The 41,766-nt window shown below is 66.9% G+C and carries 34 protein-coding genes; 19 read left to right on the top strand and 15 right to left on the bottom strand.

The annotated features are described in order from the left end of the window. Window positions 1-75 precede the first annotated feature (75 nt). From DBV10_RS15585 to DBV10_RS15600, 4 genes are all read right to left on the bottom strand, one after another. Window positions 76-1,095 (bottom strand): TRAP transporter substrate-binding protein, encoded by a 1,020-nt coding sequence (locus DBV10_RS15585; protein ID WP_124514528.1) that lies wholly within the window; start codon window positions 1,093-1,095, stop codon window positions 76-78. A gap of 193 nt (window positions 1,096-1,288) precedes the next feature. Further along, window positions 1,289-2,581 (bottom strand): TRAP transporter large permease, encoded by a 1,293-nt coding sequence (locus tag DBV10_RS15590; RefSeq protein WP_124514563.1) that lies wholly within the window; start codon window positions 2,579-2,581, stop codon window positions 1,289-1,291. Window positions 2,582-2,593: 12 nt separating this feature from the next. Further along, on the bottom strand, window positions 2,594-3,112 hold the full coding sequence (locus DBV10_RS15595; RefSeq protein ID WP_124514529.1) for a TRAP transporter small permease: 519 nt from the start codon (window positions 3,110-3,112) through the stop codon (window positions 2,594-2,596). Beyond that, on the bottom strand, window positions 3,109-3,594 hold the full coding sequence (locus DBV10_RS15600) for a gluconokinase (protein ID WP_124514564.1): 486 nt from the start codon (window positions 3,592-3,594) through the stop codon (window positions 3,109-3,111). The genes DBV10_RS15595 and DBV10_RS15600 overlap by 4 nt, the downstream gene beginning before the upstream one ends. A gap of 203 nt (window positions 3,595-3,797) precedes the next feature. Here DBV10_RS15600 and DBV10_RS15605 point away from each other — a divergent pair, with 203 nt between their 5' ends. Then, a complete protein-coding gene (locus DBV10_RS15605; RefSeq protein ID WP_124514530.1) occupies window positions 3,798-4,823 on the top strand; it encodes a LacI family DNA-binding transcriptional regulator in 1,026 nt (341 codons plus the stop codon). Window positions 4,824-4,953: 130 nt separating this feature from the next. On the opposite strand, the gene DBV10_RS15610 is transcribed toward DBV10_RS15605, so the two are convergent. Continuing rightward, window positions 4,954-6,615, bottom strand: a complete 1,662-nt coding sequence (locus tag DBV10_RS15610; RefSeq protein ID WP_124514531.1) for a PAS domain-containing methyl-accepting chemotaxis protein — start codon at window positions 6,613-6,615, stop codon at window positions 4,954-4,956. A gap of 471 nt (window positions 6,616-7,086) precedes the next feature. On the opposite strand from DBV10_RS15610, the gene DBV10_RS15615 reads away from it, so the two are divergent. Beyond that, window positions 7,087-8,301 (top strand): nitrate/nitrite transporter, encoded by a 1,215-nt coding sequence (locus DBV10_RS15615; protein WP_124514532.1) that lies wholly within the window; start codon window positions 7,087-7,089, stop codon window positions 8,299-8,301. A 276-nt stretch (window positions 8,302-8,577) separates the two neighbouring features. Here DBV10_RS15615 and DBV10_RS15620 read toward each other — a convergent pair whose 3' ends face one another. Then, window positions 8,578-10,338, bottom strand: coding sequence for a bifunctional protein-serine/threonine kinase/phosphatase (locus DBV10_RS15620; protein ID WP_124514533.1), 1,761 nt, complete (start codon window positions 10,336-10,338; stop codon window positions 8,578-8,580). A 320-nt stretch (window positions 10,339-10,658) separates the two neighbouring features. Between DBV10_RS15620 and nirB the strand changes: the two genes are divergently transcribed. The 8 genes from nirB to DBV10_RS15660 all read left to right on the top strand — a co-directional run bounded on the left by nirB (window position 10,659) and on the right by DBV10_RS15660 (window position 21,765). After that, window positions 10,659-13,103 (top strand): nitrite reductase large subunit NirB, encoded by a 2,445-nt coding sequence (gene nirB, locus DBV10_RS15625; RefSeq protein ID WP_124514534.1) that lies wholly within the window; start codon window positions 10,659-10,661, stop codon window positions 13,101-13,103. Between the two features lie 21 nt (window positions 13,104-13,124). Then, on the top strand, window positions 13,125-13,937 hold the full coding sequence (locus DBV10_RS15630) for a type IV pili methyl-accepting chemotaxis transducer N-terminal domain-containing protein (RefSeq protein WP_124514535.1): 813 nt from the start codon (window positions 13,125-13,127) through the stop codon (window positions 13,935-13,937). A 75-nt stretch (window positions 13,938-14,012) separates the two neighbouring features. After that, window positions 14,013-14,414 (top strand): nitrite reductase small subunit NirD, encoded by a 402-nt coding sequence (gene nirD, locus DBV10_RS15635; RefSeq protein WP_124514536.1) that lies wholly within the window; start codon window positions 14,013-14,015, stop codon window positions 14,412-14,414. A 115-nt stretch (window positions 14,415-14,529) separates the two neighbouring features. Beyond that, the gene (locus DBV10_RS15640; RefSeq protein ID WP_124514537.1) at window positions 14,530-17,421 is read left to right on the top strand and encodes a nitrate reductase; all 2,892 of its coding nucleotides are present in this window, start codon (window positions 14,530-14,532) and stop codon (window positions 17,419-17,421) included. A gap of 60 nt (window positions 17,422-17,481) precedes the next feature. Beyond that, window positions 17,482-18,405, top strand: a complete 924-nt coding sequence (ybiB, locus tag DBV10_RS15645; RefSeq protein ID WP_124514538.1) for a DNA-binding protein YbiB — start codon at window positions 17,482-17,484, stop codon at window positions 18,403-18,405. Next, window positions 18,402-19,235 carry a uroporphyrinogen-III C-methyltransferase gene (cobA, locus tag DBV10_RS15650; RefSeq protein ID WP_124514539.1) on the top strand — a complete coding sequence of 278 codons (834 nt, stop codon included), beginning with the start codon at window positions 18,402-18,404 and terminating at the stop codon, window positions 19,233-19,235. Before ybiB ends, cobA begins: the two co-directional genes overlap by 4 nt. A 167-nt stretch (window positions 19,236-19,402) precedes the next feature. Then, window positions 19,403-20,110 carry a type IV pili methyl-accepting chemotaxis transducer N-terminal domain-containing protein gene (locus DBV10_RS15655; RefSeq protein WP_124514540.1) on the top strand — a complete coding sequence of 236 codons (708 nt, stop codon included), beginning with the start codon at window positions 19,403-19,405 and terminating at the stop codon, window positions 20,108-20,110. A 218-nt stretch (window positions 20,111-20,328) separates the two neighbouring features. Further along, window positions 20,329-21,765 (top strand): cellulase family glycosylhydrolase, encoded by a 1,437-nt coding sequence (locus tag DBV10_RS15660; protein WP_124514541.1) that lies wholly within the window; start codon window positions 20,329-20,331, stop codon window positions 21,763-21,765. Between the two features lie 80 nt (window positions 21,766-21,845). On the opposite strand, the gene DBV10_RS15665 is transcribed toward DBV10_RS15660, so the two are convergent. Beyond that, the gene (locus DBV10_RS15665; RefSeq protein ID WP_124514542.1) at window positions 21,846-22,334 is read right to left on the bottom strand and encodes an acyl-CoA thioesterase; all 489 of its coding nucleotides are present in this window, start codon (window positions 22,332-22,334) and stop codon (window positions 21,846-21,848) included. A gap of 117 nt (window positions 22,335-22,451) precedes the next feature. Here DBV10_RS15665 and DBV10_RS15670 point away from each other — a divergent pair, with 117 nt between their 5' ends. Further along, complete coding sequence (locus DBV10_RS15670) at window positions 22,452-23,585, top strand: sterol desaturase family protein (RefSeq protein WP_124514543.1); 1,134 nt, start codon at window positions 22,452-22,454, stop codon at window positions 23,583-23,585. Between the two features lie 32 nt (window positions 23,586-23,617). Here the strand turns inward: DBV10_RS15670 and DBV10_RS15675 are convergent, their stop codons facing one another. After that, a complete protein-coding gene (locus DBV10_RS15675; RefSeq protein WP_124514544.1) occupies window positions 23,618-24,100 on the bottom strand; it encodes a DUF4124 domain-containing protein in 483 nt (160 codons plus the stop codon). A gap of 213 nt (window positions 24,101-24,313) precedes the next feature. Here DBV10_RS15675 and DBV10_RS15680 point away from each other — a divergent pair, with 213 nt between their 5' ends. After that, entirely contained in the window at window positions 24,314-25,495 is a 1,182-nt protein-coding gene (locus tag DBV10_RS15680; RefSeq protein ID WP_124514545.1) for an ABC transporter substrate-binding protein, read from the top strand. A 272-nt stretch (window positions 25,496-25,767) separates the two neighbouring features. Next, window positions 25,768-27,969 (top strand): TonB-dependent siderophore receptor, encoded by a 2,202-nt coding sequence (locus DBV10_RS15685; RefSeq protein ID WP_124514546.1) that lies wholly within the window; start codon window positions 25,768-25,770, stop codon window positions 27,967-27,969. A gap of 177 nt (window positions 27,970-28,146) precedes the next feature. Here the strand turns inward: DBV10_RS15685 and DBV10_RS15690 are convergent, their stop codons facing one another. Further along, window positions 28,147-30,231 carry a hypothetical protein gene (locus tag DBV10_RS15690; protein WP_124514547.1) on the bottom strand — a complete coding sequence of 695 codons (2,085 nt, stop codon included), beginning with the start codon at window positions 30,229-30,231 and terminating at the stop codon, window positions 28,147-28,149. Between the two features lie 193 nt (window positions 30,232-30,424). Between DBV10_RS15690 and DBV10_RS15695 the strand changes: the two genes are divergently transcribed. Together DBV10_RS15695 and DBV10_RS15700 are read left to right on the top strand one after the other, a co-directional pair. Next, window positions 30,425-31,678, top strand: a complete 1,254-nt coding sequence (locus DBV10_RS15695) for an NAD(P)/FAD-dependent oxidoreductase (protein WP_124514548.1) — start codon at window positions 30,425-30,427, stop codon at window positions 31,676-31,678. A 100-nt stretch (window positions 31,679-31,778) separates the two neighbouring features. Next, the gene (locus tag DBV10_RS15700) at window positions 31,779-32,093 is read left to right on the top strand and encodes a hypothetical protein (RefSeq protein ID WP_124514549.1); all 315 of its coding nucleotides are present in this window, start codon (window positions 31,779-31,781) and stop codon (window positions 32,091-32,093) included. 30 nt (window positions 32,094-32,123) lie between these two features. Here the strand turns inward: DBV10_RS15700 and DBV10_RS15705 are convergent, their stop codons facing one another. Next, window positions 32,124-35,414, bottom strand: coding sequence for an EAL domain-containing protein (locus DBV10_RS15705; RefSeq protein ID WP_124514550.1), 3,291 nt, complete (start codon window positions 35,412-35,414; stop codon window positions 32,124-32,126). A gap of 309 nt (window positions 35,415-35,723) precedes the next feature. Here DBV10_RS15705 and rpsU point away from each other — a divergent pair, with 309 nt between their 5' ends. Next, a complete protein-coding gene (gene rpsU / locus DBV10_RS15710; RefSeq protein WP_007833691.1) occupies window positions 35,724-35,936 on the top strand; it encodes a 30S ribosomal protein S21 in 213 nt (70 codons plus the stop codon). Between the two features lie 214 nt (window positions 35,937-36,150). Further along, the gene (locus DBV10_RS15715; RefSeq protein ID WP_124514551.1) at window positions 36,151-36,597 is read left to right on the top strand and encodes a GatB/YqeY domain-containing protein; all 447 of its coding nucleotides are present in this window, start codon (window positions 36,151-36,153) and stop codon (window positions 36,595-36,597) included. Window positions 36,598-36,679: 82 nt separating this feature from the next. On the opposite strand, the gene DBV10_RS15720 is transcribed toward DBV10_RS15715, so the two are convergent. After that, window positions 36,680-37,618, bottom strand: a complete 939-nt coding sequence (locus DBV10_RS15720; protein ID WP_199740121.1) for a LysR substrate-binding domain-containing protein — start codon at window positions 37,616-37,618, stop codon at window positions 36,680-36,682. Between the two features lie 124 nt (window positions 37,619-37,742). Between DBV10_RS15720 and DBV10_RS15725 the strand changes: the two genes are divergently transcribed. Continuing rightward, window positions 37,743-38,849, top strand: a complete 1,107-nt coding sequence (locus tag DBV10_RS15725; protein ID WP_124514553.1) for a tartrate dehydrogenase — start codon at window positions 37,743-37,745, stop codon at window positions 38,847-38,849. Window positions 38,850-39,208: 359 nt separating this feature from the next. On the opposite strand, the gene DBV10_RS15735 is transcribed toward DBV10_RS15725, so the two are convergent. Then, window positions 39,209-39,592, bottom strand: coding sequence for a VOC family protein (locus DBV10_RS15735; RefSeq protein ID WP_124514554.1), 384 nt, complete (start codon window positions 39,590-39,592; stop codon window positions 39,209-39,211). Window positions 39,593-39,742: 150 nt separating this feature from the next. Continuing rightward, entirely contained in the window at window positions 39,743-39,967 is a 225-nt protein-coding gene (locus DBV10_RS15740; protein ID WP_124514555.1) for a hypothetical protein, read from the bottom strand. Between the two features lie 71 nt (window positions 39,968-40,038). Between DBV10_RS15740 and DBV10_RS15745 the strand changes: the two genes are divergently transcribed. Beyond that, window positions 40,039-40,926 (top strand): LysR family transcriptional regulator, encoded by an 888-nt coding sequence (locus DBV10_RS15745; protein ID WP_124514556.1) that lies wholly within the window; start codon window positions 40,039-40,041, stop codon window positions 40,924-40,926. A gap of 30 nt (window positions 40,927-40,956) precedes the next feature. Here the strand turns inward: DBV10_RS15745 and DBV10_RS15750 are convergent, their stop codons facing one another. Both DBV10_RS15750 and DBV10_RS15755 read right to left on the bottom strand, forming a co-directional pair. After that, window positions 40,957-41,202: a hypothetical protein gene (locus DBV10_RS15750; protein ID WP_124514557.1), complete on the bottom strand. Its 246-nt coding sequence runs from the start codon at window positions 41,200-41,202 to the stop codon at window positions 40,957-40,959. After that, on the bottom strand, window positions 41,199-41,624 hold the full coding sequence (locus DBV10_RS15755; protein ID WP_124514558.1) for a VOC family protein: 426 nt from the start codon (window positions 41,622-41,624) through the stop codon (window positions 41,199-41,201). Before DBV10_RS15755 ends, DBV10_RS15750 begins: the two co-directional genes overlap by 4 nt. Window positions 41,625-41,766 lie beyond the last annotated feature (142 nt).

A 41,766-nucleotide genomic window follows, 5' to 3' on the forward strand; every position in this document is an offset into this window, starting at 1 on the left:
GGCCCGGCCTTTTGCATTGTTGGGAACCCCTCGTCTGAAGGGCAAACCAGGCGCTGCAACAGCGCCTGGCCAGGCTTATTTGCCGCCGCGCGCCTGCGCCACGGCGCCCTGCACATCCTTCCACAGGCTTTCACCCACGTTGGCGGCAATGCTGGCGTTCACGGCACCCAGCTTTTCACGCATGCGGTTGGCCTCGGCGGCAGGCAGTTCGTTGACCTGCATGCCCTTGCCCTTCAGATCCGCCAGCGCCTTGTCGGCTTCGGCGCGCGTGTCCTGGCGCTCGAAGTCGCGGCTTTTCTTGGCGGCGTCGAGCAGCACCTTCTGCTCGGCCTTCGAGAGGCCATCCCAGTACTTCTTGCTCACCAGCACGATCCAGGGGCTGTAGACGTGGTTGGTCACGGTGAGGTACTTCTGCACCTCGTAGAACTTGCTCGACAGGATGGTGTTGTAGGGGTTCTCCTGGCCGTCCACCGTCTTGGTTTCGAGGGCGGTGAAGAGTTCGGAGAACGGCAGCGGCACGGCGTTGGCGCCCAGGGTCTTGAAGCTGTCGAGGAACACGTTGTTCTGCATCACGCGCAGCTTGACGCCGTCCATGTCTTCCAGCTTGGTGATGGCGCGCTTGTTGTTGGTGAGGTTGCGAAAGCCGTTCTCCCAGTACACGAGGCCCACCAGGCCTTTTTCCTGCAGCTTGTCCATCACCTTCTGGCCCACGGGGCCGTCGAGCACGGCGTCGGCCTCCTTGGCGTTGTTGAACAGGAAAGGCGTGTCCCAGATCGCCATTTCCTTGGTGATGCCCACCAGCGTGGCGGTGGAGCCCACCATCATCTCCTGCGCGCCGCCGATCAGCGCCTGCTGCATCTGCACATCCGAGCCCAGCGCGGCTGCGCCGATGGCGCGAATCTTCATCTTGCCACCCGAGGCCTTTTCGACCTCTTCCGCAAACAGCTTGGTGGCACGGCCCTGGTTGGAGGCCTCATTGAGGCCATAGCCGAAGCGGACGATGCGCGGCTTGAAGTCTTGCGCAGCCACCTGGAACGAGCAGGTGATGGCGGCCACCGACAGGGCGGCCAGCAGGGTACGGCGGAAAGTTTTCATGGTTGTCTCCATTGTGGTGAGGGAGGAAAGAACGGGGGAAAATCAAAAGAGCAAAGGTGATCGAAACCGTCACGCGCGAGACCAGCGCCCCCGTGCAAGGGCCGCCCCGCCGCACCGGGGGCGTCCCCCTCCCGACTCGCGCAGCGAGCCGAGAGAGGGGGAAGGCGCGAAGCGACTCAGGGGGTGCTTCATCTCATCTCAGCCAGACGACGGGCGCCGTCACGATCTGGGGAAACACGACCAGCAGCGCCAGGATCAGCACATAGGTGATCAGGAACGGGTTCACCCCCTTGATGACGCTGTGCATCGAGATGCGGCCCACGCCGGCCACCACGTTGAGCACGGTGCCCACGGGCGGCGTGATGAGGCCGATGGCGCCGTTGAGCACGAACATCAGGCCGAAGTACACCGGGTCGATCCCCGCTTTGACGGCGATGGGCAGCATCACGGGCGCGAAGATCAGGATGGTGGGTGTGAGGTCCAGCGCCGTGCCGATCAGCACCAGCACGATCATCATCACAGCCATCAGAAGGCGCGGGTTCTCCACCAGCGGGCCGAGCCAGCTGGTCAGCACGTTGGGCAGGTCGGCCAGCGTGATCATGTAGCTGGCCACCTGGGCGCCAGCACACAGGAACATCACGATGGAGGTCGTCTTGGCCGCCCGCACCAGCACGCCGTAGATGTCGGCCAGCTTCATCTCGCGGTGGATGAACAGCGCCACCACCAGCGCATAGAACGCAGCCACCACGGCGGCCTCGGTGGGCGTGAACACGCCCGTCTTCATGCCCCCGATGATGATGAGGGGCATCAGCATGGCCCAGAAGGCGCGCACCGTGGCACGCAGGCGGTCCTTCATGGGCAGGGGTTCGCCCTGCGGCAGGTCCATGTCGCGCAGCACCCAGCGCCACGCAAAGATCAGGCCCACGCCCATCATCAGCCCCGGCACGATGCCCGATACGAACAGCGCCGAGATCGAGGTGTTGGTCGTCACGCCATAGATCACAAACGGCATGGACGGCGGGATGATGGGCGCGATGATGCCGCCCGAGGCGATCAGCCCGGCCGAGGTGTTCATCGGGTAGCCCTGCTGGCGCATCATGGGCAAGAGGATGGTGGCCAGCGCGGCCGTATCGGCCAGCGCCGATCCGCTCATGCTGGCCATCAGCACCGCCGCGCCAATGGCCACGTAGCCCAGACCGCCCCGGATATGCCCCACCCAGGCCTGGGCCATGTCGATGATGCGGCGGCTGATGCCGCCCGAGTTCATCAGCTCACCGGCCAGGATGAAGAACGGCACGGCCAACAGAGGAAAGCTGTCCACCCCCGCCACCAGGTTCTGGGCGAGCAGTTGCGCGTCCCAGAAGTCGAGCACCCAGGCCATGCCGGCGCCCGTGAGCACCAGGGCCAGGCCCATGTTCATGCCCGTGCCCATCAGCACCAGCATGCCCAACGAAAAAACGATAAAAGCCTGCGCTTCGGGTCCCATGGCCATCATCACTTACTCCACCTCAGCGCCGTGACCGAGGTCCAGCGGCTTGCGTTGAATCAACTCAATGGTCGCCATCACACCAATGGCCACCGCACACAAAAAAGCCGGCAGCGGCAGCAGGGCCGCCGGGTAGGCCATGACCACCGAGCGGCTGCCCATGCCCACCACCACCTGCTGCCAGGCGCCCCAGGCCAACATGGCGCTCGCGGCCATCACCAGCAGCCGGATCACGGCGGTGAGCACGCCAAACGCCACGGGGCGCTTGGCCAACAGGCCCGCCAGGCTGGTGAAAGCCATGTGCTCGCCTGCGGGGTAGGCCGCAGCCGCCCCGATGAAGACCATCCAGACAAACAGCAGGCGCGAGAGTTCTTCGCTCGCGGCCACGCCGCTGCCAAAGCCGTAGCGCAGCACCACGTTGATGAACACGGCCACGGCCATCACGCCCAGGCAGCCGGCCATCAGCAGCTGGGAGGTTCTGGCAAAGCGGCTTTCGGGCGCCGGGGCCTCGGTGTGTGCGGGGGAATTCATGCGGTCTCCTTCGTGGCAATCCAGGCCGATGCCTGCTGCTGCAGGGTGGGCAGGTCCTGCAGGGCATCCAGGCGCAGCACACCGGCTTCGCCCACGGGCGACTCCAGCGTGGCGAACTGGCTGTCCACCAGCGCGCTGGAAAAGAAATGGGTGCCGGCCCGGGCCGCCACGCGCTGGCCTGCGCTCGTGCGGTCAATCTCCAGAAAAGCGAAGCGCAGCCCGGGGCAGGCGCTGCGCAAACGGTCCCGGTACGCCTTCTTGAGCGCCGAACAGGTCAGCACCACCCCCTGGGGCTGGGCCTGCAGCAACTGCCCCAGCGTGGCCAGCCAGCCCTCGCGGTCTGCGTCGGTCAGGGCAATGCCCTGGCGCATTTTTTCACGGCTCGCGGGGCTGTGGTGATCGTCCCCTTCAATCAGGGGCAGGTCTTCGGCCTGGGCCAGTGCCGCCCCCAGGCTGGACTTGCCACAGCCAGCCACCCCCATGACGACCAGAAAAACCGATGACGGCGTAAAACTCATATTGGTAGCGCTATCCAATTGATCCAAAAAAATGCACCTCTGCAGATGCCGCCAAAATCCGGGGGCTGATTCAGCAAACTTGCTAAAAAAGCGCTCGTTACCTTGCCCAGGCTTTTGGACAGCGCTATCCTAACCAGATCAACACCCATCCCGATGAGGGTTAACCCTTGAACAAATCCGAAACCCGGCGCCGCTCCAGCGGGCGCACCACGCTGAGCGACGTGGCCAAGGCGGCAGGCGTCAGCCCCATCACGGCATCCCGGGCGCTGCGCGGCGAGCGCGGCGTGGCACAGGAGCTGGTGCAGCGGGTCAAGGATGCGGCCCAGCAACTGGGTTATGTGCCCGACCCCGCCGCGCGTGCGCTGGCCTCGCAGCGCAGCGTGCAGGTGCCGGTGCTGGTGCCCCTGCTGTCCAACGCACTGTTTGTGGACGTGCTCGAATCCGTGCACCGCACGCTGTTCCCCGAGGGCTACCAGGCCCTGATCGGCGTGACCCACTACGACCCGCAGGAGGAGGAGCAGTTGCTGCGCACCTACCTCGCCCACCGCCCGGCGGGCCTGCTGGTCACCGGCTTTGACCGCACCGAAGCCGCGCGCCAGCTGATTGCGGCCAGCGGCGTGCCCTGCGTGCACCTGATGGAAATGACCCCCGCCCCGGGCGTGTTCTGCGTGGGGTTTTCGCAGCAGGACGCGGGCCACAGCATGACGGCCCACCTGCTGGCGCGCGGCTATCAAAACGTGGCCTTTGTCGCCGCCCAGCTCGACCCGCGCACCATGCAGCGCGCCGAGGGCTACCGCCGCTGCCTGCGCGAAGCAGGCCGCTACGCCCCCCGGCTGGAGCTGCTGAGCCCCCAGCCTTCGTCGATGCGCCTGGGCGGCGAGCTGCTGGAGGAGTTGCTGCGCACCCGCCCGGGCGTGGATGCCGTGTTCTTCTGCAACGACGACCTGGCCCAGGGCGGCCTGCTGGCCGCGCAGCGCCTGGGCCTGTCGGTGCCGGGTCAGGTGGCGATTGCGGGCTTCAACGACCTGGCCGGCAGCGACCAGATGCTGCCGCCGCTGACCACCGTGCGCACGCCCCGCTCGGCCATCGGCGAAGCCAGCGCGCGCATGCTGCTGGCCCTGATGCGCGGCGAAGTGCCTGCACACAACTCGGTGGATCTGGGCTTTGAGCTGACGGTGCGCGAGAGCACGTAAGCCCCCCTGAGCCGCTGCGCGTCTTCCCCCAAGGGGGGGACGCCACCCGTGGCCTGGCAAAGCCAGTTCCACGGTGGCACTGGCGATGACGCCGCGCCAGCTTCAAGGCCGGCGGAAAATGCAGCGCAACTCAGACCGCCGCCAACGCCCGGCTGGACGACGATGCGCCCTGGCTGCCCTTCATCTCCTTGCGCAGCGCCACCGCATCGCGCACCTGCGCTGGGGCCGACGCGTCGATGCGGAACACCTGCACGGTCTCGGTCATGGTTTGCGCCTGGCCGTTGAGCTGCATGGCCGAGGCGGCGTTTTCTTCCACCAGCGCCGCGTTCTGCTGCGTGATGGTGTCCAGCTGCGCGACGGCCGAGTTGACCTGCGAGATGCCGCTGAGCTGCTCGCTCGAGGCGCTGTGGATCTCGCCGATCAGCGTGTTCACGCGGCGCACCAGCTCCAGCGACTCGGCCATGGTCTTCTGCGCGGCATCGGTCTTTTCGTGGCCCTCGCTCACCTTGTTGGCAGAGTCGTCGATGAGCTGGCGGATCTCCTTGGCTGCCGACTGCGTGCGGTGCGAGAGGCTGCGCACCTCCGACGCCACCACGGCAAAGCCGCGCCCCTGCTCACCCGCACGCGCCGCCTCTACTGCCGCGTTCAGCGCCAGGATGTTGGTCTGGAACGCGATCGAGTCGATGAGCTGCGTGATCTCGCTGATGCGGCCGGACGCCGTCTGGATCTGTTTCATGGTGTCGGCCACACCATCCACGGCGGCACTGCTGCGCTCGGAGACCTGCGTGGCCTGCGTGGCCAGCACGGTGGCCTGGCGGGCGGATTCGGCCGTCTGCTTGACGGTGCCGGTGATCTCTTCCATCGACGCCGCCGTCTGCTGCAGGTTGCTGGCCTGCGCCTCGGTGCGGGACGACAGGTCCTGGTTGCCCTGCGCGATCTCACGGGTGGAAACCTGCATGTGCTCGCTCTCCTGGCTCGCATCGCGCACGATGGACAGCAGGTTCACGTTGAGCTGCGCCAGCGCCTTTTGCAGCTGGCCCATGGTGTCGGTGCGGGTGGCCGAGAATTTCTGCGTGAGGTCGCCCGCCGCCATCCGGTTGGCCCAGCCCAGCATCTCCAGCAAAGGCAGCACCGTGACCCGGTGCAGGTAGGCCGCCATGGCGATCGCGGCCACCACCACAGCCGCCCACGCCACGCCCGCGCCCAGGGTCATGGAGTGCCCGCCCAAGGCGGCCGCCCCCCACGACAGCAGGACCAGCAGCAAGGTGCACAAGGCGATCTTGCCCAAAGGGCCCGGGCTCAGCGCCATCATCAGGCGGCCCGCCCAGGTGTTCTTGATCAATTGCCCCCCGCGCAGCACATGCACCAGCGCGCCGGCCTGCTTCTCGGTCTGCATGGTGCGGTAAAGCTGCTCGGCCCCCTGGATCTGCTCGCGCGAGGCCTCGGTGCGCACCGACATGTAGCCCGTGGGCTGGTCGCCCTGCATGAGCGGCGTGACGTTGGCCATCACCCAGTAGAAGGTGCCGTCCTTGCGCCGGTTCTTGACCGGTGCCGACCAGGGGATGCCTTTGTCGATGGTCTCCCACATGTCACGGAACGCCTCCTCGGGCATGTCCGGGTGCCGGATCATGTTGTGGGGCTGGCCCAGGAGTTCTTCTTTTTCGTAGCCGCTGACCTCGATGAACATCGGGTTGCAGTACAGGATGCGACCCTTGAGATCGGTGGTGGACACCAGGGTCTGGCCTTTGGGAAACGCAAATTCTTGCGTGCTGACCGGCAGATTGACGCGCATGAAACCCCTCCTTGTGAAAAACCTTGTCACCCCAGAAAAAACTGAACTGAAAAAAGCCTCGGAAAAGTCGGGTTGATCCTATGGCGAAAAAAATGTTTCGCAACAGTTAAATCGCCACGCGCTGCGTTTTCACCAAAAGAGTGCATCGATCCAACACCCTGCCCCAAAGCGCTGCAACCCCACCACCACGCAATTCAATTTTTGTAGCAACAAATTGAATATGGACGTGCGGTAGCGGCTATTTCTATCAAACACCCCAAAGAAGCAAACCTGGCACGGGCATTGCTTTCATTCTGGCAACGGCCAACGTGGGCCGTGTGTCAGCCCGGTGCAACGGCGGATTGGGCGAACAGGACGTCGGCGTCTTCATGGAGTGCAACCAGGCTGCAAGGCCTGCGCGTTCCGTGCAGGCGCTTTTTTGTTTTTGCCCCGGCTGAAGGTGTTCCTGCAGCCCCTTTGCGCAAGATTGCCATGCTTCATTTCCGCGAGTTCCTCAAGTCCGGCCACGCGCCCACGCTGTGGTCGTCCTTTCTCTATTTCGGCTTCTCCTGCGCGGTCTGGGTCATCAACGGTGCCATGGCCCCGTTCATCCGCGAGAGCTTCCAGCTCACCCCCACGCAGATGGGCATGATGCTGTCCATCCCCATCTTTGCCGGTGCGCTCATGCGCTTTCCGCTGGGCATCCTGGCGCAGTACATCGGCCGCAAACGTGCCACGCTGGTCGAAATGGCGGGCATCTTTGTCGCCATGGGCTATGGCTACCTGTTCGTGCACACCTACAACGACCTGCTGGCCATGGGCCTCCTGCTGGGCGTGGCCGGGGCCAGCTTTGGCGTAGCGCTGTCGCTGGGCTCGGGCTCGTTCCCGCCGCGCTACAAGGGCCTGGCCATGGGCATCGTGGGCGCTGGCAACGTGGGCACGGCCGTGGCCGCCCTGCTGGCCCCGGCGCTGGCCCAGAAGTTCGGCTGGCAGGCCGTGTATGGCTTTGCCGCCGTGAGCGTGGCCGTGCCCGCCATCGTGATGGCGGTGTACGCCCAGGAGCCGCCCGACCTGGCGGCCCATTCGAGCTTTCGCGAGCACATTGCCTGCCTGTTTGAAAAAGACGGCTGGGCGTTCAGCCTGATCTACGCCGTGACCTTTGGCGGCTTCATCGGCCTCACCACCTTTTTGCCCAGCTATTTTTATGACCAGTTCAACGTGAGCAAGGTGCAGGCGGGCCAGCTCACGATGATGGCGGCCTTTCTGGGTGCGGCGCTGCGCGTGTTTGGCGGCTGGCTGTCGGACCACTGGGGCGGCGTGAACACGCTCACCGGCGTGCTGGCCATCACGGCCGTGAGCATGGTGCTGTGCGGCCTGGCCGAGAACTCGCTGCCCATCACCATGCTGCTGTTCCTGGTGTGCTTTGCAGCCCTGGGCGCGGGCAATGGCGCGCTGTTCCAGCTGGTGCCCCTGCGCTGGCCGCTGACCACGGCCGTGGCCGGCTCGATGATTGGCGAGATCGGCGCCCTGGGCGGCGGCTTCATCCCCAACGGCATGGGCATCTCGCGCCAGTACACCGGCACCTACCTGTGGGGCTTTGTGGGCATCGCGGTGTGCGCGCTGGCCATGCTGGTGCTGCTGCGCGTGATGCAGATCCGCTGGACGCGGACATGGGCAGAAAAGGGCGGTCGGGCACGCAGTGCCTGAGCTGGCGCAGCCAGCCAATGCGCAGCATTGCCCGCACTTTCGCTAGAAGGGTGGACGTGCGCGCAGCGCGTGAACGGCGTAGCCGTTAAGGCGCACAGCGCCTTTCCATCTTTCGCATCTCCCAACCGTTCAGGCTGAGCCTGTCGAAGCCTAGCACCGGGCTTCGACAGGCTCAGCCCGAACGGTGGGTCGATATTCAAAAGGAAAACAGGCCTCTGCGCTGATCCAACAAGCGCAAGCAGCTATTCTTTTAGGAGTAACTCCAACGCCCCACCCCTACCGCGGCAAAAACAGCAGCCAGTAAATCAGCAGCAGGTTCACCAGCACACTCACGGCCAGTGCGATCTTCCACAGGGCCGTGGCGTCGCGCTGCATCAGCGGCTGCGGGCCGGGGGCTGACAGGGGGCGGGACGCGCCACGCTCCAGCGCCAGCAGCAGCTCCTCGGCCGTTTCAAAGCGCTGTGCGCGCTGGCGCGCCACGGCCTTCAGGGCGATCTGGTCCAGCCAGATGGGCACGCCGGGGTTGTGGCGGCTGGGGGGCAGCGGGTCGCGGTGGTAGCGACCCAACTGGTACTGCACCACCTCGCCATAGGGCAGGCGCCCCTGGCTCAGCAGCTGGTAAAGCGTGACGCCCAGCGCAAACAGGTCGCTGCGCGCATCGGGCAACTGCCCCTCGGTGTCGCCGCTTTTTTCGTAGCCCGGCCATTGCTCGGGGTTCATGTAGCTGGGGGTTCCCGCGTGCAGCTGGCGCGTGGCCTCAGGTTCGCGGCCGGACAGGGCCACGCCCAGGTCCAGCACGCGCAGCACGCCATCGTCGCCCAGGTGCAGGTTGTCGGGCTTGATGTCGCGGTGCACCACCCCCTGGCGGTGCAACCAGCCCAGCACCTGCGCCGCCTGCATCACCACGGCCACGGCCTGGGTCACGCCCAGGTGCTGGCGGCTGCGCAGGCGCAGGCCCAGGGTGGCGCCCGCGTGCCAGTCGTACAGCAGGTAGAACGCGCTGGCGCCCTCGCCTTCCTGCCCTTCGCCCACAGGCCAGGTGTTGAGCCGCGCCAGGTGGGCGGCGGCCTGGCCCGACTGCATGCGCCGCGCCACCCAGGCCTCGTGCGCCAGCGTGGCGCGCTCCTCGGCATCGTGCGCGCGCGTGGGCAGCAGGGTCTTGAGGGCATAGAGGCGCTGCGTGGCCGGGTCGCGCACCTGGTAAATGCGGTGGATGCCGCTGTCGGCCACCAGGGCCGTCACCACCAGGCCATCGACCGGGTCGCCCACCTTGAGCAGGGGCAGCACGGGCAGGTCCTGCGCGCGGCGGGATTCGTCCTGCAGCGTGGCCTCCAGCGCGCCCTGCACGCGCACCACCAGCGCCGTCACGTTGTCGCTGCTGCCCCGGCGCAGCGCGGCCTGCACCAGCTCGTCGCTGAGCGCCTGCGCCGCCACGCCCTCCTGGCGCAGCAATTGCCGCAGCTCGCGCTCGGGCAGGCTGCCATGTACGCCGTCGGACAGCAGCACGAACAGATCGCCGCTGTGCAGCTCGCCCTGGCTGTAGTCCACCACCACATGGTCATCGAGCCCCATGGCGCGGGTGAGCTGGTGCGCAAAGTCCCGCTGCGCCATCACATGGTCGGCCGTGAGCTGCTGCAGGCGCCCGCCGCGCAGCAGGTAGGCGCGGGTATCGCCCACATGGGCCAGCGTGTACGACTGGCCGCGCAGCACCAGCGCGGTGAGCGTGGTCAGGCCCACGGCGGGCTGGCGGCGCCGGTTCATGGACGCGAGCCAGCCGTTGTGCGCGCTGAGGATGCGGTCCAGCGCCACGGTGGTGTCCCAGGTCTCGGGGGTGGCGAAGTAGTCGCCCACCAAGGTGCTCACCGTGGTCTGGGCGGCCTCGCGGCCCTTGCCGCCCGTGCTCACGCCATCGGCAATGGCGGCGATGGCGCCGCGCTCACGGTCGCGCCCCTGCCCCACCACCAGGGCGGCAAAGTCCTCGTTCACCTCATTGCGGCCGGCCAGCGAGGCCTGGCCCACATCCAGTTCAAAGCTCATGCACCAGCTCCATGCAGGTTTTGTGCCCAAGGTGGTGCATGCCGGGGCGCGCCCGTCCACCCACCCCGGCGCCCTCGGCGGCCCCCGCCCCGGCCCGCGCCCCGGGGCCACCCCAGATCAGTGCACAGCATCTGGCACGGCCATTGCTTAACAAAGGCAAGGGCCGGGCAGGCCCACGCAATTCAGCAGTGCAACGGCGCACGGAGGAGTTGCACGGACGAAGGCGTCCCCACATGCGGTTTCGAGACCTCGGAGCAGCATCGTGTGGACGCCTTTTTTGTTTTGCGCATCGCCCCGGCGATGGAACCGATGGAGTCATGATGAAAAAGCTCAAACTGGTGATGGTGGGAAACGGCATGGCCGGTGTGCGCACGCTGGAAGAGCTGCTCAAGATCGCCCCCGATCTGTATGACATCACGGTGTTCGGTGCCGAGCCCCACCCCAACTACAACCGCATTCTGCTGTCCCCGGTGCTGGCGGGCGAGCAGACCATCGACGAGATCATCCTCAACGACTGGTCGTGGTATGCCGACAACCACATCACGCTGCACACCGGCTTCACCGTGACCGACGTGGACCGCGTGCGCCGCGTGGTGCGCGCCACCGGCAAAGACGGCGATGTGATCACCGCCGAATACGACCGCCTCATCATGGCCACGGGCTCCAACCCGTTCATCCTGCCGATCCCCGGCAAAGACCTGAAGGGCGTGCTGGCCTACCGCGACATTGCCGACACCCAGGCCATGATCGACGCGGCCGCCACGTACAAGCATGCCGTGGTCATCGGCGGCGGCCTGCTGGGCCTGGAGGCCGCCAACGGCCTCATGAAGCGCGGCATGCAGGTCACCGTGGTGCATGTGGGCGACTGGCTCATGGAGCGCCAGCTCGACGACGTGGCCGGCAAGATGCTGGAGAAGTCGCTGCAGGAGCGCGGCATGCAGTTCCTCATGGGCGCGCAGACGCAGGAGCTGGTGGGCAATGCCGACGGCCGCGTGGCCAGCGTGAAGTTCAAGGACGGCACCCAGGTGCCTGCCGACCTGGTGGTGATGGCCGTGGGCATCCGCCCCAACACGCAGCTCGCCGAAAAAATGCGCCTGCACGTGAACCGGGGCATTGTGGTCAGCGACACGCTGCAGACCACCACCGACGCCCGCATCTACGCCGTGGGCGAATGCGCCGCGCACCGGGGCATTGCCTATGGCCTGGTGGCCCCGCTGTTCGAGCAGGGCAAGGTGCTGGCCAACCATTTGGCCGAGTTCGGCATCGGCCGCTACCAGGGCTCGCTCACCTCCACCAAGCTCAAGGTCACGGGCATCGACCTGTTCTCGGCCGGCGACTTCCAGGGCGGCGAGGGCACCGAAGAAATCGTGATGAGCGACCCCTTTGGCGGCGTGTACAAGAAGCTGGTACTCAAGGACGACAAGCTGGTGGGCGCCTGCCTGTATGGCGACACGGTGGACGGCAGCTGGTACTTCAAGCTGCTGCGCGATGGCCGCAGCGTGACCGACCTGCGCGACAAGCTCATGTTCGGCGAATCGCACCTGGGCGACACGGGCCACCAGGGCCAGAGCAAGGCTGCCGCCATGGAAGACAGCGACGAGGTCTGCGGCTGCAACGGCGTGACCAAGGGCGCGATCTGCAAGGCCATCAAGGACAAGGGCCTGTTCACGCTCGACGAAGTGCGCAAGCACACCAAGGCCAGCGCCAGCTGCGGCTCGTGCACCGGGCTGGTGGAGCAGATCATCATGTTCACGGCGGGCGGCGACTACAGCGCCACGCCCAAGACCAAGCCCATGTGCGGCTGCACCGACCACGGCCACCAGGCCGTGCGCGACGCGATCCGCGGCAGCAAGCTGGTCAGCATTGCCGAGGTGTTCAAGTTCATGGAATGGAAGACGCCCAATGGCTGCGCCACCTGCCGCCCGGCCGTCAACTACTACCTCATCAGCACCTGGCCCAAGGAGGCCCGGGACGACCCGCAAAGCCGCTTCATCAACGAACGCAGCCACGCCAACATCCAGAAGGACGGCACCTACAGCGTCATTCCGCGCATGTGGGGCGGCGAGACCACGGCCGACGAGCTGCGCCGCATTGCCGACGTGGTGGACAAGTACAAGATCCCCACCGTCAAGGTCACGGGCGGCCAGCGCATCGACCTCTTGGGCGTGAAGAAGGAAGACCTGGTCAATGTCTGGAAGGACATCGGCATGCCCAGCGGCCACGCCTATGCCAAGGCCCTGCGCACCGTCAAAACCTGCGTGGGCAGCGAGTGGTGCCGCATGGGCACCCAAGACAGCACGCAGATGGGCAAGGACCTGGAAAAAGCCATGTGGCGCATGTACGCGCCGCACAAGGTGAAGTTTGCCGTGAGCGGCTGCCCGCGCAACTGCGCCGAAGCCGGCATCAAGGACGTGGGCATCATCGGCGTGGACAGCGGCTGGGAGATGTACGTGGCCGGCAACGGCGGCATCAAGACCGAAGTGGCGCACTTCTTCACCAAGCTGAAAACCGCCGAGGAAGTGCTGGAGTACACCGGCGCGTTCTGCGAGCTGTACCGCCAGGAGGGCTGGTACCTGGAGCGCACCGTGCACTACGTGGACCGCGTGGGCCTCGATTACGTGAAAAAGCGCATCCTCGACGACCACGCAGGCCGCAAGGCGCTGTGGGAGCAGCTGCAGTTTGCGCTGGATGGCGAGCCCGATCCCTGGTTCGAATTCGACAAGGCGGCCGTGGACACGCGCCAGTTTGCGCCCCTGGGCGCCTGACCGGAAAAGAAGGAACCCACCATGCAACGCCGCACACTTCTGACTTCCGCCGGCTACACCACGGCCTGGGGCGCCCTGGGCCTTCTGGTCCCGGCCGGCAGGGCCCAGGCCGAGGTGGCCGACCTGAACGACGCCATCAACAAGGCCGGCCGCCAGCGCATGCTGAGCCAGCGCATGGGCAAGGCCTGGCTGGCCCTGGCCCACAAGGCCGACACCCCAGCGGCGCGCGCCGTGCTGGACCAGTCCCTGGCCCTGTTCGAGCGCCAGCTGGGCGAATTGAAGGCCTATGCCCCCTCGCCCGCCATCCGCGACACCTATGTGAAGCTCGAAGGCGCCTGGGCCGACCACAAGGCCACGCTGACAGGCGCCACGCCCTCGCGCGATGGTGTGGCCGCGCTGCTGCAGGCCGATGCCAAGGTGCTGGCCCTGGCCCACCAGGGCACGTCGCAGTACGAGGTGGCCCTGGGCAAACCCGTGGGTTACCTCGTGAACGTGGCCGGGCGCCAGCGCATGCTGAGCCAGCGCATGGCCAAGTTCTGCCTGTCGGCCATGCTGGGGGTGGACACCGCCGCCGCCACCACCGAGATCGCCAAGGCCCGCGACGAATTCCTGAAAGCCACCGAGCTGCTGCGCAACGCCCCCCAGGCCACCGCGCGCATCCGCCAGGAGCTGCTGCTGGCAGACGGCCAGTGGGTGTTCTTCGACGCCGCCTTGCAGCGACTGGGCAACGCCAGCAACACCTTCCGCCAGGTGTCTGAAGTGTTCGTGAGCAGCGAAAACCTGCTGGCCAGCATGGACCGCGTGACCGGCATGTATGCCGCGCTCGGCACCTAAGCATCTGCCACCCACTGCAACAGGCCGCCACCGAGTCCGCCCCACGCCACCACAAAAATCCCAAGGACCATCCCCATGACCACGACCCACCCCGCCCCCGATTGGAAGCTCATCTGCAGCGTGGACGACATCCCCGTGCTGGGCTCGCGCCGCGTGGCGCGCCCAGCAGGGCTGGACGTGGCGGTGTTCCGCAACGATGCCGGCGGCGTGTTTGCGCTGCTGGACCGCTGCCCCCACAAGGGCGGCCCGCTGTCGCAAGGCATCGTTTTCGGCACACAGGTGGCCTGCCCCCTGCACAACTGGACCATCGGGCTGTGCGATGGGCAGGCATCCGCCCCCGACGAGGGCTGCACCCCCAAGTTTGCGGTGAAGGTGGAGAACGGCGCGGTCTACCTGGACACCCACGAACTCGCCACGCTGGCCACCGACCTCGCCCGCCCCGTCGCGGGGCCTGCCCGGCGGGCAAGCCCCGCGTGAACGGCGGCATGCCCCGGCCACGCCACCACCGATAGCGCTACAAAATCAGTAGCGCATTGCGCACAGCAGACAAGCGCTTGCGCCCCACAAAGATCCCATACCCAGGTCCACCGCCATGCAAGAAACAAAATCCACCTGCCCCTACTGCGGCGTAGGCTGCGGCGTGATCATCGAAAGCAACGGCCCCCAGATCACCGGCGTGCGGGGCGACCCGAACCACCCCGCCAACTTCGGCCGCCTGTGCACCAAGGGCTCGACCCTGCACCTCACGGCCAGCAGCCCCATCACGCTGCAGACCCGGCTGCTGCAACCTCAGCAGCGCCTGCAGCGCAGCGATGCGCCGCGCGCCCTCTCGTGGGACGCTGCCCTGGGGCTGGCCACCGAGAAGTTTGCCCACACCATAGAGCAGCACGGCCCCGACGCCGTGGGCTTTTACGTCAGTGGCCAGCTGCTCACCGAGGACTACTACGTCTTCAACAAACTCGCCAAGGGCCTGATCGGCACCAACAACATCGACACCAACTCGCGCCTGTGCATGAGCAGCGCCGTGGCGGGCTACAAGCAGACCCTGGGCGCCGACGCACCGCCCGCCTGCTACGACGACGTGAAGCACGCGCAGTGCCTGTTCATCGTGGGCAGCAACGCGGCCTGGGCGCACCCCATCCTGTTCCGGCGCATTGAAGACGCACGCGCCGCCAACCCCGGCATGAAGGTCATCGTGGCCGACCCGCGCCGCACCGACACGGCCGGCATGGCCGACCTGTTTTTGCCCATCCAGCCGGGCAGCGACGTGATGCTGTTCAACGGCATGCTGCACCTGATGCTGTGGGAGGGTTGGACGGATGCCGAGTACATCGCCGCGCACACCACGGGCTTTGACGAACTCAAGGCGCTGGTGCGCGACTACACGCCCGAGCGCGTGGCGCAGACCTGTGGCATCTCGGTGGCCGACCTGACCACGGCAGCCAAGTGGTTCGCGACCTCGAAAGCGACTTTGAGCCTGTACTGCCAGGGCCTCAACCAGAGCAGCAGCGGCACGGCCAAGAACGCCACGCTCATCAACCTGCACCTAGCCACAGCGCAGATCGGCAAACCCGGCGCGGGCCCGTTCAGCCTGACCGGTCAACCCAACGCCATGGGCGGGCGCGAGGTGGGCGGCCTGGCCAACCTGCTCAGTGCCCACCGTGATCTGGCCAACCCCCAACACCGTGCCGAGGTGGCCGCGCTGTGGGGCGTGGCCGATGTGCCATCCCAGCCTGGAAAGACGGCCGTGGAGATGTTCCAGGCCGCCGCCGACGGCGAGATCAAGGCCCTGTGGATTGCCTGCACCAACCCCGCGCAGAGCATGCCCGATCAGGCCACGGTGCGCCGCGCGCTGCAGCGTGCCGAGTTTGTGGTGGTGCAGGAGGCCTTTGCCACGGCCGAAACCGCGCGGTATGCCGACCTGCTGCTGCCCGCCACCACCTGGGGCGAAAAGACCGGCACCGTGACCAACAGCGAACGCCGCATCTCGCGCGTGCGCCCCGCCGTGCCCGCGCCCGGCCAGGCGCGCCACGACTGGGCCATTGCGGTGCAGTTTGCGCACCAATTGGAGGCACGCCTGCGCCCCGGCCAGCCCACGCTGTTCCCCTACGCCACGGACGCCGCCGATGCGGGTGCCGAAACCGTGTGGAACGAGCACCGCGAGAGCACCCGCGGGCGCGACCTGGACATCACCGGCCTGTCGTGGGAGATGCTCGAATCCCAGGGCCCCCAGCAATGGCCGTGTCCTTCGGACCCGGCCGGCGGCGGCAATGTGGACGGCAACGCGACCGCGTTGCCGGCCCGAAGGCACGACTTCGGCAAGGCCCGCCTGTACGAAGACGGCGTCTTCCCCACGGCCGATGGCCGTGCGCGTTTTGCGGCCCACGCCTGGCAGCCCCTGGCCGAGCAGCGCGAATCGCGCTACCCCTTCAGCCTGACCACGGGCCGCCTGCGCGACCAGTGGCACGGCATGACCCGCACCGGCACCCTGGGCCGCCTGTTCGGCCATGTGGCCGAGCCCAGCGTGCAACTGCACCCGCAGGACATGGAGCGGCGCGGCCTGAAAAACGGCGACCTGGTCTATGTGACGAGCAAGCGCGGCACCATCGTGGTGCCTGCACAGGGCGATGCCACCGTGGGCCTGTCGCAGGCCTTCATGGCCATGCACTGGGGCAGCGAATTTCTGAGCGGCTGCTCCTCCACCGGCGAACGCCTGGCGGGCGTGAATGCGCTCACCACCTCAGCCTATTGCCCCACTTCCAAGCAACCTGAACTCAAGCACGCGGCCGTGAAGGTGCTCAAGGCCGAGCTGCCCTGGACGCTGCTGGCCATGGCCTGGCTGCCCGCCGACAGCGCCCAGGCCACGCGCGAAGCGCTGTCTGCGCTGATGGCGCAGTTCCCGTTTGCGAGCTGCGTGCCCTTCAGCAACAACACACCACTGGGCGAACCCGGCCGCGAGCGCGTGGGCGTGCTGCTGCGCGCCGCCGCGCACGAAGCCCCGCCGGACGCCACGGTGGAACGCATCGAATCCCTGATGGGCCTGGCCAGCACCGACACGCTGCGTTATGCCGATAAAAAACGCGGCCAGCGCCGCGCCGCGCGGCTGATGCGCCGGAGTGACACCACCACGCTGGAAGGCATCGTGCTGGCGGGCGACACCAGCGCCGAAGGCTGGCTCAAGACCCTGCTGCAGGAAGAGCTGCCCGCCCAGACCTACGGCCGCCTGCTGCTGGTGCCCGGCGCCAAGGCCCCCGTGGCCGTGCAGTCGCGTGGCAAATCGGTGTGCACCTGCTTCAACGTGACGGATGCCGCCATCACCACCGAGCTGGCACGCTGCCACGGCACCGACGACGACCGCCTGGCGCAGCTGCAGGGCAAGCTGCGCTGCGGCACGAACTGTGGATCGTGCCTGCCTGAACTGAAACGCATGGTGCGCGCCACCGGTCCCCTGGCGTCCAAACCTCTGGCGCAGGCCACCATATAACCAAAAGTTCTCTGGGTTGCGAGAAAATCAGCACCCCCCCCACGAAGTCACCGAGCCCCCATGGCCATCGCCCAGTACATCAAGGAAATCGGCCGCGGCGCGCGCGGCGCCAAGCCGCTGTCGCGCGAGCAGGCCACCGACCTGTTCGGCCAAGTGCTGGATGGCCAGGTGAGCGACCTGGAGATCGGCGCCTTTTGCCTGGCCATGCGCATCAAGGGCGAGACCTCGGAGGAAATGTGCGGCTTTCTCGATGCCACGCACCAGCGCCTGGCCCTGCTGCCCGCCACCGACCGCCCGCTCATCGTGCTGCCCAGCTACAACGGCGCGCGCAAGCTGCCCGTGCTGACCCCGCTGCTGGCGCTGCTGCTGGCGCGTGAGGGCCTGCCCGTGCTGCTGCACGGCATGCGCACCGAGGCGCGCCGCATTCTGGCATCGGATGTGCTTCTATGGCTTGATGTACCAGCCCTAACAGCTCCCGAAGAGATAGCAAACGGCCAAGTGCGCCACATCCACACCCAGCACCTGCACGCGGGCTTGGCGCGCCTGCTGGCCGTGCGTGAGGTGGTGGGCCTGCGCAACCCGGGGCACAGCGTGGCCAAGCTGATGAGCCCCTGCGCGGGGGCGTCGGTGGTCGTCACCGCCTACACCCACCCGGAATACTTCGAAATGCTGCAGGCCACCTTCCGCACGCTGGGCATGAGTGCCTTGCTCTCGCGCGGACTGGAAGGCGAGGTCGCCACCGACCCGCGCCGCACGCCGCGCTACGACGGCTTCGTGCACGGCGCGCACCAGGTGCTGGAGGCGCAGCAGCCCGGCACCGCCAGCGAGGTGCCCGGCCTGCCCGCCGAGATCGACGTGGCCACCACGGCGGCCTACACGCGCCGCGTTCTGGCCGGCGAGCTGCCGATTCCTCCCGCCATCGAGCGGCAGGTGGAACATATCTTGCGACTGGCTGATCAAACCGTTTCGGAGACATCCCCATGAGCCGCCCCACGCCCCCCCGCCCCCAGCCTTCCACCCCAACGCACCTGGGCAGCGGCGGCAGCTGCACTCTGGTGGGCGCCGGCCCGGGCGACCCGGAACTGCTGACGATCAAGGCCCTGAAGGCCATCCAGGCGGCCACCGTGCTGCTGGTGGATGACCTCGTGAGCGACGCCATCGTGGCCCACGCCGCACCCACGGCCCGCATCGTCTATGTGGGCAAGCGTGGCGGCTGCAAAAGCACGCCGCAGGCCTTCATCGAAAAACTCATGCTCATGGCCGTGCGCGAGGGCGAGAACGTGGTGCGCCTCAAGGGGGGTGATCCGTTCATCTTTGGACGCGGCGGCGAAGAGGTGGAGCACCTGCGCGCCGCCGGTGTGCAGGTCAGCGTCATCAACGGCATCACGGCGGGCCTGGCCGGGCTCACCTCGCTGGGCGCCCCGCTCACGCACCGCGAACATGCGCATGGCGTGGTCTTCATCACCGGCCATGCCAAGCCGGGCGACGCGGGCACCGACTGGCAGGCCCTGGCCCGCACGGCCCGCGACGCCAGGCTCACGCTCGTGATCTACATGGGCGTGAGCGGCGTCGCCACCATCGAGCAGGAACTGCTCGGCGGCGGCCTGCCCCCCGACACGCCCGTGGCCGTGATCCAGCACGCCAGCCTGCCCCACCAGCGCCATGCGGTCACCACGCTGGGCCGCCTGCACGCCACCATCACGCACGAAGGGCTGGCCAGCCCCTCGGTGATCGTGGTGGGCGATGTGGTGCGTGGCGTGGCATTGGCATCGCAGGATGCGGCGCAGGCGCCCCAGGCCTTGCGCGCCGGCTGAGCACAGCCCTTTCCATCTCTCGACCATCGGACGCAGCGCTGGGCCCAGCGCTGCGTCCGGGTTGCTGCACGCCTTTTTTCTGATCTCCATCCGCACTGCGCAACCCCACGTTGGCCCAGGTATTGCTTGACCGCAAGCATCTGAATGCCACAAGCACAAGGAACACCATGGCAGCCTTCCACGCCCCCGCACGCACCACCGGCATGCCCACGCTGTCTTCCACCCCCGCGGCAGCACCGCGCGACAACGGCATGTCGCTGGTCAACCTGGCTGCGCGCCAGCGCATGCTGTCGCAGCGCATGGTGCTGCAGACCGTGCTGGCCGCACGCGGCAGCGACCTGCACCTGAAAGCCGCACGCGGCACCCTGGCCCTGTTCACCGACAGCCAGGCGCGCCTGGTCGAAACACCGCGCCATCTGGACAACGGCAGCGCCGAAGTCATCCGCAAGGTGTACCAGGGCCCTGCAGGGGTGGGCACCACCATCGATCAATTTGCGCAGCAGGTGGACACCGCGCTCGGCCTGACCGAACGCCAGAGCCCGCGCGTGGAAGAGGCCCTGGCCCGGCTGGTGGAATCCACCGACGGCGTGCTGGATGCCCTCAACACCGCCACCACCGCGTTTGACCAGGTGGGCAAGGCCCGGTCCGAAACGCTGATGAAGGAACTCGCGGGCATCGTGGCCTCCATCCAGACCGTGGCCCGCGAGGCCAAGGTGGTCAGCTTCAACGCCCAGGTGATGGCCGCCCGCGCAGGCCAGCACGGCCGCGAATTTGCCGTGGTGGCCAACGTGCTGTCCGGCATCACCAGCGAGATCGACGGCCTGTCGCTGCAGGCGGTGTCGCTGGCCGGGCGCAGCCGCAGCGGCAACAACTGACGGCTGCCCGCAGGCCTGGGGCTTGTGGTTCTCCAAAAGTCGTGCGCACCTCAAAATCTGCGCAGAAACTCATGCATGTGCTTTTACAATTCGCGGGCCTGGGAAACGAGCCAGCGCGTGTCCCACCGGAAGGCCGCTGGAGGCGCTGCGAGGGAGGCATGCAGGCCCAAGGCGCACACCCTTTGCACCCTGGCCTGAATACAACAAAGACACACACCATGAAGCTGACAACCCTGTGCAAAAACCTCGCTTTGACCGGCTGCCTGCTGTTGGGCAGCGACATGGCCTGGAGCTATGCCATCCAGGCCGGCAAGGTGGTGAACGATGCAGGCCAGGCCGTGCAGCTGCGCGGCGTGAACTGGTTTGGTTTTGAAACCAACACCCATGTGGTGCATGGCCTGTGGGCCCGCAACTGGCAGGACATGATCACGCAGATGCAGGCGCAGGGCTTCAACGCCGTGCGCCTGCCGTTCTGCCCCGCCACGCTGCACGGTTCGGCCCCGCCCGACAGCATCGACTACGGCCGCAATGCCGACCTGCAAGGCCTCTCGGCCATCCAGGTCATGGACAAGGTGGTGGGCGAGCTGAGCGCACGCGGCATGTATGTGCTGCTGGACCACCACACCCCCGACTGCCAGACCATCAGCGAACTCTGGTACACCCCGGGCTACAGCGAGCAGCAATGGATCAGCGACCTGACCTTTGTGGCCCAGCGCTATGTGGGTGTCCCGGGCGTGATCGGCATCGACATCAAGAACGAACCCCATGGCGCCGCCACCTGGGGCACGGGCAACAACGCCACCGACTGGAACCGCGCCGCAGAGCGCGCCGCTGCCGCCGTTCTGCAGGTCGCACCGCAATGGCTGATTGCCGTTGAAGGCATCGGCGAGAACCCCGGCTGCTCGGGCAACAACGCCCACTTCTGGGGAGGCAACCTGGAGCCCCTGGCGTGCACGCCCCTGAACATCCCGGCCAACCGGCTGCTGCTGGCCCCGCACACCTACGGGCCGGATGTGTACGTGCAGTCGTACTTCAACGCCTCCGGCTTCCCTGGCAACATGCCCGCCATCTGGGACCAGCACTTTGGCCGCTTCGCGCAGGCCGGCCATGCCGTGGTGCTGGGCGAATTCGGCGGCAAGTATGGCCGGGGCGATGTACGCGATGTGCAGTGGCAAAACGCGCTGGTGGACTACCTCGTGGCCAAGGGCATGCGCAGCGGCTTCTACTGGTCGTGGAACCCCAACAGCGGCGACACCGGCGGCATCCTGGACGATGACTGGACCACCGTGCGCACGGACAAGGTGCAGCTGCTGCAGCGCCTCTGGGGTGACGGCGGTACAACGCCTGTGCCAACGCCAACCCCCACACCAACGCCGACACCCACTCCTACGCCCACACCGGTTGCCAACTTCTCGGTGGCGCAGACCGTGGACAGCGACTGGGGCTCGGGCTACTGCCAACGGGTCCAGGTCATCAACATGGGCAATGCCACCGGCAACTGGGCCATCACCGTCCCGGTGAGCGGCACCATCAACAACCTGTGGAACGCCACCTGGTCCCAGGCCGGCAGCACCCTGAGCGCCTCCGGCGTGAGCTGGAACCAGACCCTGGCCCCCCGGGCCACCGCCGAGTTCGGTTTCTGCGCCGCACGCTGAGCCGCTTTCGCCCAGATCGAACAGCCACAGAACAAGGGTCCCTGCCATGCAGGGGCCCTTTTTTCATTCCAGGTTCCGCCCTATCCCCCAGCGGTTTCACGCACCTGCCGGAAGCGCTCCGCCAGTTCCTTGCGCAAGGATTTGCGCAGCAGGGCGGCGTCCCAGCGGCGGCGCTCGTCCGGGCTGGAGGGCGACAACGGCGGCACCTGCACGGGTTTGCGCGATTCGTCCACGGCCACCATGGTGAAGAAGCAGCTGTTCACATGCCGCACCACCTGCGAGCGGATCTCTTCGGCCACCACCTTGATGCCCACCTCCATCGACGAGCTGCCCGTGTAGTTCACGCTGGCCAGAAAGGTCACCAGCTCGCCCACATGGATGGGCTGCAAAAACATCACCTGGTCCACGCTCAGCGTCACGGTGTAGCAGCCCGAATAGCGGCTGGCGCACGAGTACGCCACCTGGTCCAGCAGCTTGAGGATGGCGCCGCCGTGCACGTTGCCCGAAAAATTGGCCATGTCGGGCGACATGAGCACGGTCATGCTCAGTTGGTGTGATGGGATGTTCATGCCCCGATTTTAGGAAGCCCCATGCGCTGCCACACGCGAAAACAGCGCTATCGCGCCCTGGGTGGCGGCTTCGCTACACTCGCGCAGCGCCTGCCCTCCAGGCGCAAGGAGGACCCGATGATCGAACTAGAAAAACTCAACGAATTCACCGAAAGCCATGGTGCCTTGCGCACCGGCAAGGGGCTGGTGTCGGGCGTGATTGCGCTCACGCTGGCCATCCTGTGTTTTCTGGGCGTGCTGGCCTTTCACTTCCCTGAGTACCTGACCACGCCGCAGCTGCGCAAGAGCTATGACGTGTCGGTGATCCGCACCCTCATGCTGGCGGCCATGGCGATTGCGGGGGGCATCTCGCTGGTCAACATCCTGTTCAACCGCGCGCGCTGGCTGGCCGCGTTTGCCTTTGCCATGGTTGTGCTGACCGCCCTGCTGGGTGGGCACAAGGTCGAGGTGGACCCCAACTTCCCCGACAACACGCCCTACATCGGACTCGATTGGTTCATCCTGGACCTGCTGGGCAGCTCGCTGATCTTCATCTTCATCGAGAAACTGTTCGCGCTGCGCAAGGACCAGCCCATCTTCCGCGCCGAGTGGCAGACCGACTTCCACCACTTCATCGTGAACCACATGGTGGTGGGCTTCGTGCTGCTGGCCACCAACCTCATCGTGCACAGGTTCTTCGGCTGGGCGGCCAGCGACGGCATCCGCGGCTGGGTGCAAGGCCTGAACTTCTGGGTGGCGCTGTTCCTCATCGTGCTGGTGGCCGACCTGGTGCAGTACTGGACGCACCGCGCCTACCACGAGGTGCCCCTGCTGTGGCGCCTGCACGCCGTGCACCACAGCGTGAAAAGCATGGACTGGATGGCCGGCTCGCGCCAGCACATCCTGGAGCTGCTGATCACCCGCACGCTGGTGCTAGCGCCCATCTACGTGCTGGGTTTCAGCAAGGAAGTGATCGATGCCTACATCGTCATCGTGGGCTTCCAGGCCGTGTTCAACCATGCCAACGTGAGCGTGCGCCTGGGGCCGCTGCGCTACGTGCTGGTCACGCCCAACTTCCACCACTGGCACCACAGCCAGGACCAGGAGGCGCTGGACAAGAACTACGCCGCGCACTTTGCCTTCCTGGACTACCTGTTCGGCACCGCCGTGAAAAGCACCAAGCTCTGGCCCGAACACTACGGCGTGCTGGGCGACTACGTGCCCAACGGGTTCATCAAGCAGTTCAAGTTTCCGTTCACCTGGAAGGGCTGAACACCGGAGTCCCATGCAGCCGGCCTCGTCGGCTACAGCGCGCTGAGCTCCTCCTCCAATGCCCTGAGTTCGTCGCGCAGCTCCTGGGTGCGGGCCTCGCACGCAGCCCGGTCCTTGGCGGTGGCGGCCGCGCGGTCTTGCGCGAACAGCGTGCCCGGTGCAATGGTGCTGCGCCGCAGCGGGCCGGACTGGGTTGTCACCTCGGCGGGCTGCGCCGCGCATTCCCGCTGATTGCGCTCGACGGCCGCGCGCGCCTGGGGCACGCCCTGGGATTGCAGGTAATGCTTGCGCTGCCAGGCGGCGCCAAACACCCCCTCCTTCGCGGTGGAGGCACTGGGCGGGATGGGCGTCGCGCCCTGCACGGCAGGCCGCACCTCGATCTTCTCGCCCTCGCCCGCACAGGGCGCGTCCTGGAACGACACCTTGCCATCGGCGTCCGTGCATTTGTTGATGGCCCAGGCCGGGGCCAGAAAGCCCAGCGCCAGGGCGCAGGCGGCAAAGCGGATCGGAGTCATGGAGCGGTCCTCGGCGGATGGATGGCGCATGCTACCGCGCCCTGCTCGCCCTGCCGCCTGGGGCCTGGCGGAACGGCGGCTCGGCCCGTCCCTCCGCGCATGTCCCCCATTTGACGCGCCCCCGGTACAAACCCGGTGCATCGGCAGCCCGCCCCGCTCCTACCATCGCCGCACTTTGTGGCCATGGTGGCCGCTGCCAGGAGACGCTGTTTGATGAAAGCCCATGTTGCATTGCCCCCCACCAGCCCACAGGCTCCCCAGGCGCGCCGCCGCAGCGTGGTGCTGGCACTCGCAGGCGGCGTGGCCCTTGCGGGCCTGCCCGCCCAGGCGCAACCTGCGGCCGCAGGCAAGGGCGACATCCTCATTGGCCGCACCACGGCCTTGTCGGGCGGCATGGCGCCCTTTCTGGAGCCCATCCACGAAGGCCAGGACGCTGCCATCGACGACGCCAACGCCAAAGGCGGCATTGGGGGCCGCAAGATCCGCCTGGTGTCGCTGGACGACGGCTTCGACCCGCGCCGCGCGCTGGAAAACACCCGGCAACTGAGCGAAAAAGACGGCGTGCTGGCCCTGTTCGGCGTGGCGGGCACGTCGCAGGTGATGGCACTGCTGCCCTATCTCGCGCAGGCCAAACTGCCGCTGATCGGGGTCTACACCGGCAGCCCGGCCATCCGCGCGCAGCAGCACCCCTACCTGTTCACCACCCGCGCCAGCTATGCCGACGAGCTGGTGAAGATCGTGCGCAACCTGGTGGCCGTACAAAGCTCGCGCATTGCGGTCGCCTACGAGAACAACGACTTCGGCAAGCTGCTGCTGCCGCTGGTCGAAAAGACCATTGCAGCCGAGGGCGCCACGCTGGCCGGCACGCATGCGCTGGCCTCCAGCGGAGAAGACGCCACCGATGCCGCCAAGGCCCTGGCGACCCACAAGCCCACGGCCGTGCTGCTGGTGGCCGCGGGCCCGCCCGTGGTGGCCTATGTGCGGGCCAACCGGGCCCACCTGGGTGTGCCGGTCTACACCCTGTCGCTGGGCGCGGGCACGGCCGTGCTCAAGGCGCTGGGGGACGACGCACGCGGCCTGGCCGTGGCACGCACCGGCCCGCCGCCCAACAAACCCACGATGGCACTCACGCGGGACTTCCAGGCGTCCATGAAACGCCGCGACAAACCCGTGGACTACGACCGCTACACCGGCTACATGGACGCGCGCGTACTCATCGAAGGCCTGCGCGCCGCCGGGCCCGGCGTCACACGGGCCAGCCTCGCCCAGGCCATGGAAAGCCTGGGCGCCCTGGACCTGGGCGGCTTTGGCTACCAGTTCAGCGCGCAGAACCACCATGGCTCCAACTACGTGGACATCGCCGTGGTGGGGTCTGGCGGGGTGTACCGGCAGTAGGGACGCACCTGCGCGCCCCTCCGGGCTGCGCAGCATGCCGTCCAGCGCCCCACATGGCCTCGCCGTGCAGCGCCGGCCAGCACCTCGCCATGCACCGGCCCGTTGTGCGATGGCGACAAAACGGCAGGGATTGTCCTTTTGCATCGATTTGCAATTAACAATCATTCCCATTCGCGTTTACAATTTTTACGATTGTTCCCAGCCAGCCGTGCATCCCGTAGGAAAAGCGCTGCAAGCCAGCCCGCCACCGCTTTTCCCTCTGGAGCCCGTCCATGTCCGCACCCCGCAGGCGCCTTGTCTGTGCCGTTCATCCCCTGGCCATCGCTGCCGCCCTGGCCGCCAACCTGGCGGGCGCCGCCTGGGCCCAGCAGCCCGCAGCCACAGACACCCCTTCGGCCACCACCACCGACCAGGTCGTGGCGCCCAAGGCACTCGACAGCGTCACCGTGTCGGGCGCGCGTGAAAGCGCATCCACCCGGCTGCAGCTCACGGCGCGTGAAACGCCGCAGTCGGTCAGCACCGTGAACCGTGCGCAGATCGAGCGCCAGTCGCTCACCAGCATCGACGCCGTGCTGCGCAACGTGAACGGCATTGCCGTGAGCTTCTACGACACGCAGCGCCCGCTGTACTACGCGCGGGGCTTTCAGATCACCGACTTCCAGACCGATGGCCTGCCCAGCTACAGCAGCAGCACCAACCAGGAGTTCGACACCGCGCTGTACGAGCGCATCGACATCGTGCGCGGCGCCAATGGCATCCAGACCGGTGTGGGCGTGCCCTCGGCCACGATCAACATGGTCCGCAAGCGCCCACAGCGCGAGTTCGCGGCGTCCGTCGCGCTCACCGCCGGCTCGTGGAACCTGTACCGGGGCGAGCTGGACATCAACGCGCCGCTCAACAGCGACGGCAGCGTGCGCAGCCGCCTGGTGGTGGCCCCGCAGAAGAAGGACAGCTTCCGCGACCGCTACTCCGAAGACAAGACCGCCCTGCTCGCGGCGGTGGAGGCCGACATCGGCACCGCCACCGTGGTGTCGGTGGGCTACCAGCGCCAGTCCAACGACCCCCAGGCGCCCATCTGGGGCACCATCCCGCGCTTTGCCACCACGGGCGCGCCGATTGACCTGCCGATCTCCACCAGCTTCTCGCCCCCATGGACGCGCTGGGAGCGCACCTCGGGCACGCTCTACGCGACGCTGGAGCACCAGCTGAACGACGACTGGAGCCTGAAGGCCGCGCTGAACCACACCGAGGGCGACACCTTCCGCCTGAGCACCTACGGCTACGGCGCCACCACCGCCAAGGCGCCCTTCATCAACCCGGTGACGGGCGCGGGCACCACGCTGTATGCCGCCGTCAGCGGCGGCAGCGAAAAGCAGGACACGGTGGACGCCTACCTGTCAGGCAAGTTCGAGCTGGGCGGCCGCAAGCACGACCTGGTGGTGGGCATGAGCTCCACCCGCACCGCCACGCGCACCGATGGCTACACCTCGGTGGCGGGCTGGAGCTATGTGATCCCCAACATCTACACCTGGGACGGCAATGCGCCTGCGCCCACATACTCCAAGACCGGCGCCTGGCGCACACAGATCACGCAGCAGACGGGCCTGTTCGCCTCGGCACGCTGGCGCGTGACCGACCCGCTGTCGGTGCTCACCGGCCTGCGCCTGACAGACTGGCACCGCCACTCCGACACCTACGGCACCACCGGCACGTATGCGGGCCGCTCGGCCATCCAGGACGAGAACCGCAAGGCCACGCCCTATGTGGGCGCGGTATATGACATCACGCCCACGCTGTCGGCCTATGCCAGCTACGCACGCATCTTCAACCCGCAGAACTACAAGGACCGCAGCAACCAGCCGCTGTCGCCCGTCATTGGCAGCAATGCCGAGGCCGGCCTCAAGGCGGAGCTGTTCGAGCGCCGCATCCAGGCGCACTTTGCAGTGTTCCAAACGAAGCAGGACAACTACGGCGTGCGCGACAGCGCCATCACCACCCCGCTGCCCGACGGCACCCTGCCCTACGTGGCCGTGAACGGCACCCAATCCACCGGCTTCGAGCTGGAGTTCGCGGGCATGGCCACCCGGCAGTGGCGTGTGAGCGCGGGCCTCACCCGCGCCAAGGTCACGCGGGCGCCCACCGACCTGATCTACGCCAACATGCCCGACTACCTGCTGCAACTGGGCACGGACTACCAGCTGTCGGGCGCGCTCGCGCCCCTGTCGGTGGGCGGCAACCTGACCTGGCAAAGCGCCATCGAAGGCTTCAACATCCCGCACCCCAGCGGCACGGTGACGGTGAAGCAATCGCCCAAGGCCATCCTCAACCTGCGCGCGTCCTGGCAGTTCAACCCCAAGCTCAGCGCCACGGTGGCCGTGAACAACGTCACCAACCAGAAGTACTGGGCCAACCTGGACTACGGCAACTATGCGGACCCGCGCAACCTGAGCGTGACCCTGCGCGCGAAGTTCTAGGCGGAGGCCGGGGCACTCCGGCCCCGGCAGGCCCCAGGTAGAGCCTGCCGGGTTTCGCCTCCAGCGCCCGCAGCTGCTTGTGCAGCCCCTCGGTGCGCCCCCGGGGGCTCGGCCACGCATTCGCGCTGGTCGCGTTCGATGGCTGTCCGCGCCCGCGCAATGGCCTGCGACTGCAGGTTAATCCGACAGCACCAGTTTCAGCACGCTGTTCTCGCTGCCCACATACAGGCTGCGCCGGTCGGCCCCGGGCGCCAGGAACTTCACCAGGTTCAGTCCCGCCGGCAACTGCCCGAGCAAGACGCCGCCGGGCGTAGACTCGGCCTGCCCCGCCAGCAGTTCCAGCCCCTTGGCCTGCGTCCACCGGTGCACGCCGCAGGTGCTGGAAAGAAACACCTCGCCGGGCCGGCCGGGCAGAACGCAGATTTGCTTGAAGGGTTCCTTGGAAACTGGCAAATTTCGATCTATCTCCAAAGACAACGCGAATCTCTGGATTCCCTGGGTGTCGATGCGCACCAGCTCGGGATGGAACCGCACAAAGTTGGTGGCGCCATCCAGCTCCACCCGGTTGCACAGCACCCACGACACCTGCGCAGCACCGCCCTCGAAGGCCATGTCCACAATGTCCATGTACCAGGGGCGCTGTGCCAGCGAGGGATAAGTCTGGGGCGTGTACAAGGCTTGCGGATCTCCCGCGACGATCGTCACCTGCCCATTGGCATCGATCGTGCCGACGAGGGGATTGCCGTTTTCTTTGCTATTGCTGATCGGGTTGACAAACGGCAGATAGCGCTTTGCAAACCACAGCACGCCCATCGTATCGGTGCGCAAGACTTGCACGCCCGGGTTGTTCCACCCCCCGGAAGCGAAATGGCTGGAACTGGTCCATGTCTGCCACGCAGACTGGCCATCCCTCGGCGTCCGGACCAATGCGCTGTTTCGGGCGTCATAGGCGATCAAGTGCCCATAGGCAATGGCCACGCGGTTCCCCCGGGGCTCCAACGACCATGTGCTCACTTGGCCCGAGGCGCTGACGGACCTGAGGGCCGGTGCAGGAGCAGCATCTGACGAATTGCCTCGCTGGTTCTCCAGCAAGATCAAGCCGCCAGCCCCATCAGGCAAGGCCTCGACGCCTCTGAGGAAGCTGAACCGCGCCTGGTTCTGGCCGTCCACCTCGCCTGCATTGGCTCGCACTCCCAGCCATCTGTAGACCACCGTGCTCGGAAGTTCCAATCGGCACTCCACGATCTCCGTCCCACTCTCATCCGTGTCGCTGCATGCGACAAACAAGGAGGTTGGAGTCATGTTCGACGGCCCTTGAACCACCGCCACTCTGCGGCCCCGCACCTTCCACCCTCCCGACAGTGGGCGACCTGACAAATCAAAATGTGCGATGGTGAATTCCCGTGCCCCTTGCTCCCCAGCCAGCGCCCAATACGCATCCTGGGCCCCGTAGACCTTCCTCAGCGGAGTCCACTGATCAAAAGGCCACTGGTTGGGAAGGACTCGCCATTGGTAAGCGCCGCCTTCCAGCACCAGATCCGCCCATTCATAGGGTTCTGTCGCAAACTTGGTGTAACGCCGCACCCCGCCGGTGGCGGATTCCAGCAGCTGACTCCCCCGGGGGAGGGGCAAAAGGGTTTTTACGGCTCCATCGGTCCCGAGGGTACGCAACACCGGTTGGTAGCGGGGGCCTGTATCAATGAAGTACACGAGCCCGTCCTGGGCCAGCAAGGGTGAATCGAACCGGAAGACGGAAGCACGCGCACCGACTCCATCCACCAGCGCGGTGTCCGACCCACCGCCCGCCAGGAGGACAGGCGTTTCCCCCTGCAAATAATGAACACTCCCGGCTCCCGTTTCCACAAGGTAACGGCCCAGGGCGTCAAACAAATAGCCACGAAAAGACCAGGGATACGTCCGGGCAAACGACGACGCCCCCAGCCGGCTTCTGCGCCCCACACGGCAGTCCCAACCGTACAGGCCAACGAACTGAAGGTCACCCTGGGCGTTGAACGCAGGCCCCGTCAAATCTGCGGGCAAACGCGCCATGGCGCCTTGCTGCAATGCGAACCCGCCACCGCCCAAGGCGCCGGCCACCATTTCCAGGGTGCCGGCTTTGGCGGGCGGCTCCACTGCGGGCTCGCCACCCCCGCCCCCTCCACCGCCACAGCCGCCCACACCGGAGGCCGCGGCCGCCAAGCCCCATTGACCAAACCGGCGACGCGTGATGGCTTGTGCTTTGGTATCGAATCCAGACGTCATGTTCAGGTTCTCCTTCCTTTGAGCAAGCGCCCATTATTGGTGCGTCGCACCAACGGAACGCTATGGCGGCACCTCTGTTACCCATAGAAACACAGATGTGCAACGCCCACCGACGGTTGTTTCCGCCGCGACCCATGCGACAAGCATTGACGGCACAATCAGCCTCTTTTTTGCGCCATCGCATCCGAACGAAGTGCCGACGATCCCATTTTTTGACGCCATCATCATCGGCGCCGGCGCTGCCGGCCTGTTCTGTGCAGCCCAGGCGGGCCAGCGGGGGCTGAAGGTTTTGCTCATCGACCATGCCGACAAGGTGGCGGAGAAGATCCGCATCTCGGGTGGCGGGCGCTGCAACTTCACCAACCGCGACCTGGACCCAGCCGCACCCCACAAGCACTTTGTGGGGCAAAACCCGCAGTTCTGCCGCTCGGCGCTGTCGCGCTACACGCCGCAGGATTTCATTGCGCTGGTGGACAAGCACGGCATCCCCCACCACGAAAAACACAAGGGCCAGCTGTTTGCCGACCGATCGGCCGAGGACATCATTGCCATGCTGCTGGCCGAGTGCGCGGCGGGCGGGGTGACACACTGGCAGCCTTGTGCGGTAAAAAACATCGCTTTTTTGGCCGCTACCGCGCATCCATCCAGCGCTGGCAGCTATCAAATTGATACTGACCGGGGCCCGGTGCAAACGCGCTCACTGGTGATTGCCACGGGCGGGCTGTCGATCCCCAAGATCGGCGCCACGGATTTCGGCTACCGGCTGGCGCAGCAGTTCCACATCCCGCTGATCGAACGCCGCCCAGGCCTGGTGCCGCTGACCTTTGATGGTGCGGGCTGGGCGCCCTATGCCCAGTTGGCAGGGCTGGCGCTGCCGGTGCAGATCAGCACGGGTGCCAAAAAGGCGCGCATGGCGTTTGACGAAGACCTGCTGTTCACCCACCGGGGCCTGTCGGGCCCGGCGGTGCTGCAGATTTCGAGCTACTGGCAGGAGGGCACGCCCCTGGCCATCAACCTCGCGCCCACGGTCGATCTGCCCGCTGCGCTGGCGCAGGGCAAGGCCCGTTCGCGCAAGCTGATTGCCAACGAACTGGCCACCTTGGTGCCCAGCCGCCTGGCCGATGCCTGGGCGGGTCGCGAGGCGGATTGGCAGCGCCCCATCAACGAGGCCAGCGACAAGGCCTTGGCGCGCCTGGCCGAGCAACTGGGGCGCTGGGAGCTGACGCCCACGGGCACCGAGGGCTACAAGAAGGCCGAGGTGACGCTGGGTGGCGTGGAGACCAAGGCGCTGTCGCAGCAGACCATGGAGTGCAAGGCCCAGCCGGGGCTGTACTTCATTGGCGAAGTGGTGGACGTGACGGGCTGGCTGGGGGGCTACAACTTCCAGTGGGCCTGGGCCAGCGCGCATGCGTGTGCGCAGGCGCTGCCGCTGGCCGGTGGTGCATGACGCATCACTGAAGCGGAAGACGCCGCCAGAACAACGCACCTACACTCGGGCCAGCCCACCGGGCTTTCACCCTCGGCGTCTTTTTCATCAGGGGACCGGCATGGATGCGATGGAACGCGCAGAAAAATTGCAGGCCGCCGCCACGGCAGTCGGTGCCCTCGTGGCCCTGGTGCCTGCGGCCAGCATCGGCGGCAACATCTTTGTCGCCATCCTTGCTGCGCTGGGTGTGGGATCGTTGGCAGGGGGCACGGTCATGCTGCGGTGGCTGCTCACCGACGAAGGCGACGCCTACCTGCGGGCCGACTCGCGCATTTCGGGCCGCTCCACCTCGCGCACCTCCGTGTGGCTGGGCAATCTGGCGCCGGGCGTGGTCCTGACCGGCCTGGCCGTTCTGCTCCACCTGCGCCTGGCCTGACTGCGGCACGCACCACAGCGCGGCGCGGCATCACCCCATCACCGGCGCGGGTAGCGTGCTGGTGGCATCCAGCGTGCGCAACGAGGCCCCCTGCAGCAAACGGTGCTGCAGCGCCCAGGCCTCTAGGTGGTCCAGCGGCAAGGGGCGGCTGAAGTAGTAGCCCTGCAGCTCCTCGCAGTCCAGCGCGCCCAGCACCTGGGCCGTGGCCAGGTCTTCCACGCCTTCGGCCACGATGCGCAGGCCCAGGGTGTGGCCCAGCGCGATGATGGCGCGGGTGATGGCCATGTCGGCGGGGTTGGCCAGCATGTCGCGCACAAAGGATTTGTCCACCTTGAGGCGGTCGATGTCAAAACGCTTGAGGTAGGCCAGGCTGGAGTAGCCGGTGCCGAAGTCGTCGATGGACAGCTGCACGCCCAGCGCCTTGAGGGCCGCCAGCTGCAGCTCGGCGGCATGGGCGTTGTCCATGAGCTGCGACTCGGTGATCTCCAGTTCCAGCCGGTGGGCGGGCATGCCGGTGCGGGCCAGCAGCGCCTCGATGTCAGGCACCAGCGCCGGATCGGACAGCTGCGCGGCCGAGAGGTTGACCGACACCGACACCTCCGCCAACGGGTGGGGGTGCGGGGGCGCCCCGCCATCCTCGGGCCGCGCTTGCCACTGCGCCCACTGCTCGCAGGCCTGCTGCAGCACCCAGCCGCCGATGGCGCGGATCATGCCGCTCTCTTCGGCAATGGGGATGAACTCGCTGGGCGGGATGGCGCCCAGCACCGGGCTGTTCCAGCGCAGCAGCGCCTCCACGCCCAGCAGGTGCGCGCCCTTGGCAGACAGGCGCGGCTGGTAGTGCAGGCTCAGCTCGTTGCGCTCCAGCGCGCGGCGCAGCTGCTGCTCCATGGTCTGGCGCGCCACGGCGCGCTGGTCGGTCTCCATCGAATAGAACAGCGCCATGTCGCGCCCCGTGGTCTTGGCCTCGTACATGGCCGCGTCGGCGCGGCGCATGAGTTCGTCGATGTCGCTGCCGTCCTCGGGGTACACCGCAATGCCCACGCTGCAGGACACGTTCAGCTCGTGCCCTTCCACCGGGTGGCTCTGGCGGATGAGCGGGATCAGCCGCCGCTCCACCAACTGCTGCACATCCTCGCGCCCGGCCACGTCGCGCATCACCACCACAAACTCGTCGCCGCCCAGGCGGCTCACGGTGTCGCGGCTGCGCACGGCTTGGGTGAGGCGCGCGGCCACCGAGCGCAGCAGGCCATCACCGATGTGGTGGCCCAGCGTGTCGTTGATGGACTTGAAGCGGTCCAGGTCGATGAACAGCACCGCCACCTTCTCGCCGGTGATGGGCGCCTGCGCCAGCGCCATTTGCAGGCGCTGCACACACAGCGAGCGGTTGGGCAGCTCGGTGAGCACGTCGTGGTGCGCGAGGAACTGGATGCGCTCCTCGTTGTGCTTGCGGTCGGTGATGTCGATGGCAATGCCGATGTGGTTGGCCACGGCGCCCCCCTTGCCCTCGCGCACGGCCGACACCATGAGCCAGGCCGGATAGGTCTCGCCCGAACGGCGGCGAAAGCGCACCTCGCCCTGCCAGGATTCCTTGTCGGCCATGGTGCGGCGGATCTGCGCCGACAGCGGCTCGCCGCCGGCCTCCTCCAGCAGCGAGCCCAGGCCTTCACCGATGAGTTCGTAGAAGTCGTAGTGCGTGCTGCGGCAGAACGCCTTGTTCACGCTGATGATCTGCTGCTCGGCGTTCATGATGATGATGCCCTCAGACGAGGCCTCGAACACCTTGGCCCACAGCTCCAGGCGCTGCTCCATCACCTTGAGCACGTTGATGGGCGTGAACGCCGTGAGCACCGAGTCGCGCCCCTGGAACTGCAGGCGCCGCGCCGACAGCACGGCCCAGGACGGCTCGGGGCTGCCCTTCCAGCGCACCTCGAACTCATCGACCGAGCCCTGGTCCGCCAGGCGCTGAAAGAAGCGTGCGCGCACGCCGGGCTCCAGCCCCACGGCCCAGGGGTCGGTCTTGCGGCCGCCCAGCCAGTGGGCGGCGGGCGCGTTGGAGTGCAGCACCTCGTGCTCAGGGATGGACGTGACCACCATGGGGATGGGAAAGGCTTCCACCAGCTCGCGCTGCGCCTCGGCCGCGCGGGCACTGGCGGCCAGTTCCTGCTGCAGCACGCGGTCGCGGTCGAGCTGGGACAGCATCTCGTTGAAGGCCGTGACCAGGCGGCCGATTTCGTCGCGGCTGTTCCACTGCGCGCGCAGCCGGTGGTCGCCGCTCTTGCGCACCTCGTCAGCCACCCGCGCCAGCTGCTGCAGGGGCTTGGCAATCTGGCGCGCCACCAGCGTGACGAGCGAGAGGATGCAGCCCAGCAGCACCAGCGCCGTGCCCAGGTGCAGCCACATGCGCGCAAACAGGCTGTCCACCCGCTGGTTCAGCAGGCGCTCCAGGTCCACAATGCCCACCGACCAGGCATCGCGCAGCGCGCCCAGCACCTGGGCCTGCTGTGCGCCCACCTGGGCCAGCGTCAGGCGCGATTCGCCAGCGGCAATGCCCTGCAACAGGGCCTGCAGGCTCGCCAGCGACGCCTTGAGCGCCTCGCGCTGCGGGCCCAGGGCCGCGCGCATCTCGGGCGACCCCGCAATAAAGGCCTGGTTGTAGTCCGACTCAATGCCCTGCGCCACCGCGTCCAGCCGCCCCACCAGCGTGAGCAGCTCCGAGTTCCATTGCGGCCCCAGCGCCGAGGGCGCCGCGCTCAGAAAACTCACCGTGTCGTGCACCGCCTGCAGCAGCTCCGGAAAGCGCAGCACCACCAGCGACATCACGTAGTAGCTGTCCAGGTCCGGGTCCAGGATCAGGTTGGACTGGTTGCCCACGGTGGTGAGCAATTCGCGCCCCTCGCGCAGCAGCTGGCTGCGCCGCAGGGTGAGCGACGGCGCATCGCCCCCCGCCGATGCCCCCGGGGCGGGCGATGCCGTGCCGGGCAACTGCTCCAGCGCGGTGCTGAAGCGCTGGCCTGCATCGCCGGTGTGCAACTGCTCGTCGTGGGCCTCGCGCACCACGGCCAGCCGGGCCAGCACCTCGGCCACCAGCGGCGGCTGCTGGGACGCATCCAGAAACTGCCCCAGCAAGCCGTCGCGCACCACCGCCGCATAGGTGGTGCCCACGATCTCCTTGCGCGTGAAATCGATGGCCAGGTATTTCTCATGGATCAGGATGCTGGAGACGTAGATCACCGCCGTCAGGTCCAGCAGATAGATGAGCATGAGCTTGCGGCCCACACTGAGGCGGCCCAGCCAGCCCGATACGCGGCGCATGAATGCCATGGTGTTGCGGCGGGGCCGCCCGGGCGGATGGCCAGGGCTCCCCACCGGTGAGTAGGAGTGTTACAACATGAAGCAACTTCCGCGCCATTGCCAGTCTGTCCGCCCCGCAAGAGGCCATCCTGGCGCGTCGCCGACGGAAAGGCAGGCAACCCTTGCGCCACCGGCACGGATAGAGGCTATAATCTCCGGCTTTGCTGGCAATGCCCCGTCGGCCAAATACTAGTTACAGACGGGGAAACCGCTTTGTACGGACTTGAGGCCCGATCTCCCCAAGCCCCTCTGCAGGCACCATTTGGAAAACATTAGCTAATGACTACGATCCGCGTAAAAGAAAACGAACCCTTTGACGTTGCACTGCGCCGCTTCAAGCGCACCATTGAAAAGCTCGGCCTGCTGACCGACCTGCGCGCCCGTGAGTTCTACGAGAAGCCCACCGCCGAGCGCAAGCGCAAGAAGGCTGCTGCCGTGAAGCGTCACTACAAGCGCGTTCGCAGCATGCAACTGCCCAAGAAGCTGTACTAAGTACCGCTTTGGCCCCGTTCTGATACGGAGTGCCGACAAACCCGCGCTAGGGACGCCAAGCGCGGGTTTTTGTTTTTTCGGGTCTGCACAAAGCCCCTCTGGCGTCGTTGCAGCGCCTTGCCGTAGCAAGACTACTGTCTGCGGCGCTGCGCCTAGCCAGAGGGGCTTTGTGCAAACCCTCCGTCCCCGTCTGAAACCAAAAAAGGAAGCCGCCATGAGCCTCAAGGACCAGATCACCGAAGACATGAAAACCGCCATGCGCGCCAAGGACAGCGAGCGCCTGGGCACCATCCGCCTGCTGCAGGCTGCGATGAAGCAAAAGGAAGTGGACGAGCGCATCGTGCTGGACGACGCGGCTGTGGTCGCCATCGTGGACAAGCTCATCAAGCAGCGCAAGGACTCGATCACCGCGTTTGAAGGCGCAGGCCGCCAGGACCTGGCCGACAAGGAAAAGTCTGAAATGGCCGTGCTGCAGGCCTACCTGCCCGAGCGCATGTCGGCCGAAGAAACGCTGGCCGCCGTGAAGGCCATCGTGGCCGAAATCGGCGCTGCAGGCCCTGGCGACATGGGCAAGGTGATGGGCGTGGTCAAGACCCGCCTGGCGGGCAAGGCCGACATGGGCCAGGTGTCGGCTGCGGTGAAGGCAGCGCTGGCGGGCTGATCGCCTCCTCACCACCACCCAGTCAGTATCTTTTTTATAGCTGCTACCGCTTGCCAGACGGGCGGTAGCAGCTATTTTTGCTTCAAACCGGGGTGTTTCCCCCCGCGTCGACATCCCGCGCCATCCACCCGGCGCGGAAATGCGCCTGCAGAAACTCCACACACACCCGCACCTTGGCTGACCGCTCCAGCCGCGTGGGGTACACGGCCCACACATTGGCCTCTTGCTGCCACTGCGGCAGCACCTGCACCAGGCGCCCGGTCTGCAGGTGCGCGCCCACATCCCACAGCGAGCGCAACACCACGCCACGCCCGTCCACCGCCCACTGCACGGCCATCTCGCCGTTGTTGGCCGACAGCGGGCCACGCACCTTGACCGACTCTTCCTGCGCGCCGCTGCGCAGGCGCCACACGCCAAAGGGGTGGTCGCGCTCCTTGATCACCAGGCAGTCGTGCGCGGCCAGATCGGCCACCGTGCGCGGAATGCCCTTGCGCTGCAGATACTCGGGCGCCGCGCACAACACACGGTGGTTGTCGGCCAGGCGGCGGGCAATGAGGTGCGGGGCGATCTCGTCACCCACGCGCACGTCCAGGTCAAAGCCCTCGCCCGCCACATCCACCAGCCGGTCGAACACCTCCAGCCGCACCTGCAGCCCCGGGTGCTGCTCCACCAGCCGCGACAGCGCGGGCGCCACGATCTGCCGGCCAAAGCCAAAGCTGCTGCTCACGCGCAGCAGCCCACGCGGTTCGCTGCGCGTGACGGCCACCTCCTGCAGGAGTTGCTCCATGTCGTCCAGGATGCGCTGCGCCCAGTGGAAAACACGCTCGCCCTCCTCCGTCACCGCCACGCGGCGGGTGGTGCGGTGCAGCAGCTTGACCTGCAGATCCTGCTCCAGCAGGCGGATGCGTTTGCTCACGTAAGCGGGGGACGTGCCCAGCTCGGTGGCCGCGCCGCCAAAGCTCGCCTTGCGCACCACGGCGGTGAACACGCGCAGGTCTTCGGCAGCTGGATTTTTATGCACGGTTCGTGAAGTATGAGGCCACAGTTGGCTGATTGTAGTTTTCGGTGACGCTGGGAACAATGCACTCCACAACGCTGGCTAGCCCCCGTGGCAGCCTCCCGCCACTTCTTCCAAGGACCGCTTTATGGCCACCGCAACCACTCCCAAAACCTACCGCATCGCCCTCATCGCCGGAGACGGCATCGGCAAGGAAGTGATGCCCGAGGGCCTGCGCGTGGTGCAGGCGGCCGCAGCGCGCTTTGGCATCGCCCTGGAAACCACCCCCATCGACTGGGCCAGTTGCGACTACTACGCGGCCCACGGAAAAATGATGCCCGACGACTGGAAGGCGCAGCTCTCGGGCATGGACGCCATCTTCTTCGGCGCCGTGGGCTGGCCGGCCACCGTGCCCGACCATGTCTCGCTGTGGGGCTCGCTGCTCAAGTTCCGCCGCGAGTTCGACCAGTACATCAACCTGCGCCCGGTGCGCCTGTTCGAGGGCGTGCCCTGCCCGCTGGCCGGCCGCAAGCCCGGCGACATCGACTACTACGTGGTGCGCGAGAACACCGAGGGCGAATACACCGCGCTCGGCGGCATCATGTACGAAGGCACGGACCGCGAGATCGTCATCCAGGAATCGGTCTACTCGCGCCACGGCGCCCACCGCCTCTTGAAGTTCGCCTTCGACCTGGCGCAAAGCCGCCCCAAAAAGCATGTCACCCTGGCCACCAAGAGCAACGGCATCGCCATCAGCATGCCCTGGTGGGACCAGCGCGCCGACGACGTGGCCCAAAGCTACCCCGAGGTCACGCTGGACAAGCAGCACATCGACATCCTCACCGCGCGCTTTGTGCTGCAGCCGGGCCGCTTCGACGTGGTGGCCGCCACCAACCTGTTTGGCGACATCTTGAGCGACCTGGGCCCCGCCACCACCGGCACCATCGGCCTGGCCCCCTCGGCCAACCTGAACCCCGAGCGCCACTTCCCCAGCCTGTTCGAGCCCGTGCACGGCTCGGCGCCCGACATCTATGGCAAAAACATCGCCAACCCGATCGCGATGATCTGGTCGGGCGCGCTGATGCTGGACTTCCTCACCCAGGGCCAGGGCGCAGGCCGCGCGGCGCACGATGCCATCGTGGCGGCAATCGAAGCGGTCATCAAGAACGGCCCCCGCACGCCGGACCTGGGCGGCACGGCCAACACCACGCAGGTGGGCGAGGCGATTGCTGCGGCGGTGGTGGCCAAGGGCTGAACCCCGCCAAGGCAAAAAGCTCCTATTTCAATAGCTTAAAAGGCTTAACTATCGCGCGGTAGAGGCCTTTTTCTCTTAGAACCTGTTCAAGATCTTTTCGGGGATCGCATTGGAGTGCAATCGGGATGAGTGGATGCTTCGGGTGCGCCGCATGGGCTCGTGCCCATGCAAGCAGCCGGGGCGTCCAATCGCCCGATTTCACTCCAACCCTTCGGGCAAGTGCCTTGCCGGGCGGTCTGCGGCGGAGCAAAGCTTGTGGATAGCCGGGCTATCCACTGCGCACCGCGCCTAGCATCCCATCCCGGCAAGGGACTTGTGCGACCCCGAAAAGATCTTGAACAGGTTCTTAAAGCAGCGAGCTATGTGGCGATGTCCTCGTGCAGGCAAAGGTAGTTGCCCTCCGTGTCCTTGAACCACGCGGCCTTCTCGGCGCCCAGCACACACACGTGGTTCACGGTCTTGAGGCCGGGGAAGTCGTAGTCCTCGAAGACCACCTTGGCGCGTTTCAGCGCCTCGATGGTGGCCGCGATGTCCGCCACCTGGAAGCTGATGGCCGTGTGGTCGGCCTTGGTGCCTTCCGGCTTGGGGAAGAGGGCCAGCGTGCTGCCCCCCACCGCATAAAGAAACTTGCCATCGGGCCGGAACCCGCCGGGCTTGAGCCCCAGGCAACCCTCGTAGAAGGCGCGGGCGCGGTCCATGTCCATCACCGGCAGCATGGTGGTTACGGAGGCATCGGACAACATACCAAGTCCTTTCGCTCAATCCGGCCCTGCATTCGATCTCAGCGCCCCCTGGTCCGCACCAGGCCCCGGTCCAGGCCGCCTGACCGGTGGTGCAGTGTAGGCCGATCCCCACCACAGCACCAGTGCAGACCGTGCTGCTGCCCGCGTCCTTCACCCCCCGTGGGGCGGCACCCTGAAGTTCTCGGTGATGTGCTTTTCGGCCCGCGCCAAGGCGGCACCCAGCGCCACCAGCCACCGCTGGCAGGCAATGCCTGCGCGCCGCAGCCTGCGGCCCCGCTGGGGCAAGGTGGGGGGCGCCGTCGGCACAGCGCCTGCGGTCGGGTGGGCCGTGGTGTCATCGAAAGTGCGGGGGACCAAACGGGTGGGGTGCAACATGGCCCGCATGCTCGGTCCTGGCTTACCATCTGTAAAGTTGAATTCAATGAAGCTTCAATTCATAAAAACTGATGCGCAACTTCAACCTGGACCACCTGCAGACGCTGATCGCCATTGCCGACCTGGGCAACTTTGCAGCGGCCGCGCAGGCGCTGCACCTGGCGCCGCCCACCATCAGCCTGCACATCAAGGAGCTGGAATCCCGCCTGCAGGCCGACCTGGTGGTGCGGGGCCGGCGGCAGGCCGAGCTGACCCCCGCTGGCGAGGTGCTGGTGCAAGAGGGGCGCCAGCTGCTGCTCGCCTGCGACGACCTGATGGAGCGCGTGCGCCGCCGCGCCTCAGGACGCGAGGGCATCGTGCGCGTGGGGGTGTCGGCGGGCGTCAGCACGCAGCTGCTGCCGCGCATGCTGGAGGCGCTGGCGGTGCGCTGCCCCGGGGTGGAGATCCGGCTGGAGGCCGTGGGCTCGGCCGATTCGATGCAGCGGCTCAAGGCGGGCACGCTGGACATCGGCATCATCGCCAGCCCGCAACCGCCTTTGGCCGAGGTGCGCCAGACCCCCTGGCGCAACGACCCCATGGTCGCCCTGCTGCCCGCAGCGTGGGAGGCGCCCACGTTCGTGACCCCCGACTGGCTGGCCAGCCGCCGCTGGGCATCGTTTGCGCCCGCCACGCAGATGCACGGGCTGATCGCCAACTGGTTTGGCCAGGCGGGCCACCACCCTCGCCCCTTTCTGGCCCTGAGCTACCCCGGCGCGCTCAAAAGCCTGGCGGTGGCCAGCCAGTGCGCCGCGCTGCTGCCGCTGGAAGAGGTGGAAGACCTGCAAGGTGCCACCGACGTGCAGGTCCGCCACCTGCAGCCGCCGCTCATGCGCCCCATGGCCGTGGCGCACCGCCACCAGCCCCCGCCCTCCCCGGCCGTGGAGGGCGTGCTGCAATTGCTGGCCGACTTTGCTGACTGACCGCTGCGGGCTGCGCACCGCCGTTCGCCATCACGCGGGCGGTAAGCCCTGAGCGCTGGGAGCACGCCGCACCGCAGGCCGACGAAGGTAGGGCTGCACAAACAGGAACAGCCCCGTCAACAGCAGCAGCGCCAGCGGCGGCAGGGGTGCGTACGTCACCCAATCCGGCGGGTTGCCCGAGCCCTGCGCACGGGCCACAAAATTGCCAATGACGGCCAGCGTGAACGCCATCGACACCCCGCGGTGAAAGCGCCGAATGCCCACACCGGCGCTCATCGCTCACCTCCGGCGGCGAGTTGGATCAGCTTCCAGCCGTTGCCCGCCGGGTCGCGAAAACCCGCATCCACATTGCCGTACCGGTCCACGGGCTCCTGCGTGAATTCCACACCCTTGTCGAGCCATTGCGCATAGGTTGCCCGGCAATCCGCCACATGCAGCACCAGCGGCGGCATGGCGCCCTTGGCCACCATGGCGCGCAGCGCCTGCGCCGTGGCGGCATCGTGGATGGGCGGGCCGGGTGTGAACAAGCCCAGTTGGAACCCGGGCTGGTCGGGGTGCTGCACCGTCAGCCAACGGTAGGGCCCGTTGCGCACGTCGGTGTGCACGCGAAACCCCAGTTTGCCCGCATAAAACGCCAGCGCCTCGTCCTGGTCGTCCACATACACGCCCACCACGCCAATGCCTTGGTTCTTCGTCATCAGATCTCCTTGGTTGTTGCTGAGAGCCTGTTCAAGGTCTTTTTGAAGATCGCATTGGAGTGCCATCGTGATGAAGTGGATGCTTCGGATGCGCCGCATGGGCTCATGCCCATGCAAGCAGCTGGGGCGTCCAATCGCCCGA

It is taken from the genome of Acidovorax sp. FJL06 (genome assembly GCF_003852545.1).
GTDB lineage: Bacteria > Pseudomonadota > Gammaproteobacteria > Burkholderiales > Burkholderiaceae_C > Acidovorax.

Bases quoted from the DNA above. Each gene is read 5' to 3' on its own strand.
- DBV10_RS15630 (WP_124514535.1), top strand. From the start codon at position 13,125: ATGCAACGCCGCACACTTCTGACTTCCGCCGGCTACACCACGGCCTGG.
- DBV10_RS15755 (WP_124514558.1), bottom strand. From the start codon at position 41,624: ATGACGAAGAACCAAGGCATTGGCGTGGTGGGCGTGTATGTGGACGAC.
- DBV10_RS15590 (WP_124514563.1), bottom strand. From the start codon at position 2,581: ATGGGACCCGAAGCGCAGGCTTTTATCGTTTTTTCGTTGGGCATGCTG.
- DBV10_RS15665 (WP_124514542.1), bottom strand. From the start codon at position 22,334: ATGAACATCCCATCACACCAACTGAGCATGACCGTGCTCATGTCGCCC.
- DBV10_RS15660 (WP_124514541.1), top strand. From the start codon at position 20,329: ATGAAGCTGACAACCCTGTGCAAAAACCTCGCTTTGACCGGCTGCCTG.
- rpsU (WP_007833691.1), top strand. From the start codon at position 35,724: ATGACTACGATCCGCGTAAAAGAAAACGAACCCTTTGACGTTGCACTG.
- DBV10_RS15700 (WP_124514549.1), top strand. From the start codon at position 31,779: ATGGATGCGATGGAACGCGCAGAAAAATTGCAGGCCGCCGCCACGGCA.
- DBV10_RS15610 (WP_124514531.1), bottom strand. From the start codon at position 6,615: ATGCGCGTCAATCTGCCGGTCAGCACGCAAGAATTTGCGTTTCCCAAA.
- nirB (WP_124514534.1), top strand. From the start codon at position 10,659: ATGAAAAAGCTCAAACTGGTGATGGTGGGAAACGGCATGGCCGGTGTG.
- DBV10_RS15675 (WP_124514544.1), bottom strand. From the start codon at position 24,100: ATGACTCCGATCCGCTTTGCCGCCTGCGCCCTGGCGCTGGGCTTTCTG.
- ybiB (WP_124514538.1), top strand. From the start codon at position 17,482: ATGGCCATCGCCCAGTACATCAAGGAAATCGGCCGCGGCGCGCGCGGC.
- DBV10_RS15655 (WP_124514540.1), top strand. From the start codon at position 19,403: ATGGCAGCCTTCCACGCCCCCGCACGCACCACCGGCATGCCCACGCTG.
- DBV10_RS15725 (WP_124514553.1), top strand. From the start codon at position 37,743: ATGGCCACCGCAACCACTCCCAAAACCTACCGCATCGCCCTCATCGCC.
- DBV10_RS15690 (WP_124514547.1), bottom strand. From the start codon at position 30,231: ATGACGTCTGGATTCGATACCAAAGCACAAGCCATCACGCGTCGCCGG.
- DBV10_RS15640 (WP_124514537.1), top strand. From the start codon at position 14,530: ATGCAAGAAACAAAATCCACCTGCCCCTACTGCGGCGTAGGCTGCGGC.
- DBV10_RS15735 (WP_124514554.1), bottom strand. From the start codon at position 39,592: ATGTTGTCCGATGCCTCCGTAACCACCATGCTGCCGGTGATGGACATG.
- DBV10_RS15680 (WP_124514545.1), top strand. From the start codon at position 24,314: ATGAAAGCCCATGTTGCATTGCCCCCCACCAGCCCACAGGCTCCCCAG.
- DBV10_RS15670 (WP_124514543.1), top strand. From the start codon at position 22,452: ATGATCGAACTAGAAAAACTCAACGAATTCACCGAAAGCCATGGTGCC.
- DBV10_RS15585 (WP_124514528.1), bottom strand. From the start codon at position 1,095: ATGAAAACTTTCCGCCGTACCCTGCTGGCCGCCCTGTCGGTGGCCGCC.
- DBV10_RS15600 (WP_124514564.1), bottom strand. From the start codon at position 3,594: ATGGGGGTGGCTGGCTGTGGCAAGTCCAGCCTGGGGGCGGCACTGGCC.
- cobA (WP_124514539.1), top strand. From the start codon at position 18,402: ATGAGCCGCCCCACGCCCCCCCGCCCCCAGCCTTCCACCCCAACGCAC.
- DBV10_RS15705 (WP_124514550.1), bottom strand. From the start codon at position 35,414: ATGGCATTCATGCGCCGCGTATCGGGCTGGCTGGGCCGCCTCAGTGTG.
- DBV10_RS15595 (WP_124514529.1), bottom strand. From the start codon at position 3,112: ATGAATTCCCCCGCACACACCGAGGCCCCGGCGCCCGAAAGCCGCTTT.
- DBV10_RS15740 (WP_124514555.1), bottom strand. From the start codon at position 39,967: ATGTTGCACCCCACCCGTTTGGTCCCCCGCACTTTCGATGACACCACG.
- DBV10_RS15750 (WP_124514557.1), bottom strand. From the start codon at position 41,202: ATGAGCGCCGGTGTGGGCATTCGGCGCTTTCACCGCGGGGTGTCGATG.
- DBV10_RS15685 (WP_124514546.1), top strand. From the start codon at position 25,768: ATGTCCGCACCCCGCAGGCGCCTTGTCTGTGCCGTTCATCCCCTGGCC.
- DBV10_RS15620 (WP_124514533.1), bottom strand. From the start codon at position 10,338: ATGAGCTTTGAACTGGATGTGGGCCAGGCCTCGCTGGCCGGCCGCAAT.
- DBV10_RS15745 (WP_124514556.1), top strand. From the start codon at position 40,039: ATGCGCAACTTCAACCTGGACCACCTGCAGACGCTGATCGCCATTGCC.
- DBV10_RS15615 (WP_124514532.1), top strand. From the start codon at position 7,087: ATGCTTCATTTCCGCGAGTTCCTCAAGTCCGGCCACGCGCCCACGCTG.
- DBV10_RS15715 (WP_124514551.1), top strand. From the start codon at position 36,151: ATGAGCCTCAAGGACCAGATCACCGAAGACATGAAAACCGCCATGCGC.
- nirD (WP_124514536.1), top strand. From the start codon at position 14,013: ATGACCACGACCCACCCCGCCCCCGATTGGAAGCTCATCTGCAGCGTG.